The following is a 56,870-nucleotide window of genomic DNA, read 5'->3' as shown; positions in this document are numbered from 1 at the left end:
GCGCCGACCATCGACTACAAGGACGTGCGCCTTCTGCAGCGTTATGTTTCCGAGCGCGGCAAGATCGTGCCTTCGCGCATCACCGCGGTTTCCGCGAAAAAGCAGCGTGAGCTGGCCCGTGCCATCAAGCGCTCGCGGTTCCTGGGTCTGCTGCCCTACGCCGTGAAGTAACGAAGGCAGCGCAAGCAAGCGCTGCCTGGCTGGAAGCCGGGATGGGCCCGGCTTTCTAACCGTCTGCGGACGGGACAGCATTGGAGAAATAATCATGAAAGTCATTCTGCTCGAGCGTATCGGCCGTCTGGGCACGATCGGCGACGAAGTTACCGTCAAGAACGGCTTCGGCCGGAATTTCCTTCTGCCCCAGGGCAAGGCGCTTCGCGCTTCGGACGGCAACCGTGCCCGCTTCGAGGCCGAGCGTCAGGTGATCGAGGCTCGCAATGCCGAGCGTCGTTCCGAAGCCGAGAAGAACGCCGGCTCGCTCAAGGGCAAGACCATCGTCATGGTCCGTCAGGCCGGCGAAACCGGACAGCTTTACGGTTCGGTTTCGGCGCGCGATATCGCTGAGGCCCTCATCGCCGATGGCGCCAGGATCGAGCGGAACCAGGTCGACCTGGCCGCCCCGATCAAGGCCGTCGGTCTGCACGAGGTGATCGTCAGCCTGCACGCGGAAGTGAGCGTGACCATCGCGGTCAACGTCGCACGCTCCGCTGACGAAGCCGAGCGCCAGGCGTCGGGCGAAGACCTCACGGTCAAGAACTACGACGACGACCGCGAAGAGATCGTCGAGGAAGACGCATCGGAAGACGAAGAGTTCGAGGGCGAGGCCGGCGAGGCTTCGGACGCGGAAGACGATCAGGACGCCTGAGCGTTTCCCTTCACCTCAATCGAGAAGGCCGGGCCCTGTGTCCGGCCTTTTTCATTGTGGGCCCCGAAAGGTTTTCCCCGCAATTCCCATTGACGATGCACAGGGCCTGAATAACTCTGAACAGGCCGAACAGGCATTGCGATTTCGGTCGCGGCCCTTATGACATCGGCTACACCGTTCACAACAAGAAGCCTGTCATGGAAGCGCTAAGGCGGCTGGAGCCCCAGGCCAGGGATTCCGAACAGAAATACCGGCTCGCACCTCACAACATCGAAGCCGAACAGGCCCTGCTGGGCGCGATTCTGGTCAACAACGAGGCGTTCTATCGCGTCTCGGACTTTCTCGAGCCGATCCACTTCTACGAGGCCGTCCACCGCGAGATCTACGAGGTCTGCGGCAAGATCGTGCGCTCGGGCAAGACCGCCACCCCGATCACCGCAAAGACCTACCTGCCCGACGACCTCATCGAGGGCGTCACCATGGCCCAGTATCTGGCCCGCCTCGCCGCCGAAGCCACCACCGTCCTGAACGCGGCCGACTACGGCCAGGCGATCTACGATCTGGCGATTCGCCGGAACCTGATCCTGATCGGCGAGGAGGTTATCGACAGCGCCTACAATGCGGACGTGGAAACGTCGTCGTCCAAGCAGATCGAGGAGGCCGAAAAGCGCCTGTTCGACCTTGCCGAGAAGGGGCGCTACGATGGCGGGTTCCTGGGCTTTAACCAGGCGCTGATCGAAGCGATCAACATGGCCGGAGAGGCCTACAGCCGGGACGGATCGCTCTCGGGCACCGCGACAAGCCTCGTCGATCTCGACCGCCTGATGGGCGGCCTGCAGCGCTCGGACCTCATCATCCTTGCGGCGCGCCCGGCCATGGGCAAGACGTCGCTGGCCACCAATATCGCCTTTGCCGTCGCCAAGGCCTTCAAGTCAGAGCCGATGCCCGACGGGCACATGAAGACGATAAATGGCGGTGTCGTAGGCTTTTTCAGTCTCGAGATGAGCGCCGAGCAGCTCGCCACCCGTATTCTGGCCGAGCAGTCCGAAATTTCCTCCTCCGACATCCGGCGCGGCAACATTCACGAAAGCCAGTACGCCAAGCTGGTCGACACCTCCAACCTGATGGCCCAGGTGCCGCTCTATATCGACGATACGGGCGGCATCTCGATCGCCCAGCTCGCGGCCCGCGCCCGCCGGCTCAAGCGGCAGAAGGGCCTGGATCTGCTGATCGTGGATTATCTTCAGCTTCTTTCGGGATCCTCGCGCAAGTCCAGTGAGAACCGGGTGCAGGAGCTCACCGAGATCACCACATCGCTTAAGGCGCTGGCCAAGGAGCTCGAAGTGCCGATCATCGCCCTGTCGCAGCTCTCGCGTCAGGTCGAATCACGCGAGGACAAGCGTCCCCAGCTCTCGGACCTTCGCGAATCAGGCTCCATCGAACAGGACGCGGACGTGGTGCTGTTCGTTTATCGCGACGAATATTATCTGGGGAACAAGGAGCCCAAGGAGGGCACCCAGGAACATCTCGAATGGCAGGCCGAGATGGAAAAGGTCCACGGACGGGCCGAAGTGATCATCGCCAAGCAGCGTCACGGGCCCACGGGCACCGTCCAGCTTCACTTCCAGGCCAATCTCACGCGCTTCTCGAACCTTGCCCGCGAGGACTATATGCCGATCCGGGGTGAATAACCGGAAACTGGCCGCCTGCGCCTCTTGCCGCGCCCCCCGGCGGGGCAGTATGCCTCAATGGACAGGGGCAGAGAGGGCTCATGATCACCGGAACACTCCTCGGCGGAGGCATCACCGTCGACCTTGACGCCATTGCGCGGAACTGGCGGGCGCTCGACACGGTCGCGTCCTCGGCCCTGACCGCTGCCGTTCTCAAGGCCGACGCCTATGGCACGGGCGCGCGCGCAGTCGGCCGGACGCTCTACAAGGCCGGCGCGCGCTTCTTTTTCGTGGCAACGCCCGATGAAGGCGTGCACCTGCGCGCCGCGCTTCCCGCCGAGGCCCACATCTTCGTTCTCGATGGACTGCTGCCTGGAACCAGTGCGGACTATGCCGGTCACCGGCTCATGCCCGTTCTTGCTTCCCTCGAGCAGTTGGGCGAGTGGCTCGATTTCTGCATCGAGCGCAGCCAGCCATTCCCCGCTGCCTTGCATTTCGATACCGGCTTTAACCGGGTTGGCATTCGGTCCGAAGACGCCGAGCGCACGCGGGCCGAGCTCGATCGGTCGGGGTTTGAGCCCCAGATGGTAATGAGCCATTTCGCCTGCGCCGACCAGCCGACCCACGAAATGACGCGCAAGCAGCACGGCATCTTCCAGTCGGTGCTGACCCAGTTCCCAAATACGCCGGCGTCGATCGCCAATTCGGCCGCCTTGATGACCTCGCGCGATTTCCATTTCCAGATGGTGCGGCCCGGCATCGCGCTCTACGGAGGCCGCGCGGTCAATGGCCGCGCCAATCCCATGTCGCCGGTGGTGTCGATGCATGTGCCCGTGCTTCAGGTCAAACAAGCGCGGATGGGCGAGACCGTGGGGTATGGTGCGGCCTACCGGCTCCGACGGGACACCCGGCTGGCCATCATGGCCCTGGGCTATGCGGACGGCTTCATGCGCGCCCTTGGCGGAACGGTGGGCAATCCTGGCGGGCGGGTCGCGATCGAAGGCCGGATCGCACCGATCCTGGGGCGGGTGTCCATGGATATGACCGCAGTCGACATCACCGATATCGACGTTCCGGTCAAACCGGGCGACCTGCTCGAGGTTCTCGGCCAGACGGTGCGCATCGATGATGTGGCCGACGCCGCACGCACCATCGGCTACGAGATTCTCACCACGCTCAATGGCCGGTTCCCGCGTCAGTATGTGAACGTCCCCCCCGGCGTGGATATCGGCTGATCCATAAGTTCTCTTTTTGTTCTTGAATTCCCCGGCCTCGCCGCGCTACGGTCCGGCGATCGTCGCCCATCGGCACACGAGATCGGAAAGCGCGGCATGGCCAAGCTCAAACCCACTTATGTCTGCCAGTCCTGTGGCAATGTCACCCCGCGCTGGGCGGGGCGCTGCGAGGCGTGCGGCGAGTGGAATTCGATCGTTGAGGAGAACACGTCTGGCGGCATAGGGGCAGGCCCCAAGGCCGCTCGCGCATCGGGGCGTCCGATCGAGCTGGTCTCGCTTTCGGGCGACAGCGAGGACGCGATCCGAATTCCGACCCGCTCGGGCGAACTCGACCGCGTCTTGGGCGGCGGCTTCGTCGTCGGCTCCGCGATCCTCGTCGGTGGAGACCCGGGCATCGGCAAATCCACGCTTTTGCTCCAGGCCGCAGCATCGCTCGCCCAGCAGGGCAAGCGCGTTGTCTATATCTCGGGCGAGGAAGCGGTCGGCCAGGTGCGGCTCAGGGCGGCGCGGCTCGGGGTCGCCGATGCCCCGGTCGAGCTGGCCAGCGAAACCCACATCGAGACCATTCTCGCGACGCTCGAAAAGGGCAAGGCGCCCGATCTGGTCATCATCGATTCGATCCAGACCTGCTGGACCGATCGCATCGACAGCGCTCCGGGCACGGTCACACAGGTCCGCACCAGCGCCCAGGCGCTCACCCGATTCGCAAAAAAGACCGGCGCCGCCGTGGTTCTGGTCGGGCATGTGACCAAGGACGGGCAGATCGCCGGACCGCGCGTGGTCGAGCATATGGTGGATGCAGTGCTCTACTTCGAGGGCGACACGTCCCTCACCTACCGCATCCTGCGCGGCGTCAAGAACCGGTACGGGGCCACCGACGAGATCGGCGTGTTCGAGATGGCGGGCTCGGGACTGCGCGAGGTGCCCAACCCCTCGGCGCTGTTCCTTGACCAGCGCGACACGGGGGCCGCCGGTTCGGCGGTGTTCGCCGGCGTCGAGGGCACGCGCCCCGTTCTCGTCGAAATACAGGCCCTCGTGGCGCCCTCCCCGCTCGGCACGCCACGCCGGGCCGTCGTGGGTTGGGATTCGAGCCGGCTTTCGATGGTTCTGGCGGTGCTCGAAACCCGCTGCGGCGTGCGGATCGGCTCCAACGACATCTATCTCAACGTGGCCGGGGGACTCAAGGTCAGCGAGCCTGCGGCGGACCTTGCCGTGGCGGCTGCGCTGATTTCCTCGCTGACCAATTCCCCCCTGCCCGCCGATGCGGTCTATTTCGGCGAGGTGGGGCTGTCCGGCGGCATCCGGCCTGTGGTGCACGCCAATCTGCGCATCAGGGAAGCGGCGAAATTGGGCTTTGGGGCGGTCAACACCGCGCGTCTGGGGTCGGGCGACAGGGCCGAGGGCGTGGAGATTTCCGAATATGCCGCTCTGGCGGAACTGGTGGGCCGGATCGCGGCGGCCGGTTCCGACAACGCCGAGTGAGCGATGGCGCGCCTCGAGCGCGCCGCGCGGTCCTTGGCATAGACGCGGCGTGGACGCATACCCAGCCCAGTGGCGTGGCGCTCGTGGTCGAGCAGGACCATGGCTGGAAACTGGCTGCCCTCGGGCCCTCCCACACTGCCTTCCACGACGCCTGCGTGCAGGAGGTGTCGGCGGCGGACGCGGCCAGCCCCGCCCGATTGCTGGCCTCCAGCCGCGCGGCAGCAGGAAGCCCCGTCACACTGGTCGCCGCTGACATCCCGCTGGCCCTGGACCCGATCACGGGCCGCCGGGCTGCGGACAATATGGTCTCGCGGGCCTATGGCGGGAGGCGGGCCGGCACGCACAGCCCTTCAGCCCTGCGCCCGGGGACACTCAGCGACAAGATGACCGCCGATTTCGCCCGGCAAGGCTACCCGCTGCTCACCGCCCCGCCTGCCCGTCGGGGCCTGATCGAGGTCTATCCTCATCCCGCCCTGATCGAGCTGACCGGCGCGCCGCTGCGCCTGCCCTACAAGCACGCAAAGTCCGCGCGGTACTGGCCCGATCTGGCGCCCGATGCACGAAAGGCACGGCTTTTGGACGTCTGGGACGGGATCGCGGCTCATCTTGAGAGCAGGATAGGCGGCGTCGAGGCGGCGCTCGCGCTGCTGCCGCGCGGGCCAACGGGGCGCGCCTTCAAGGCGTGGGAGGACGCTCTTGATGCCATTGTCTGCGCATGGGTCGGTGTTTGCGCCCTCGAAGAGGCGGCTTTGGCATTCGGAGACGACCGGTCCGCGATCTGGATACCGGCCCCCATTGGGTGAGCCAAGAGCGCCAGTGTGGCAAAGATGCCCCGCCTGGATGTTGCAATCTGTGGGCGAAAGCGCGAAAACCGCCAGCGGCGCTTGGCTTTGGCGGCCATAGCCGCTAAACGAAACGTGTTCCGGGTTCGATGGAGACACCCCCTATGCTCACCGCGTTCGACATCGGTGTCGGTATTCTCGTTCTGATATCCGCGCTTCTGGCGACGACGCGCGGCCTGACACGCGAGGTGCTCTCTCTGATCACCTGGGCGGGCGCTGCCGCATTTGCGGTCTGGATGTATCTCAATCATCCCGAGATCGCGCGCGAATACATCACCCCCCAGATCTGGGCAGACGTCACCACGGGGGTTGTGAGCTTCATCGTCGCGCTGATCATCCTGCATTTGATCACCATGCGAATCGCGGACATGATCACCGACAGCCGCCTCGGCCCGCTCGACCGCACGCTCGGATTCGTGTTCGGCGCTCTGCGCGGCATCCTGATCGCCGTGGTGGTCGTAATTTTCGGCCAGTGGCTGTTTGGCAGCAATCTTCCAGAATGGGCAGAAGAGGCGCAGACCCGGCCAACGCTGGAATCGCTGGGCGAGAACCTCATAGCGCTGCTTCCGCAGAATCTCGAAGAACAGGTCAACGATTTCCTCCAGCGTGGCGGTCCCATCGATGACGGCGTGCCCGGGGATCCGAGCGTGAACGAAGGAACGGCTCCAGGCGCGGCTCCTGCTCCTCCACCGGCGGGAACGCCTCCGGCACCGGCACCGACACCGGCCGAGACAATCTGATTTCGCATCTCCCACATATCGGCGTGCGCTGTCCGTGGAGTTGACTTGGCAGTGTCGGGGGCGTAATCCCCGCACTGTGGCCCTGCTTTTTCGGTGCGCGGGGCCTTTGCCTGATCCGCACCCTCAATGGTGATGCCTTGGCGACGATAGACGACCGCTCCTCCTCACTCGCTCTTGAAATGGATGGCGACACGCTGCGCGAAGAGTGCGGCGTCTTCGGCATTCTCGGTCACGAGGACGCCGCGGCGCTGACCGCTCTGGGCCTGCATGCGCTCCAGCATCGCGGCCAGGAAGCAGCCGGGATCGTGACGTTCGACGGTCTGCAGTTCCATTCCGAACGCCATATGGGCCTTGTGGGCGACCGGTTCACTGATGCGGCGACGCTAGGCCGCCTGCCCGGCGCCATGGCCATGGGCCATGTGCGCTATTCGACCACCGGGGAAACCGTGCTGCGCAACGTGCAGCCGCTTTTCGCCGAGCTCGAAGTCGGCGGCATCGCTATCGCCCATAACGGGAACCTCACCAATGGGCTTTCGCTGCGCAAGCGCCTCATCTCTCAGGGCGCGATCTGCCAGTCCACTTCCGACACCGAAGTGGTGCTGCACCTGATCGCCCGCAGCCAGCGCACGGCCTCTTCGGACCGCGTCATCGATGCGCTGGGCGCCATCGAAGGCGCCTATGCCATGGTGGCCATGACGCGCACCAAGCTCATTGGCGCGCGCGACCCCAATGGCATCCGCCCGTTGGTCCTGGGCGATCTGGATGGCAAGCCGATCTTCGCCTCGGAAAGCTGCGCGCTCGACATCATCGGCGCGCGCTTCGTGCGCGACGTGGAGTGCGGCGAAGTCATCGTCGCGGAAATCCAGTCCGACGGCCGGATCACCATCGAATCCTACAAGCCGTTCAAACCGCAGCGCGAGCGCGTCTGCCTGTTCGAGTACGTCTATTTCGCCCGGCCCGATTCCGTGGTCGCGGGGCGCCCGGTCTACGCCGTTCGAAAGAAGATGGGCATGAACCTCGCCCGGGAAGCCCCCGTCGACGCCGACGTGGTCGTTCCAGTCCCCGACGGGGGCACACCCGCCGCGCTGGGCTTTGCCCAGCAGTCCGGCATCCCGTTCGAGTACGGGATCATCCGCAACCACTATGTTGGTCGGACCTTCATCGAGCCCACCCAGTCCATCCGCGCGCTCGGCGTGCGGCTCAAGCACTCGGCCAACCGGCACGAAATCGAGGGCAAGCGGGTGGTTCTCGTCGACGATTCGATCGTCCGGGGCACGACCTCGCTCAAGATCGTCCAGATGATCCGCGATGCCGGCGCCCGCGAAGTGCACATTCGCGTTGCCAGCCCGATGATCTACCACTCGGACTATTACGGGATCGACACCCCGGACCCCGACAAGCTTCTGGCCAACCAGTACAGCACGATCGAGGATATGTGCGCCTATATCGGCGCGGACTCGCTGGCGTTCCTGTCGATCGATGGACTTTACACTGCCGTGGGCGGCGAAAAGCGGGATCCCAAGGCCCCGCAGTTCACCGACCACTATTTCACCGGCGATTATCCCACGCCGCTCACAGACCTGAAGGGTCGCTCCAAAGGCGATCCAAAGCAGATTTCTATGCTCAGGGAAGCCGTATAGCATGACTGAAAACAAGGATCTGGCCAGGCGCGTCGTGCTGGTCACAGGCGCTTCGCGCGGGCTCGGATATGCCGCAGCAAAAAATGCTGCGGCCCGCGGCGCCCACATCATCGCCGTCTCGCGCACGGTCGGGGGGCTCGAGGATCTCGATGACGATATCCAGGCCCTGGGCAGCTCCACCACGCTCGTTCCCATGGACCTCACCGATGGCGATGCCGTCGACCGGCTTGGCGCGGCCATTTTCGAGCGCTGGGGCCAGCTCGACGGGTTGATCGGCAATGCGGGGCTGCTCGGCGCGCTCAGCCCTCTTCCCCATATCGAGCCCAAGGACTTCGCCAACGTCTTCGCAGTCAACGTCACCGCAAATTACCGGCTGCTGCGCTCGCTGGACATGCTCCTGCGCCAGTCCGACGCCGGACGGGCCGTGTTCATCTCCTCGGGCGCCGCACGCTCTGCCAAGCCCTATTGGGGGCTCTATGCAGCCAGCAAGGCCGCGCTCGATGCCATGGTCAAGAGCTATGCCGGCGAGATGGCCATCACCAATGTGAAGGCCAACATCTTCTATCCCGGCCAGGTCCGCACCGCGATGCGCGCCCGGGCCATGCCGGGCGAAGACCCAGCCACCCTGCCGTCCCCCGACGAAGTGGCGCCGCGCATGGTCGATCTGGTCTCGCCGAACTACGACAAGTCCGGCATGCGCGTGGATATACTCTCAGGCGAAGAGCCGCTCTGACGCCTCTGGCGCGCCCAATGACGGGCCGCGCCGGGGTGGCAGGGTTGGCACATAGTCTCAAGACAGCAGAAAGCCGGTCCGCTCTCGCGTGACCGGCTTTCTCGTCCGGTGCTGGAACTCCTGTACAGAATGAATCAGATCAGGAGCCTAAACCCTTGATTTGTCGCGATTTCAAACCGCAACATGTTTCCGGTCTCCTGAAAACGCCCTACCCGTCGTCCTTGACGTAAGGGTTCTTGCCCCCCCGGACCCACAGGCGGATCGGGGACCCCGGCAGCTCGAAATCGTCGCGTATACCGTTCACGATATAGCGTTCATAGGCCTTGGGCAGCGCGTCGGGGCGCGAGCAGAACAGGATGAAGCTCGGGGGACGGGTCTTGGCCTGGGTCATGTAGCGCAGCTTGATCCGGCGCCCGGAGACGGCCGGGGGCGGATGGTGCTCGATCATGTCCGCCAGCCATCGGTTGAGCTTGGCCGTTCGAATCTTGGCATTCCAGACCTTTTCGACGGCGTGGATAGCCTCCATCAGCTTGTCGATATTGCGCCCCTGCAACCCCGAAAGCGTGATCAGCGGCACGCCGCGCAATTGCGGCAGCATGCGCTCGCAGGTCTCGCGCAGCTCGCGGATCTTGGCGTTCTTGTCCTCGATCAGATCCCATTTGTTGACCGCGATGACCAGCGCACGGCCCTCGCGCTCGACGAGATCGGCCAGTTGCAGGTCCTGCTTTTCGAACGGGATCGTCGCGTCCAGGAGCAGCACCACGACTTCGGCGTACTGGATCGAGCGCAGGGAATCGCCGACCGAGAGCTTTTCGAGCTTTTTCTGCACGCGCGCCTTGCGGCGAATACCGGCGGTATCCACGAGGTTGATGACCCGCCCCTGCCACTCCCAGGGGACCATGATCGAATCGCGGGTGATCCCGGCCTCGGGTCCGGTCAACAGCCGCTCCTCGCCCACCATCCTGTTGATCAGCGTCGATTTGCCGGCATTGGGCCGACCAATGATCGCGACGTTGAGGTAGCGGTCCGGGTTCCAGCGCCGCACCGGTGCTTCTTCGTCACCCTCGTCTTCCTCGATCACGTCGACGTCGGTCAGGGGCTTGCGCAGCCCGCCGTCCTCGTCCGCACCGTCCCCGTCGCCCGCGGCGATCCGGTCGACGGCGTGCGTGATGACGGAATAGAGATCGGCCAGCCCCAGCCCGTGCTCGGCCGAGAGCGGAATGGCCTCGCCGAACCCAAGCGCGAAGGCTTCCATCAGCCCCGGCTCGGCAGCGCGGCCTTCCGCCTTGTTGCCCACCACATGCACATCCTTGCCCGAGCGCCGCAGAAGGCGCGCGAAGTGCTCGTCCGTCGGGGTCAGCCCCGCGCGCGCGTCGAACATGAACAGGATCACATCGGCCTCGGCGATCGCCAGCTCGGTCTGGCGGCGCATGCGGGCCTCCAGGCTCTCGTCATTGGCGTCCTCGTACCCGGCCGTGTCCAGAAGCCGGAACGTGAGATCGCCGATCCGCCCCTGGGCCTCGCGACGGTCGCGGGTGACGCCCGGGGTATCGTCGACGATCGCGATCTTGCGGCCCACAAGGCGGTTGAACAGCGTGGATTTGCCGACATTGGGCCTGCCGACGATGGCAACGGTAACGCTCATCGCGTTATCCCTTCCGGAATGGAGGGCTTATTGCTGGGATGCATCGGTCGAACCTTCGGGCTCGACCGCATCTTCGGTTCCCGCGAGCGGATCGCCGAGCTCTTCGAAAACGTCCACGCCCATCTGGGCCCCCGGCGCTTGGGCGGCATCGGGCCCGTCCGTCCCCAGAGCGGCGAGCTGCTCGAGATAGAGATAGGCGCGCATCTGGACGTCCTGACTGGCATTGGCATCGCCTGCAATAGCCTCGAACTGCGTGCGCGCAGCCTCGTAATCTTCCGCACGGTAGTGGGCGAGCCCGATGGCCTCGCGCGCCTGGTTGCGCAGCGTGCTCTCCTCGCCGGTCAGACCGCCGACCCGCATTTCCACCGCCGCCACGTCAGCATTGTCCACCGCGATATAGGCCGCCGACACCAGGGCCACTTCCCGCAGGCGCGGGTTGTCGAGGGTCGAAGCGAGCTCGTCATAGGCTGCGAGGGCCGCCTCGGCGTCGCCCTGCTCGGCCAGGAGCCCGGCGATCTGGAAACGCGCGAGCGTGCCATAGCCGTCCGGCCCTTCCGCGGCGATCTGCTGGAAAGCAACCTGGGCGCCGTCGAGGTCGCCGTCCTCGGCGAGATCGAGAGCGGCATAATAGCTCTCGGACGCCGAGTTGGCCGTCGTCGTCTGCCACCACTTCCAGCCTTCGTTCGCCGCCACCAGGAGAACGATCAGAACCGCACCACCAATGATGAACGGCGCATAGCGCCGCCAGAAGGCCTTCAGCTTTTCGCTGCGCAGTTCTTCTTCGACTTCTCGAAGGAAGGAATCGTCGCTCATAGTCCGTCAGAACCCCTGTAAATTCGGGCGGACAATAGTGGTGCGCCCACGCGATTGCAAACGAAAGCGGCCCGTTGGGGGCCACAGCGAGCCTCCGTCCGGCGCCCTCACGGCTCGGCTTTTGAAAACGGGCTCGATCCGGCAGTTCCAACTCCAGGTCCCGCCCGGGCGCTGGCGGGGTCGATCAGCCAGGCCGGTTTATTCCCACTCGATGGTGCCCGGCGGCTTTGATGTCACGTCATAGACCACGCGGTTGATGCCCTTGACCTCGTTGATGATCCGGGTCGCGGCGCGGCCGAGGAAATTCATGTCGAAGGGGTAGAAATCTGCCGTCATGCCGTCCACCGAGGTCACCGCGCGCAGAGCGCAGACGTTCTCGTATGTGCGGCCGTCGCCCATCACGCCCACGGTCTGGACCGGGAGCAGCACGGCAAAGGCCTGCCATATCGTGTCGTAAAGGCCCGCCTTGCGGATTTCGTCGAGATAAATCGCGTCTGCCTGACGCAGCACCTCGAGCTTTTCTCGCGTGACCCCGCCCGGAAGCCGGATCGCAAGGCCGGGTCCGGGGAACGGATGACGGCCCACGAAATGCTCGGGCAGGCCGAGCTCGCGGCCCAGCGTGCGCACTTCGTCCTTGAACAACTCGCGCAGAGGTTCGACCAGCGCCATGTTCATACGATCGGGCAAGCCGCCGACATTGTGGTGGCTCTTGATGGTGACCGAGGGCCCACCAGTAAAGGACACGGATTCGATCACGTCGGGGTACAGCGTGCCCTGTGCGAGGAACTTCACGCCGCCGATCTTTTCGGCCTCGGCCTCGAAGGTCTCGATGAACAGCCGGCCGATGATCTTGCGCTTGGTCTCGGGATCCTCGACCCCTTCGAGCTCGCCCACGAAGGTATCGATCGCGTCCACATGCACCAGCGGTATGTTGTACTGGTTGCGGAACATCGAGATGACCTCGTCGGCCTCGTTCTTGCGCATCAGGCCGTGGTCGACAAAAATGCAGGTGAGCTGGTCCCCGATCGCCTCGTGGATGAGCACCGCCGCCACAGAGGAATCCACGCCTCCCGAGAGGGCGCAGATCACCTTCTCGCCGCCGACCTGTTCACGGATGCGCTCGACCGCCTGCTCGCGATAGGCCGCCATGGTCCAATCCGAGTGACACCCGGCGATCTTGTGCACGAAGTTGGAGATCAGCTTGGCGCCATCGGGGGTATGCACCACCTCGGGGTGAAACTGCACCCCGAAGATGCGCCTCTCCTCATTGGCGATCACTGCGTAGGGCGCCCCCGGAGAGGTCGCGATAACGGAGAATCCTGGAGGCAGCTTGGAGACCGAGTCCCCGTGGCTCATCCATACCTGATAGGAATGATCGAGTGCCCAGACGCCCTCGAACAGCGGGCTCTCGCTTTCGACCCGGACCTCGGCGCGGCCGAATTCACGCACGTGCCCCGGCTCGACGGCCCCGCCCAGCGACACGCACAGCGCCTGCTGGCCGTAACAAATCCCCAGCACGGGAACGCCCGCATCGAACAAACGGGCGTCAGCTTGCGGCGAGCCATCCTCGATGACGCTTGCCGGGCCGCCCGAAAGGATGATCGCCTTGGGCTTGAGCGTCTCGAGCGCTTGCGGCGCCGAAATGAAGGGGTGAATTTCGCAATAGACCCCGGCTTCTCGCACCCTGCGCGCAATGAGCTGGGTAACCTGGGAGCCGAAATCGACGATCAGAACGGAATCTTGGGAGGCATCGTGCTGCATGGCAGGGCTTTAATTGGAATTTTGCCCAAGGGCAATGGCTCTGCGCGCGGGATCGTTATTTTCGCCGCTGTGCAACCGGCGAGGGCTCCCCGCGTTCTAGACGCAACAGCGGAAAAACGGATGGAAGCGGCACGCGATCGCCTCCCACCCCGTCAAAGGGCTCGAGCGATCCCATGCGCTAATCGAGCCTTTTGCAGCCACCCCGGATGTCCCTCGCGTCCGGGGTGGTTTCCATTACGCACCACAGGAGAAGGCCATGGCAGACGTCGCCCTCAAGGTTCTCGCGCTCAACGGAACGCTCAAGACGTCGGACAAGGGGCCCTCCTCCACCGATCTTATGCTGTCCCTGCTTCTCGACGAACTCAAAGGCCTGGGTGCCACGGGCGAGGTCATCCGGCTCGCCGATATCGACATCAAGCCCGGCGTCACGTCCGATGAGGGGGCTGGCGACGCCTGGCCGGCCATCCGCGCCCAGATCATGGCGTCCGACATCGTCATCCTGGGGTCCCCCGTCTGGATGGGTCAGCCTTCCAGTGTCGCCAAGCGCGCCCTCGAACGTATGGACGCCTTCATTTCCGAGACCGACGATGGCGGGCGTATGGCCAGCTATGGCAAGGTGGCGCTGGTGGCGACCGTGGGCAATGAAGACGGCGCGCACCACGTCTCGGCCGAACTCTACCAGGCACTGAACGATTGCGGCTTCACCCTCGCGCCCAACGCCGTCGCCTACTGGGTGGGAGAAGCAATGCAGGGCACGGACTTCAAGGATCTTCCCGAGACGCCGGATACGGTCCGAAAGGCCGTGACCATGGCGGCGCGCACCGCCGCCCATCTCGCCCGACTGCTCAAATCCAGCGGCTACCCCGCCATCACCTGATTTGCGGGCCGGTAAGGCCCATGAGGAGGCGCGCTCGAACGAAGCGCCTTTTCTTTCGCATTTTCTATTGCGTTTTTTTGCAATCGTTTTTATCTAAGGGTGACGATGCAATCAGACCCCAGCAAAGAGGGACGCGCAATGACCGGCAAACCGCTTGTGAAAGGCTTTTTCGATCCCAGGACCTGGTCGATCCAGTATGTGGTCGCCGACCCCAAGACGCGGCAGTGCGCGATTATCGATCCGGTGCTCGACTATGACGAGAAGTCCGGAGCGACAGCGACCATCCACGCCGACGCCATCCTCGCTTATGTCGCCGAGCAGGGATACACCGTGCAGTGGATCCTCGACACGCACCCCCATGCGGACCATTTTTCCGCGGCCCAGTACCTCAAGGACAAGACCGGAGCGCCCACCGCCATCGGCGAGAAGGTGGTCGAGGTGCAAAAGCTCTGGAAGGGTATCTACAACTGGCCGGACTTCCCAGCGGACGGCAGCCAGTGGGACAAGCTCTTTGCCCGGGGCGAGACTTTCAAACTGGGCGATATCGAGGGGCACATCCTGTTCTCTCCCGGGCACACGCTCGCATCGATCACCTATGTCATCGGTGACGCGGCGTTCGTTCACGACACACTCTTCATGCCCGACAGCGGCACGGCGCGCGCCGACTTCCCCGGCGGCAGTGCAAGCCGGCTGTGGAGTTCGATCCAGGAGATCCTCGCCTTGCCCGACGAAACCCGGGTCTTCACCGGCCACGACTATCAGCCGGGCGGACGCGAGCCGAAATGGGAGTCGACCGTCGCCGAGCAGAAGGCCACCAACACCCATATGAGCACGTGCAAGACCGAGGCCGAATTCGTGAAAATCCGCGAAGGCCGCGACAGGACGCTGCCAATGCCGAAGCTCATTCTGCACGCCCTGCAGATCAACACCAATGCCGGCCGGTTGCCCGAGCCCGAGGACAATGGCAAACGCTATCTCAGGATTCCGCTCAACGCACTCGAGGGCGCGGCATGGGACATCAGGTAGAGGCCGATACGGACGCGCCAACGGCCCTGTCGGGCGAGGCGGCCGCCATGCAAAAGAGCGTCGACCAGGCGTCGGCGCTCCTCAAGAAACTCTCGAACCCCGACCGGTTGATGGTGGTCTGCACGCTGGTCAATGGCGAGCGGTCGGTACGCGATCTCGAGGACCTGCTGGCGATCCGGCAGCCCGGCCTCTCCCAGCAGCTTTCAGAGTTGCGCAGCGCGGGGATAGTCAAGCACCGCAAGGAAGGGCGGCAGGTCTATTACAGCCTCGCCGACCCCAGGGCCAGGGCGGTGGTGGAGACCCTTTACGAAATCTTCTGCCCTTCCTGAGCCATCCCACCGCAGACGCGTTTCCGGATCAGCTGGACGCGCGGCGCTCCATGGCCCGGCACCACACGACGAGAAATGGCGCCACCACCAGCGCCACGGCGATATCATCGAGCATGATACCAGTGGCGCCCGGCACGCTCTCGGTGAGGCTCACCGGCCAGGGCTTGAGGCTGTCGATCAGCCAGAAGCCGAGCCCGACGAGCGCGATATCGCGCCAGGTGCGCGGCATCACCAGCGCCATCAGCAGAGCCGCGCCGGCGGCTTCGTCGATCACGATCAGCACGTCGTCCACCGCACTGCTGTAGCGATCGGCAACCTCCGCAGCCCAGAAGCCCAGCACACACACCAGCAGCGCTGCCGCCCCGTAAGCCAATCTCGTGCGGGGCAGAAGGGCCATGAGCACGACTGTCACCGCGCCCATCACCGGCCCCCGCGCCAGCCCGATGTGACCAATACCCAACCCGTGCGCGATCAGTTCAACCAAATCGTCCATAGGCTCTCAATCGCATAGGACGCAGACGGGCGCCACAAGGAAAAAAGCAGCCGATGCAGGTCGGCATATCGTGCGGCCACGAGCAGCAGGCCCGATCAATGCACAACAATGTTGCACTGCCCTAAAAAGCAGCAAATTTGGAACCCCATAGCCTCCCGTCCAGTGAATTTATCGTTAAGACTCAAGGGCCGCCGTGCTGGCATGTGTCTTGCATCCAACTTTGCATGCAATTGTGGAGCGCGGTATGGACACTGAACTGATCGACGGACGGGAGCTGAGCAAGGTTTACGCGACGGCCACGGGGCCGCTGATCGCGCTCGACGACGTATCCTTCACTATCGAGGAAGGCCAGTTCATCTCGCTGGTCGGCCCGAGCGGGTGCGGAAAATCCACCCTGCTTTCCATTCTCGGCGGATTGGAAGATCGATCCGAGGGTGACCTCGTCATCGCCGGCAAGCGGCTGGAGGCACCGCGCGCCGATATCGGCATGATGTTTCAGACCTCGGTCCTGTTCCCATGGCGCACGGTGCGCGAAAACGTCCTCCTTCCCGGTGTTGTCCTGAAACTGGACCGCAAGGCGCAATCGGAGCGCTGCGACGAGTTGCTGGACATGGTCGGGCTCAACGGCTTCGGGGATCGCTATCCCAAGGAGCTGTCGGGGGGCATGCGCCAGCGGGTGGCCCTGGCACGGCTGCTGGCCCACGATCCGCGTGTCCTGCTGATGGACGAGCCGTTCGGGGCGCTCGACGAATTCACCCGCGAAACGATGAACCTCGAGCTCCTCAGTATCTGGGAGAAGACCGGAAAGACCGTCATCTTCGTCACCCACAACATCGGCGAGGCCGTCTTTCTTTCCGACCGCATCTTCGTGATGACACCCCGTCCTGGTCGGCTCGAAGGCATCGTGGAGGTGGATATCCCCCGTCCACGCAAGGCCGACGTCATGCGCACGCCCCGCTATTCCGAACTTGTCTTCGACATCCGCGGGATGCTGGGCGTCGACCACTGACCGCTTGAAAGAGGACCGATCTGATGACCATGGCTCACCAGACTGCCGAGATGGCCGCCAACCAGACCCAGAAGGCGTCCGCCATCGACAGCTTCATTGCCCGGGAACGGGCGCGCGAGCGGCGCACGCACATCAACAATCGCTTGCTGGCCACCGGCTTTGGACTGTTCGTCCTCGCCGTCTGGCACATCTCGACCGAGACTGGACTTGTCCACGCCCTGATCATCCCCTCGCCGATCGATACCCTTATGGCGACCGGACGGGTGATGAGCGCGAGCTATTTCTGGCCCAATGTCTTTGTGACTCTGTCCGAGATCATGTGGGGCTTTGCCTTCGGGCTGTCGAGCGGGGTGCTTCTCGGCGTCAGCGTTGCCATGTTCGCGGTGGTGCGAGCCACAATCTACCCCTATCTCGTCGCCCTGCAGGCTCCGCCCAAGATTGTGCTCGCGCCGATCTTCATCACCTGGTTCGGGTTCGACCAACCCTCCAAGATCGCCATTTCCGCTGTGATGAGCTTCTTTCCGATGTTTCTCAACACGTTGACCGGCCTGGCTTCTGTGGATCCCAATGCGGTCAAGCTCATGCGCTCGCTGACCGCGGGGCGTTGGCAGACCTTCCGGTATCTTCTGCTGCCCAATGCACTCCCGATCATGATGGCCGGGGTGAAGCTTTGCTGGACCCTTGCCGTGCTCGGAGTGATCGTCGGGGAGTTCGTGGGCGCCTCTGCGGGCATCGGGTATCTGATCTATGCGATGAACTTCCAGCTCGATATCGCCGGGGTCTTTTCGCTCATCATTCTGCTCTCGCTGTTCACGGTGGTGGTCTACCAGCTCATCGAATGGCTCGAGTCACGGATCGTCTTCTGGCAGCAGCTCTGAGGCGAGCCCCTGCCCAACATCAAGATCCCGCCGGCCGGCCGGGCGAGCGGGACCCATGGGAACACGTCAAACCGGAGTAAATGCAACATGACTGGTGCAAACAGCATACTCGCCCGGGCCTCGGCCACGGCGCTCGCAACGAGCCTTCTGACCCTCGCAGCGGCCGCCCCCGTCCTCGCCCAGGACCTCGTAACCTTCAATGGCGTAACCGCGCAGGGTGGCCCCACGGCCCAGGTCTTTCCGATCTTCATCGCCCAGGAGATGGGCTATTACGAGGAAGAAGGCCTCGATGTCACACTGAACTATTCACGGGGCTCGTCCGACGCGGCGCGCCAGCTTGTGGCGGGCAATGTCGATTGGGGAATCTTCTCTTCGGCCGCGACCATGCAATCGGTCCAGCGGGGCTTCCCGCTCAAGGCCATCATGCAGATCTATTATCCCGACACCTTTGACATCGTCGTGCCTGCGGACAGCGACGTGCAGTCGATGGAAGACCTGAAGGGCCTGACCATCGGGCTTTCCGATCTTGCTGGCGGAGAGGTGCCTATGACGCGGGCGTCCATCGTCTCGTCGGGGCTGGTTGAAGGGGCGGACGTTTCACTCGTGGTAGCGGGTGAAGGCGACCCCACCACCGTGAGATCGTTCGAGGAAGGCCGCATCCAGGCCTATGCCGGTGCCAAGCGCGACCTGCTCCTGCTGCCCGCGCAGGATATTCCCGTGCGTTCGATCACGCCCGAGATCATCGCTTCGTTTCCTGGCGACGCGCTTGCCGTGAGGCCGGAAACCTACGAACAGGATCCCGAAATGCTCGTGGGGTTCGTGCGCGCCACGATCAAGGGCTGGCATTGGGGCATGAACAACCCAGACGAGGCGTTCGAACTCCTGCGAACCGACTACGCCGAGGCCTCGCTGGGCGACAATCCGGTTGCCGTGGAGTTCTGGGAACTGGTCCAGACCTACTATGTAGCTCCCGAAGGCGTGGAACCCCATGGGGTATTCGTGCCTGAAGCCTGGGAAACCTACATGGAGTATCTTCAGCTCGGCGAAGGGGAGCAGCAGGCTCTGGCGGGACCTGTCGAACTTGATGACATCCTGACTGACGATATCGTCATCGAGGCCTGGGACGGTCTCGAACTGCCCTGATATGACACCTTGTCCAGGGGGGCCGCGCGCAGCCCCCCTGCCCCTTCTGATCATCCTGGACGCCTATGACCCACACACATCCCAAGCTTCCCGACCAGATCGAGCTGGTCGTTGTCGGCGCACATCTAAGCGGCATGCCGCTCAACCCGGAACTGCTCGCCCACGAGGCGCGCTTCCTGCGTGCGGCCCGCACAGCCCCCGTCTACCGTCTTTATGCCCTTGCCGGCACCCAGCCCGCCAAGCCGGGCATGGTGCGGGTGTCTCCCGACCGGGGCGCCGGAATCGAGGTGGAAGTCTGGTCCATGCCGCCGGCGGGCTTCGGCCGGTTCGTGGCGGCGATTCCCTCGCCTTTGGGTGTCGGGACGATCCTGCTGGAAGACGGAACAGCCGCCAAAGGCTTTCTGGCTGAGTCGTTCGCCATTGCCGATGCGCACGATGTCACGGAGTACGGCGGCTGGCGCGCCTATCGCTCGGCGGTCTCGGCGGCCTGATCGTCGAGAGGACGCAGGGTGGGCGATACCTCACCAACCGTGCTGCGCACGACGTTCATGTGATCGATCATGGCAGCCGCTGCGCCATCGGGATCTCCGCACAGGATCGCGTCGACCACCCTGGCGTGCTCCTCCACGGACTTCATCAGTCGGTTGAACGAGCGGAACTGCGCCTTGCGGAAGGGCGAAACGCGATTGCGCACGCTGAGCGTGACCTCCGCCAGAAAACTGTTGTGGCTGATCGCATAGACCGCTTCGTGAAAGTCCAGATTGGTCTGATAGTAGACGTCGATGTCGCCTTGGCGCGCCGAATGGGCACACGCATCGTGAGCCTCACGCAAGGCCCGCTTCTCGTCATCGGTTGCCCGCTCGGCGGCAAAGCGCGCGCAAAGCGCCTCGAGCTCTGCCATGACCGCAAACATCTCGGTCAGCCGTTCGGGCGTGAAATTGGGCACCACGGCACCGCGATGGGGCCGCGCCTCAGCAAATCCGATCGCCTCCAGCTGCCTGATTGCCTCGCGCACGGGTGTACGGGACACAGCGAACTTCTCAGCCAGCGATGCCTCGTCAAGGGTCACGCCCTGCGCGATCTCGCCGCGCACGATCGCATCGGCAAGGGTGGCCCTTATCCGTTCGGTTGCCGTTTGTTTCTGCTGTCTGGCCAACGCTCACCGCCAAAGAATGCTTGCATGCAATCTTTAGGCTCCCGACGCACCCCTGTCCATCTGCGGGCGATCAGTTCAAGGCGACGAGAGAGATGTTGAGAACGGTCGCGAACCCGACCCATGCCGCAGAGGGCACGAAACACAGCGAGGCGATCCTGTCGCGCGGCCAGCTCACAACAATGAAGCCGATGATGGCCCCGAGCATCGGGATGATGATCGCGAGCGCGCCCCACAGCATCTGCGCCTGAAAGAACATGGGCGACCAGGCCCAGTTCAACAGCATCTGGCTCACCCACAGCACCATGGCCGTGCTGATCGGCGCCAACATTGCGGTGCGCCACCCCGCGATCGCGATCAGCGCATAGAGCGCGAACCAGACCGGGCCGAAAATCCAGTTGGGCGGATTGAAGGGCGGTTTGTCGAGGTTTGCGTACCAGGTCCCTGGCGCGGTCTGGGTTCCGATGGCTGCCCCTACCCCGATGACCACGAGCACGAAAGCTGCCAGTGTGATCAGGGATTTGGGCGATTTCATCTGTTCGATGGTCATGGTGCTCATGGCTCTGAAACGCTTGAGCACCCGTGCTGGTTCAGTTCCGCTCCAGCAGAGCGCAGAAAAAACCGTCAGTACCGGTTCGGGCTGGCGTCAGCGTCACGCTCATTGCGTCGGGGCTATGGGGCAGCGCGCCATCCTCGCCGAACATTGCTGCCCAGCGCTGGCGCGCCGACACCTCGTGAAAGTCAGTATGCCGGGCAAGAAAGGCGCTGACCTGATCGGCGTTTTCCTCGGGCAGGATGGAGCACGTGATGTAGACCAGCGTTCCGCCGGACCGCACGAAGCGTGCCGCATCGTCAAGAACGGCGCTCTGCTCCTCGATCCGCGACCCCAGTTGTTCTGGCGTCAGCTTCCATTTCGCATCGGGCCTGCGGCGCCAGGTGCCCGTGCCCGTGCACGGCGCGTCCACCACCACCCGGTCCATCCTGCCGACAAGATCGTCCAGCGCCCCCGCATCGGGGTTGCGGACCTGCGCATTGCGCACGCCATTGCGCTTGAGCCGTTCATGGATAGGCGCCAGCCGCGTCCGGTCCGCGTCATAGGCAAAGATCTGGCCCGAATTGGCCATTGTCGCTGCCAGCGCCAGCGTCTTGCCGCCCGCTCCTGCGCAGAGATCGAGAACCTGTTCGCCCGGCCTGGCCCCGGCCAGGAGCGACACGATCTGGCTGCCCTCGTCCTGAATCTCGAACCAGCCCTTCTGGTAGCCTTCGTCCGCCTGCACATTGGCGGTGCGCGCATCGCGCGGGCCCGAAGCCAGCCGCAGACCGTCGGGTGCAACGGCGCAGATCTCCGGCTTGAAGCGCCCGAGCGATTTGAGCACCCGTTCGCGGTCCGATTTCAGCCGGTTGACCCGCATGTCGAGCGGCGGGCGCGTGGTCATGGCTTGCCCCTCGGCGACCCAGTCGGGCCCGAACCCACGGGCGAGCGACCCGGCCAGCCATTCGGGTACATCTGCCCTCACCCAATCGGGAGCATCGGCAAAACCAGAATCCGAACAAAGCTTTGCGGTCTCTTCCTCCGATACGGATTCGGGCGCGAACCGGTCGGAGCTGAAGTCCTCGTTCAAGGCCTTCACGTCCTGATTCCAGTCGCGGGCCACGACTGACAGGACGAGTGCCCGGGGCGTATCCTCGCCCATGCGCCAGGCATGGCTCGCACGCCTGCGCAGCGCGTCATAGACCAGATTGCCGATTGCCGCGCGATCGCCGGCACCGGCAAAGCGATGGTCGAGTGCCCAGCCCTTGAGCGCCTCGGACGCCGGGCGCTTGCGCTTTTCCATGTCGGCGAGCACTTCGATGGCCGCCGCGATCCGTCCGGGCAGCCGCATCAGGCCACCGCCATCGTGATGATCCGCCCGAGCAGGACCAGCCAGAGAATGGCCAGAACCGCGAACCCGGCCACATAGGCCGCAAACCGCCGCATGACATGGTTGGACGTCACGTGGATTGCGGCGTGGACGATGCGCGTCGAAACGAACCCCCAGGCGAGGATCGCCTCGAGCCAACCGGCGCCGAGGTAGAGCGCCATCCCGAGCCCGATGGCCCAGAGCACGGGAAGCTGGAACTGATTGTTGAAGGCGTTGGACGCCTTCTGGGCATCCTCGGGCCAGCCCGAGCTATCGAGCGCGATATCCTTGATGGCGATCTTGTTTTCGGTGACCAGCGGCACCCGCCGCCGCCCCAGAACGAAAAGCAGCACAATCGTCAGCGCGCCCTGGACCCAGAGCGCGCCGAGAATGGAGAGTTCGGCTCCGCTCACCGGCTGCCCCGATAGTTCGGGCTTTCGCGGGTGATCGTCACGTCGTGGACATGGCTTTCCCCGAGCGCCGCGCCCGAAATGCGCACGAAGGTGGATTCGCGCCTGAAGGTCTCGAGATCCTTGGCGCCGGTATAGCCCATCGCCGCGCGCAGGCCACCGGCGAGCTGGTGAAGCACACCGCCGGCCGGGCCCTTGTAGGGCACCTGCCCCTCGATCCCTTCGGGCACCAGCTTCATCTGATCGCTCACGTCCTGCTGGAAGTAGCGGTCAGCCGAGCCCCGCGCCATGGCACCCACCGACCCCATGCCGCGATAGGATTTATAACTCCGGCCCTGGTAGAGATAGACCTCGCCGGGGCTTTCGTCGGTGCCAGCCAAGAGCGAGCCGACCATCGCGCAGCTCGCGCCGCCCGCAAGGGCCTTGGCAAGGTCGCCCGAGAACTTGATGCCGCCGTCGGCGATCACCGGAACGCCCTGCCGGTCGGCCTCCTCGGCGCAGGCCATGATGGCCGCGAGCTGGGGCACGCCGACGCCGGCCACGATCCGGGTCGTGCAGATCGAGCCCGGACCGATGCCGACCTTGATCGCATCCGCGCCCGCGTCGATCAGCGCCTTGGTCGCTTCGGCAGTGGCGACGTTCCCGGCCACGATCCGTGTGGAATTGGCCTGGCGCTTGATCTGCTCGACCGCCTCGGACACCCGCACCGAATGGCCATGCGCGGTATCGATGACCAGAAGATCGACGCCCGCGTCGATCAGCATCATGGAGCGCTCGAAGCCCTTGTCCCCCGTGGTCGAGGCCGCAGCCACCCGCAGGCGTCCGGTTTCGTCCTTGATCGCGGCGGGGTGAAGCTGGGCCTTCTCGATGTCCTTGACGGTGATCAGGCCGATGCAGTTGCGGTGCTCGTCCACGACCAGCAGCTTTTCGATCCGGTGCTGGTGCAGCAGCCGCTTGGCCTCATCCTGGCTCACCCCCTCGCGCACCGTGACCAGCCCTTCGGAGGTCATCAGCTCGGCGATCTTCTGGGTGGTGTTGGAGGCAAAGCGCACGTCGCGGTTGGTGAGGATGCCGACCAGCTTGCCGGTCTTGCGGCCGCCCGTGCCGCCATTGGCGACCACCGGAATGCCGGAAATCCTGTAGCGGTCCATCAGCGCATAGGCGTCTGCCAGCGTAGCATCGGGCCCGATGGTAATCGGATTGACCACCATGCCGGACTCGAAATGCTTGACCTGTTTGACCTGCTCGGCCTGCTGCTCGGGGGTGAGGTTGCGGTGGATCACGCCCATCCCGCCGGCCTGCGCCATGGCGATCGCCATCTTGGATTCGGTGACCGTGTCCATGGCTGACGACAGGATCGGCATGTTGAGCAGGATGTCCTTGGTCACCCGGGATTCGAGGTTGACCTCGGTGGGCAGGACGTCGGACCGCGCAGGTTGCAGCAGCACGTCATCGAATGTGAGCGCCGCATCGCCGGTGATCGAGGATATGATTTTCGCCAAGGCCAGACCCCTTCTGCCTTCATCGCTAACAGATGAATGTGAGTGGTAGTGCGACAGCCGGGAGACTCATCATCCGCCGTCGGGTTGGCGAGGGTCATTACCACTCGCCACCCGGTTTGGGAAGTGGGGCTACGTCGATCCCTCGCAGCGTTTGCGATCGGACGGCCTAAAGAGATGCGTCCCCAGACGCCGAAGATCGCCAGTCAGGCCTCTTCCTTGGCCTTTTCGCGCGTGATCCATCCCTCATCGCCCCATTCACGGACGTTGATCTCGATGTCGCCATCGGCGATGTCGATCAGATTATAAGCGTTGGGATGCCCGCGCAGGCGCGTCGAAGTCGTTGATGCGGCCTGCGCCACGAGGATGTGCCCGGCGGCCGACTTTCGGGGCCCCGAGGGCGCGGCCTCTCCGATCTCTCCCGCATGGGCGTGGCGCCGCACATAAGACATGTGGAAATGTCCAGAGAGCACGAGTCGCACCCCGATCCGCGCGAAGGTTTCGAGCGCAAGGTCAGCCCTTTTCACCAGCCGCTGATGGCGCATCATCGCTTCTTCGGGATGCATCAGGGGATGATGGGCCACGACGATCTTGACGTGGTCAACCGGCACGCCGGCAAACCTTTGCTCGAGCGTGTCGAGCTGATCGCGGCTGATCGAGCCGTCGGACCAGTTAAGGCTCCAATTGGCACGCCGCGATGTCCGCAGCCCGGCGAGAGCCAGGCCGTCCTTGACCACGAACGGTTCGAGGTTTTCATCGATATAGCGCTTGTAGTGTCCGTAGGGGTTGAGAAACCGCTTGATCAGGTTGCGTTCGGGCACGTCGTGGTTACCGGGAACCGCGAATACAGGGGCAGGAAGCGTATCGATGAACCGACAGGCCGCTTCGAATTCTTTTCTGCTGCCGATCTGCGTGAAATCGCCGGAGACCACGATGAGGTCTGGCTCGCGCGATGCAATCTCTGCGGCCAGACTTGCCACCACACTGTCGTCGTGATGGCCGAAATGCAGATCCGATACGTGTACAAGTCTCATCGCTCAAAGCCGGATGGCGCGGGCCGCCGCGTCGGCTTCCTCCTGGGATTGGTGTTGCACGGGCGCCAGAATGGGCAGCGCGCGGGGGCGAAGGGAAAATTGCAGCGGCGTGGGCATGCTCATCACCTCGCCATCGATCATCATCTGAAGGCGCGGCTTTTTGGACCGGATGGTCAGAGACTGCACCTGCTCGATCCGCAGGGATTCATCGTCCCGCCAGCGTCCGCTCAGCATGCGGGCGGTGAGGCGAAGCATATCCCCCAGATTGAGGTGTTTCACGATATAGACGGTGAGAAACCCCTCATCGAGGTGCGCCTTGGCAAAGAACCGGCCCAGCCCTTCGTCATAGGCATTGGACGCCACTGCGATGGACTGCACCCGCTCCACATGGCTCTGGCCGTCCTCTGCCGTGATCTCGAGCGCCAGGCGACGGGCGCGCGACGTTCGCCGCGCCGCATAGCGCAGAAAGCCGAGCACCGCGCCCAGACCACCGCCCCTGATGCGTTCCCGCCCGGCAGCGAGCTCGGGGATCATACCGGCCACAGCCTTGTGCAGGAACACATGGCCGTTGACCTCGCAGACATCGATCGCTGTCGGCTCCATTTCCCGGAGCGAGGCGACCCATTGCTCGGGGTCGAATGGGATGTGAAGGTCCTTGGCCAGCAGATTGGCCGTGCCAAGCGGCAGGATGGCCAGGGACTTTCCGGTCCCCAGCAGCGCCGCGGCGAGGGCCGTGATCGTGCCGTCACCGCCGGCTGCAACGACCGTGTCGGCGTCCGAAGCCACGGCCCGAGCCACGCGCTCGTCGAAATCGGTGTCGGGGTCCGCATCGACCGTTGCGGTGATGCCCTGAGCCTCAAACATCTCGGAGACCGTCTCACCGGTCAGGCCAAGCGCTTGCGCAGTTCCGGAATTGACGTTGAGAAGAACGTGATACTTACGCTCCATATGCGGCGCCCCTGCCCTTTGGTCCGTGCTCTAACGCGCGACGGGCACGTTTGGTTCGGCCCCTTCGCCGCCCGGGGATGCGATTGCCGGTCAATTTGCGTTTCCGAGCCATTAGGCAGATGATTGCCCAAAACACAATGACGACTCACAGTCCCCCCAGTACGGCCAGTATCGTGACTCCCATCATACCGCTTGTCCTGGCGGTCGCGCTGTTCATGGAAAACATGGACGCTACCGTGATCGCCACGTCCCTGCCCGCCATCGCCGCCGACATCGGGACGACGCCCATCGCGCTCAAGCTCGCCTTCACCGCCTATTTCGTGGCGCTGGCGATCTTCATTCCCCTGAGCGCATGGGTTGCCGACACGTTCGGCGCCAAGCGCGTGTTCATGGCCGCGATCGTCGTCTTCATCATCGGCTCGATTGCCTGCGCGGTCTCGGGTTCGCTGCTCGAATTCGTCTTCGCCCGGTTCGTCAAGGGCATGGGCGGCGCCATGATGACCCCGCTCGCCCGGTTGATCCTCTTTCGCACCACGCCGCGCACCGATCTCGTCAACGCGATGGCCTGGCTCACCATCCCCGCGCTTGTCGCGCCCACGATGGGGCCACCGGTCGGCGGTTTTCTCACGACCTTTCTCAGCTGGCACTGGATCTTCATCATCAACGTGCCCATCGGCCTTGCCGGCCTGGCGCTGATTGCCCGCTACCTGCCCGATGTGGAATCGGATGCGCCGCGCCCGATCGACGTGCCGGGCTTCTTTCTCGTCGCCGTCGCCTTCGCCGGCACGCTCTTCGGCCTGTCGCTCCTGAGCCTGCCCGTCCTGCCGCTGTGGGTCGCCATCGGCTCGACCGTTCTGGGCCTGGGCTGCGGGCTGGTCTATTGGCGGCACGCCTGGCGCGCGCCCGTGCCCCTGCTCGACCCCCGAATCTTCCGCGAACCGGCCTTTCGCGCCTCGATCCTGGGCACCTCGATGTTCCTGATCGGCGTGGGCGCCATCCCCTTCCTGCTGCCGCTGATGCTCCAGATCGGCTTCGGCATGACCCCGTTCGAATCCGGGCTCGTCACCTTCGTGGGCGCGTTCGGCGCGCTGATCACGAAGTTCTTTGCCAAATCGCTCTACTCGGCCATCGGCTTTCGCACGGCGCTGATGACCGCGGCGGTCGTCTCGGCGGTAGCCACCGGCATAAAAGGCACCTTCACGCCCGAAACCCCCATTGCCGTCATGATGGTGCTGATCTTTGTTGCGGGTCTTTTCCGGTCCGCCTATTTCACCGGCCAGCACGCCCTGGGCCTCTCCCAGATTCAGGACAGCGAGGCGGGCCAGGCCACGGCGATCTCGACCGTCGCCCGCCCCATCGCCACCGCGCTGGGCGTGGCGCTCGCGGGCGGCGTCGTGGAACTGAGCGCCCATGCCCGTGGCGGTGAGCTTGCGCTCCATGACTTCCAGATCGCGTTCTTCGTGGTTGCAGCCGTCTCCGCGCTCGCGATCATCCCCTTCGTGCGGCTGAACAGGGATGCCGGCTCGGAAGTCTCGGGTCACCTTTCGCGGGAGGAACGGGAACGGGCGCTGGAGCGGTCCCGCAGCCAGGGCCATGATGGCCGCTCCCCCCGGCTCTGATCTCAGTCCACGCGTTTGCCCTTGAACCCCCGGGCGACCAGATAGGTCTCGGCCGATCCCTGCCGGCTGGCGGGCGGCTTGGCGTGGAACGTGGTGTCGAAATTGCGCTTGAGCATGGCCAGCAGGTCATGCTCGGTGCCGCCCTGGAACACCTTGGCGACGAACGTGCCGCCCGGCGCAAGGACGTCGAGCGCGAAGTCCGCGGCCAGTTCCACGAGCGCGATGATCCGCAGGTGATCGGTCGGCTTGTGGCCCGTGGTCGGCGCGGCCATGTCCGAGAGCACCACATCGGCCTTGTGCCCGCCCAGCGCCGCGACCAGCGCCTCGGGCGCATCGTCCTCGGTGAAATCCTTTTGCAGCAGGATCACGCCGGGCAGCGGATCCATCTCCAGATAGTCGATCCCCACCACCAGCGGCGCGTCCTGGCCCGACTTCACCGCCTTGGCCGCCACCTGGCACCATCCGCCAGGCGCTGCACCGAGATCGACCACGCGCATGCCCGGCTTGAGGATCTTGTGCTTGTCGTCGATCTCGATCAGCTTGAAGGCCGAGCGCGCGCGCAGCCCCTCCGCCCGCGCCTTGGCGACGTAGGGATCGTTGAGCTGGCGTTGAAGCCATTGGGTCGAAGATATCGTGCGTTTCTTGGCGGTCTTGACCCGGATTTTCAGGTCGCGCTCGCCGCGGCGGCCGCTTCCGCGGCCGGTGGGTTTATCGGGCATCGCCGTTCCCCTTCCGGCTTCTCGCCTTGCGGGCGCGCCGCCAGACGCGATCCTCGCTCATCATTGAAATCAAAAGGCCCTCGCGCAGCCCCCGGTCGGCGACCCGGATGCGCTTGCACGGCCATTCGCGGCGGATCGCCTCGAAGATCGCGCAGCCAGGGATCACCAGATCGGCGCGCTCGCGCCCGATGCACGGATTGGCCACCCGCCGTTCATAGCTCATCGCCAGGAGCACGCGCATGGTCGCATCCACGTCGTCGCTGCTCATCCAGAGCCCGTCGACCTTGGCCCGCTCGTAGCGCTCGAGCCCCAGATAGAGCCCTGCCAGCGTCGTGACGGTGCCCGAGGTTCCCAGAAAATGCAGCGGATGGGTCCGCAGCATCTCGGTCACCTTCTCGCGTCCGCGAAACCTGCGCAATTGCTCGGCGACGAAGGCCACCATGGCCTCGAAGATCTCCGGGGTCACGTCCACCCCGCCAAACCGCTCGGCGATCGAGACCACGCCGACCGGCAGGGACTGCCATGAGCGGATCGACGCCGCCGTCTTGCCCTGATGCTTGGGCCGGCCGCCGCGGAAATCGAGCCAGGCGAGCTCGGAGGATCCGCCGCCGATGTCAAAGAGCAGCGCGCCCGGCGAATTGCCGTCGATCAGGTCCGCGCAGCCGGTCACCGCCAGTTGCGCTTCGGTCTTGCGGTCCACGACCTCGAACTGCAAGCCGACCTCGCGCTTGACGCGGTCGAGAAAGGCGGGCGAATTGGTCGCCGACCTGCAGGCCTCGGTTGCAATGATGCGCGCGCGCACGCCGTCATACTGGGAAAGCTTGCCCTGGCACAGCCGAAGGGCTTCGATCGTCCGGTCCATGGCCGCTTCCGAGAGACGCCCGGACTGGCTGAGCCCTTCGCCCAGACGCACGATGCGCGAGAACCCGTCGAGCACCCGAAAGCCGTTCTCGGTCGGCCGCGCCACGAGCAGACGGCAATTGTTGGTGCCCAGGTCGAGGGCGGCATAGACGGGCGAGCGACGCTTTCGCGCCGCGCTGCCCGGATTGGCTGGAGTCCGCCGGCCCTTGGCCTTGGTTCCGAGACGGGAATCTGGCGCCGCATCGGGCCCACCTCGCGCCCGCTCCGGCCCCGGAACTGAACGCGACATTCCCTCGTCAGACCGCGAAATGGCGGCGGACCGATCAGTGTCGGTCACTTTGTTGGTCTCCATCGGCCCGGTGGAAACCGCGCGCTGCCCCAGAATACGGGGAAATCTCCGGCGCGGTGCTGCGCCCGGGCAGCATTATGTCTGTGTCCCGGTCAGACTAGTCCAAGCGGACTGGCAACGCAATCGCACTGTTTCCCCACCCCCCGACCAACCGCGGAGCCTCCGCGCGCGTCACCACTCGCCTGGCACCAAAGGCGCAAGAGATATTCTACATGGCCCTTGAAATCACCGTTTCGAGTCGCTACACAGTGCCCACGCCACCGCGGCCGACCACCCTCCGCCGCGTGACGCTCTGCTGGGGAATAGGTTAACGGTAGACCCACGGACTCTGACTCCGTTAGTCCTGGTTCGAATCCAGGTTCCCCAGCCAAACCTATTTTGCACCGGTGGTTTCAGGATTGATCGGGCGTCGGGGCGACTGGCTCGGGTATCGTTTCTGGCCAATGCCTGTCCTCGGAATCCATATATACCTCGACGGCTTTCGTTCCCGATGCGCGATCGGACGCGCATACGCTGCCAAGCCCGCTCGCGCGCCACATCCGCACATGCGCAGCGCACGTGAGAGAGCCTCGAGAGCGATGGATCTGCAGCGGCTGCCGGTGCAGGCTTTGCGCGCTGCGTTCAGCATATAGCGACACATGGCACAAAGAACCTGCGCGTGACCGGAGTCTGCCGCCTGCCCAGCGCATATCTTGTTCTGATTGAATCAGAACAGGAGCTCTAAGTCTTTGATTTGGCGCGTTTCCGAACCGGAAAAGTGTTTCCACTTTTCCTGGAAACGCTCTAGGCCGGGTATCGCCCAGCGAAGCTCCGGCCTTCCATCACCGTCCCTGGTGCGGATCAGGCTCGAGGAAGGGGATACGCGTCGTCCCGATAGAGCGCCGTGATCTGTTCGGCCTCGAGCCGGTGGTCTTCTGTTTCGATGATCGCGCCGGCCAGAAGTTCGGGTGGCATTTCTTCCATCAGGTAACGGAGCGCTTCAGCCGTGCTGTCGAAACGATGATAGCGGACCGACCGGAAACGCTTGGAGCGGGTACCGGGATAGAGTTCGGCGCTCGCGGTGTAGTCGAATGCGGCAAGAGTGGGTTTCACGGCATCTGCTCCTGATCACGGATTGGTGGGTATCGTCGTTCTCTTCATCCGGCGCGGGAGTTTCCAGCCCGGAAACCGCCGCGCCCCGGCCAGATCCGGCCAATCGCTGCAAACAGTGCGTCGTGCTGGATATCCGAGATCGTCCGGACCGAACTCACGCACGAAACGGTCTTTGGGAACGCGCGAGGGTCGGCTTTCGGCAGAAGCGGATATATGGTGCGTTGGCAGGTCAGATACAATGCAGGGCCCCTGCCCTAAACAGGCGGCCCGATATCCGGCCTTCGCGCTTGCGAACCATCATGCTAGAAAATCCATGCGGTCCAGGGCTCGGGATCACACACTGCGCGAGATACCCCATGAGAGCCTGCACGAGGACCATCTCAATGGGCAAATTCACGCAAGACGCAGCTCTTGAGGCGCTGGGCTGGTCTCGTTTTTTCGACGATCAGGTCGCCGATGACGAGGCCGATCTGGTGCCGGTGCGCATCGCCCATATCCACCGCGCGCGCATGATTGGCCAGTCCGCCGCCGGGCCCGTAGATCTGGCGCTTTCGGCCAATGACACGGTGGGTGCCTACGCGGTCGGCGATTTCGTCCTTGCCGAGCCCCTGGGGCTGACCGTGCGCCGGCGGCTCGAGCGCGCATCGCTTCTCTCAAGGCGCATGGGCGATGGCAGCACCCAATTGTCCGGTGCCAATATCGATACGCTCCTGATCGTCACGTCCTGCAACGGCGATTTCAGCGTGCCCCGTCTCGAACGCTATCTGGCCATGGCGCATCAGGCCGACATCGCGCCGGTTCTGGTGCTGACCAAGGCCGACACGGCAGAGGACGCGGGCGCCTTCGTCGCAGAAGCGTCCGCCCTTGCGCGAGATCTGCCCGTACGCCTCGTCGATCCGCGCCTTGCCTCGGCCCGCGAGACCCTGGCGCCCTGGTTCGGGCCCGGCAAGACCGTGGCGCTCACCGGCTCTTCGGGGGTGGGCAAATCGAGCCTCGTCAACACCCTGGCGGCCGCAGACACGGGACCCGCCCAGCTTACCGGCGCCATACGGGACCATGATTCCATGGGCCGGCACACCACCACGGCGCGTTCGCTTCATCCGGTCGCGGGGGGCGGATGGGTGCTCGACTCCCCCGGCATCCGCACACTGCATCTCGGGGAAATGGCCGAAGGGCTCGACATCGTCTTTGCCGAGATCACGGACCTTGCGTCCCAATGCCGGTTCGGCAACTGCACCCATTCCCACGAGCCGCGCTGCGCCGTGCTCGCTGCGGTTGCGCGCGGCGAGATCGACCCCGACCGCTTTGCGCGCTGGCGCAAGCTCCATGACGAGAACCTTGCCGCCGAAGCGCCGCGCCCCGGCCGCCGCTAGAGCGGTTTCAGGACAAGTGGAAACGCGCTTCCGGTTCGGAAACGCGACACATCAAAGACTTGGAGCTCGCGCCGCGCTTGCCGGACGGCCTGATCGGCACTATCGCAGCTATATCGACGGTGACAACCGAACGGACAGAGCCATGACCTCCCCCATCACCTGGCAACGGATTGAAGGCCTCATCATCTTTTGCACGGGCCTCGCCCTGTCCTGGCTCTGGAACGAGGGCATGGCCTGGTGGGCCGCCTTGCTCTTCTTCTTTGCGCCCGATCTGGGGTTTCTGGGCTATCTCAAGGGCCCGAAAGTCGGCGCCTTCGTCTACAACGCAGTCCATATCTACGGGCTGGGCGCCGGGCTCCTCGCCCTTGGCCATCTGGTGTCCGCGCCCCTGCTCGTTGCGCTGGGCACGCTCTGGCTGGCCCATGCGGGGTTCGACCGCGCGCTGGGCTATGGGCTCAAGACCACCGAGGGCTTTTCCTTCACCCATCTGGGCCGCATCGGCCGGCGCAGATAAGCGGCACCCGCGCGGGCCGAATGCCCTAAGGCAGATCCGGCAGGTCCGCGATCAGCTTGTCGAGGGTTATGGGGAAATCGCGCACCCTGACCCCGCAGGCGTTGTAGACCGCGTTGGCCAAAGCCGCCCCGGCTCCCGATATCCCGAGTTCGCCGATGCCCTTGGCCAGCAGCGGGTTGGCGGCGTGATCGCGTTCCTCAAGAAACCTCACCTTGAGCTGAGGCACGTCAGCATTGACCGGCAGGTGATACTCGGCGAGATCGCGGTTCACGATCGCCCCATGGCGCGTGTCGTGGATCATCTCCTCGGTCAGCGCCCCGCCGATCCCGAAGACGATGCCCCCATAGCACTGTGAGGTCGCGGTCTTTTCATTGAGGATCCGCCCCGCAGCGAACGTCGATTCCATCCGCCGCACCCGCACCTCACCGGTATGGGCATTGACGCCAACCTCCGCAAAATGGGCCCCGAACGCGGCCTGAACGAAATTCTCGCCCGTCTCACCGGGCTCGATCGTCGCCGTGGCATCGAGCGGCCCGGTGTCGAGGTCCGCGAGGGGCACAGAGATATTGCCCATCCGCGCCATGCCGTCCGACAGAACGAGCGTATCGACGTCCCCGCCGAGCTGGCCGGCGATCGCCTCGCGCAGTTTCTCGCACGCAAGATAGACCGAGGAGCCGGCGCTGGCCGCCCCGAAACTTCCTCCCGACCCCGAGGCCGGGGGGAACGTCGTGTCGCCCAGATGAACGGCCACATCCTCGACACGCAGCCCCAGCAATTCCGCCGTGATCTGGGCAAGCACGGTATAGGTCCCGGTCCCGATATCGGTCATGTCGGTCTCGACAAGCGCCCGGCCGTCGGGCTGCAGCGAGACCCTGGCGCTCGACTTGATCAGCATGTTGCTGCGCGCCGCAGCGGCCATGCCCAGCCCGATCCACCATTCGCCGTCCAGCGTCGCGGCAGGCTGGCGGTTGCGCCGCGGCCATCCGAAGTCCCGCGCCCCGATCGTCAGGCACTCGGCCAGCGAGCGGCTGGAAAAAGGGAGATCGGAGCCCGGGTGCCGATCGGGCAGATTGCGCAGGCGCAACTCGACCGGATCGAGACCGAGCTTTTCGGCAAGCTCGTCCATCGCGCCTTCGAGCGCCAGCATGCCGACGGCCTCGCCGGGCGCGCGCATCGAGCCCGACAGCACCTGATCCATGCGCACGATCTCGTTGCCAAAGGTCCGGTTTGCACCGCCATAGAGGAATTTGGTCGCCGCGCTCACCGGCTCGGAAAAATCCTCGCCGTCGAGGTTCGCCGTCAGCGTCTCGTGCGCAACGGCGGTGAGCCGTCCGTCCGTGTCCGCCGCCAGCCGCACCCGCTGGCGCGTATTGGACCGGCGCACCGTCGTCTCGAACACCTGTTGGCGCGTCATCACCACCCGCACGGGACGGCCCAGCGCCTTTGCAGCCAGCGCCGCCGCGACGCTTTCGGCTGCAATGCCAAGCTTGGCGCCGAAGCCCCCGCCGACATAATGGGCCCTGATCCGCACCTTCTCGATATCAAGGCCAAGCGCGTCGGCCAGCTGCATGCGGTTGGTCGAAAGCATCTGGTAGGAGCCGTAGAGCACGAGGCTGTCGCCTTCCCAATGGGCGAGGCTCGCATGGGGCTCCATGGCGGCGCTGGTCTGGGACGGCGTCGTCCAGACTCCGTCGACCCGGCCATGGGCCTGGGCCAGCGCCGCATCGATATCTCCCTGGCTGCTCAGGGTGCTGTCCTTGGGCTGGGCCTTGCCTTGCTCCGCGTCGAAGTCGAACCGGCCCTCGCCCTTCTCATAGGTTACCTCCAGCGCCTGGGCCGCGTGCCTGGCTTGCTCAAAGGTCGTCGCGACCACCAGCGCGATCGGCTGGCCGAAATAGGCGATCTCGCGCACACCCTGGCACGGGGCTTCCGTCGCCATCCCTTGAGCCGAATTGCGCAGGAACAGGTCGAAATCGGTGACCACGCCGAGGACGCCAGCCATCGCTTCTACGCCGCCGGCGTCGATCCGGGCCACGCTCCCCTTGCCGATCTGCGCGCCAACGAGCACACCATGCGCCATTCCGGGGAGCTTGAACTCGGCCGCGTACCTGGCCTGTCCGGAGACCTTGAGGGGCCCCTCCACCCGGTCGATAGGCCGGGAGATGATGTTCTGGTTGGTGCTGTCGAGGAGGCTGTGCTGGACGGGCACGTCCATCTTCAGGCTGGTTTCCATCTCACTTCTCCCCCGCGCAGGCGGCGTCCAGCACGCTGGCGAGCGTGCGGCGCACCAGCGGAATCTTGAAATCATTGCTGCCATGACCTTGGGCCTCGCCCAGCACCATGTCCGCGGCGCGCTGCCAGAGCGCGGGCGAGGGCGCCTGCCCCACCAGAGCCTCTTCCACCGCCCTGTCGCGCCAAGGCTTGGGCGCCAGCCCACCGAACGCCAGCCGCGCCGTCGCGATCCTGCCGTCGACGAGTTCGACCACCGCCGCGACCGACGTCAGCGCAAAGGCAAAAGAGGCCCGGTCGCGGACTTTGCGGTAGATGTGCCGCCCGCCCGGCGGCGCGGGCAGCGTCACCGCGGTGATCAGATCGCCGTCGTTAAGCGTGGTTTCGATATGAGGCGTCTCGCCGGGCAAACGATGAAGGTCCCCGAGCGCAATGGTTCTCGTGCTGCCATCCGCAGCGAGCACCTCGACCCGCGCATCGAGTGCCAACATCGCCACCGCCATGTCAGAGGGGTGGGTGGCGATGCAGTGCGCGCTGGCGCCAAGGATCGCGTGTATCCGGTTTTCCCCCTCCAGCGCGGCGCAACCCGAGCCCGGATCGCGCTTGTTGCATGGCATTGCCGGGTTATAGAAATAATAGCACCGCGTGCGCTGGAGCAGATTGCCGCCCGTGGTCGCCTTGTTGCGAAGCTGACCCGATGCCCCGGCCAGCAGGGCCCGCGAGAGCACCGCATAGTCGCGCCGCACCCTCGGGTCTGCGGCAAGGTCGGAATTTGTAACCAGCGCGCCGATCCGAAGCCCGCCCTCGTCGGTCTGCTCGATCGTATCGAGCGGAAGCCGGGAGATGTCGATCAGCGTCTCGGGCCGTTCGACCTCGATCTTCATGAGGTCGAGAAGGTTGGTGCCCCCGGCGATGAACCGCGAAGCGGGCGCCGCCGCGCCCAGTTCCGCCGCCGCCTGGGCGCTCGGCGCCCGCTGGTAATCGAACGGCCTCATGAGCGGTCCCTCCCCACGTCTGCAATGGCATCGACGATGTTGGGATAGGCCGAGCACCGGCAGATGTTCCCGCTCATGCGCTCGGAGATTTCCGCCGCGCTCAGCTCGGGCGCACCTTCGAGGTCATCGCTGACATGGCTGGGCCAGCCCGCCTTGATCTCCGCGAGCATCGCGGTCGCCGAGCAGATCTGCCCCGGCGTGCAATAGCCGCACTGATAGCCGTCATGGGCAACGAACGCCGCCTGCAGCGGCGACAGCGCATCGGGGGTGCCCAGCCCCTCGATGGTGACGATCTCGTCGCCCTCATGCATCACCGCCAGCGTCAGGCAGGAATTGATCCGCCTGCCGTTGAGCAGCACGGTGCACGCCCCGCACTGGCCGTGATCGCAGCCCTTCTTGGAGCCGGTGAGATCGAGATGGTCGCGCAGCACGTCCAGAAGGCTGGTGCGCGGGTCGACGTCGAGCGCATGGTCGGCGCCGTTGATGGCAAGGGTCATCTGCATGAAGGCCTCGGAGGGACAGTGAGGGTGTCCTTCCCTCAATGGCCCGGCACGGCATGGCGTTCCCTGCGGTGTGTCGATCCCCGGGGGCGCCTGTCTCTTCCCCCGGGGCTCGCAGCATCAGATATCGAAATTGGACGGCAGCACGATCATGTCGCGGATAGTGACATTCCGCGGCCGGGTCAGCATGTAGATCAGCGCGTCGGCGACCTCTGTGGGCTCCATCAGCGCGCCCTTGTCCTTCATGGCCTGCAGCCGCTCGGGCTCCCAGTCCGAAAGCAGAGCCGACACCACCGGCCCGGGCGACACCTGCCCCACGCGCACTCCGTGGCCCATCAACTGGCGCCGCATGGTCTGCACGAAGCTGGTGATCGCCCATTTGGACGCCGAATAGACCGGCTCGACGTGAATGGCCGCATGTCCGGCGATCGAGCAGGTCACGATGATATCGCCCGCCCCGCGCGCGATCATGTGCGGCGCCACCGCGTGCACGTTCTTTATCACCGCATTGACGTTGAGGTTGAGCATCCGGTCGATGGCGGCGGGATTGGTCTGGGTGAGATCGCCCCCGATATAGCTGCCCGCATTGCACAGCATGATGTCGATCTGCCCCGCCTTCTCGAGAATCTCGGGCACCATCGCGTCGCAGCTTTGCTGATCGAGCAGATCGGTGCGCTGGACGATGACCTTCTCGCCCAGCTCACCCGAAAGCGCCGCCAGCGCATCGGCGTCCCGGTCCACCATCACCACGGTGGCACCCGCCTCGAGCAGCGCCCGCGTGGCGCTCAACCCGATCCCCGAGGCCGCCCCGGTGACCGCCGCGATTTTCCCTTCAAGCGTTGCCGCCATGTCTATGCTCCATTGATGGTGTCGAGGCCCGGTTCAGACGGCGAGGAAGCCGCCGTCGACGGGCAGGACCGATCCCGTGATCATTGCCGCGTCGTCAGATAGCAGCAGGCTTAAGGCGCGCGCCACGTCCTCGGCCTCGGCGAACCGCCCCACGGGGTGCCGGGCCATCATGGGCGCGCTTTTCTCTTCGTCGCTCCAGGCGGCGGCGGCCAGTTCGGTGAGCGTGATCGTGGGCGCGAGTGCCACGACGCGGATGCCGTGCGGCCCCAGTTCGCGCGCCATCACCCGGGTCGCCGCCTCCAGCCCCGCCTTGGACGCCGCGTAGCACAGATGGTCGGGGAAACCCCTGTGGCCAGCGATCGAGGTGATGTTGACCACCACGCCCCCGCCGCCCGCCGCGATACGCGCGCGCGCGAACTGCTGGGTGCAGACCAGCGCGGCGCGCAGATTGATGTCCATGACCGTGTCGTAGCCCGCATCGGTCATCTCCAGCACGCCTTCGAGCACATTGGTGCCCGCGCAGTTGATGAGGAAATCTGCCGGCCCTGCCTCGGCCATTGCGGCACGCGCGCCCGCGGACGAGGCGATATCGGCCACGATCGCCCGCCCGCCGATCGCCCCGGTGAGGCTGTCGAGATCGGCCTTCGTGCGCGCGATCGCCACCACGTCCGCCCCGCGTGCGGCCAGCAGTTCGGCGCATGCCCGCCCGATGCCCTTGCCGGCCCCGGTGATGATTGCGGTCTTGCCTTGAAAATCCATCGAAACGCTCGCCGATTGCGCGACCCGCCCCGGGGTCACAGGAAAATGACTTGGCGCCCCGGGGCGCCGGATCGATCAGCTCGAAGCTCGGAGCCCGCCCGCGGCACGCACCTCGCGCGCCACCGCCTGCAGCTTGAGAAAGGCCGCATAGCGCGCGTCATGGGTCGCCCCGATCGCCCCGCCTGCCGGCTCATAGGTCTTGGCGAAGGTCGACAGCGCCGGCATGGCGGTCCGGATGTCGGGGAAGGCGCCCGAGGCCACTGCCCCGAGAATGGCCGAGCCCAGCAGCACAGGTTCCGCGTTGGCGGTCGAATGGACCGGCAGGCCCGTGGTGTCGGCAAGGATCTGGCGGATGAGCGGATGCTGGCCCGCGCCCCCGCTGATCGCGATCGCCTCGACACCCTCGCCGTGCTGGCCCTGGGTTTCGATGATCTGGCGCAGCCCGTAGCCCAGCCCGCAGATGCCGGCCACGTATAGCGCCACGAGGCTGTCGAGGTCGCGCGCCATGCCCTGCCCCACCACCACGGCGCGGGCGTCTGGATCGGCAAAAGGCGCGCGATTACCCAGGAACTCGGGCACCACATGCAGGCCCTCGGCCAGCGCCACCGCCCCGGACGGGTCCGACGCGAGCGCCCCTGCCCTGTCGGCCAGCCATACGGGCAACGCCACGTCCTCCTTGCGCGCCGCAGCCTCGGCCTCGCCGTGCGCCGGGTGAAGGGTCACAAGATGGTCGATGGCCGCCCCGGCTGCGGATTGACCGCCTTCGTTGAGCCAGGCACCCGGGATCATCGCGGAATAATATGGGCCCCAGACGCCGGGCACGAACACCGGCGTCTCGGTCGTCTTCATGGTGCACGACGAGGTGCCAAAGACATAGCCCAGCGTCTTTATCGGATCGCCGGCCCCGCCCCGTGCGCCCACGGTGCCGATCCCGCCCGCATGGGCGTCGATCAGCCCGGCGCCCACCGCAGTGCCCGGGTTCAGCCCCAGCTCGGCCGCAGCCGCCTCGGTCAGCCCCTGCCCGAGCGGCGTACCGGGTTCCACGATCTCCTGCCCGATCCGCCGGAAATCCTCGTCCGCCAGATCGCCCAGCCCGATGGCCCGAAAATAATCCGGATCCCACCGCTTTTCATGGGCGAGATAGGTCCATTTGCAGGTCACGGTGCACGAAGATCGCGCGAGGCTGCCGGTCGCCTTCCAGCCGAGAAAATCGGAAAGGTCGAAAAAGGCATCGGCTGCGCCATAGATCGCGGGCCTGTTCTCCTTGAGCCAGACGAGCTTGGGCGTCTGCATTTCCGGCGATATCCGCCCGCCCACATAGTCGAGGACCGCATGGCCCATGGCGTTGATCCGCGCGGCCTGTTCGGTTGCGCGATGATCCATCCACACGATGATGTCCCGCTCGGGATGATCGGCATCGCCAACCGGCAGCGACGCGCCGTCCGGGCCCAGCACCACCAGCGAACAGGTGGCATCGAACCCCAGCCCGACGATGTCGGATGCATTCACGCCCGACCGCGTCATCGCCTCCCGGGTGGCGGCGCACACCGCCTCCCAGACCTGCGCGCTCGACTGCTCGACCATGGAGCCGGGACCGCGATGAAGCGCGATGTCGCGCTTGGCCGTCGCCAGCAGCGTGCCGGCGTTGTCGAACACGCCCGCCCGCGCCGAGCCGGTCCCCACGTCGATCCCGACGAAGTGGCGGGCCTGCGGTGCGCTCGAGGATGGGTTTGCCATGGTCACGCTCGCCCCCTCGCTCAGCGCCATTCCCGGCCGATATAGATGGCCAGCAGAATGATGAGGCCCTTGATGACGTCCTGAAGATAGGGGTTGATGCCCATCAGGTTGAGGCCGTTGTTGATGATGCCGAGCAGCACCGCGCCGATCAGGGTTCCCAGGATCAGCCCTCGGCCCCCCGAGATCGCCGCGCCGCCCAGCACCACCATGGCAATCGCATCGAGCTCGAAGGCGACGCCTGCGCCCGGCTGGCCGCTCATCAGCCGCCCGGTCAGCACGATCGCCGCCATGGCCGAGGTGAACCCCGAGATCATGAACACGAGGAGCTTGACGCGCTTGACGTTGACGCCCGAAAGCTGCGCTGCAGTCTCGTTGCCGCCGATGGCATAGACATGCCGGCCAAAGGACGTGCGCTGCAGGATCACCCAGGCCAGCGCATAGAGGATGACCATGATGATCACCGGCACCGGAATGCCGCTGATCCGGCCGGTGCCGAACCAGGAAATCCAGCCCGGCAGGCCGCTGATGGGATACCCGCCCGAATAAACGAGGCCCAGTCCACGCGCGACCAGCATGGTCGCCAGCGTCACGATGATCGCCGGCATCCGGCCCCAGGCGACGAGGAACCCGTTGAACAGCCCGAACAGGACGCCCACGCCAATGATGCCGAGCAGTCCCACGGCTCCGGGCAGGCCCATATTGACCATCAGCCCCGCGCCGATCGTGCCGCACAGGGCCATGACCGCGCCGACCGAAAGATCGATGCCCCCGGTCAGGATGACAAAGGTCATGCCGATCGCCAGGATGCCGATGATCGACTGCTGGCGCAGGATGTTGAGAATGTTGTCGACGGTAAAGAAGTTCTGGCTGGCGAACGCCATGGCGATCGACACCAGCGCAAGTCCGACCAGAGGCAGGATCAGCGGAGAATGACGGATGCGCGAGGCGATGGCGGTGCCGAGGGAAGCCACCGGGCTCGCCGTGGATTCATGCGACATATTTGAGCTCTCCTGTGGTGGCATTCGTCATGACGGTTTCAGCGCTGATCTCGGCGCCATCAAGGGTGGCCACGATAGCGCCGCTGCGGAAGACGCAGACGCGATCTGCCATCCCCACGATCTCGGGCAGTTCCGATGAGATCATGATGATGGAGAACCCGTCTTCGGTCAGCTTGCGCATGAGGTGATAGATTTCGGCTTTGGCGCCCACATCGATTCCACGCGTGGGCTCGTCGAAGATCAGAATCGGAGTGTTGTGGTTCAGCCAGCGCGCGATCACAACCTTCTGCTGGTTGCCGCCGGACAGCGTATCGCAGGCCGCATGGGGCCCGGGCGCCTTGACCCGCACGTCGTCCATGACCTTCTGGGTGTGTTTCGTCTCGGCGCGCAGATCGAGGAACAGTCCGAGCGTGCGATATTTCGCGTAATTGTTCAGTGAAACGTTTTGTGCAATCGAGAACGGCGTGATCAGCCCCTGCTCCTTGCGGCTTTCCGGCAGGAGGCCAATTCCCCGGGCCAGCGCTTCGGTCGGATTGGACGGCGTTTTGGGGTTGCCGTTGATCTCGACATCGACGGTGGCGGCCGGATAGGCCCCCATGATCGAGAGGGCGGTTTCCGTTCGACCCGAGCCCACAAGACCCGCAAAGCCGAGGATTTCGCCCTTGCGCAGCGTAAAGCTGCTCACCGGGCCGGCCTTGCGCAAACGGATTTCCTTGGCACGGACGACGACCTCAGGCATGCCGGAGCGCTCGGGCTTGGTCGGAAAATTCTGCTCGATCCGGCGCCCGACCATCATTTCGACCAGCCGGTCGGTATCGATTTGCGCGGTCTCGCTCGTGCCCACATATTCCCCGTCGCGCAGCACGGTGATGCGGTCGCATATCTCGAATATCTCTTCGAGATGGTGCGAAATGAAAACGAGGGCCACGCCCCGGGCGCGCAGATCTCTCATGACCTTGAACAGGTGCTCGACCTCGCCCGGCGTCAGGGTGGCTGTCGGCTCGTCGAGCACGAGAATTCTGGCGTCGAGGGTCAGCGCCTTTGCGATTTCGACGAATTGCTGGGAAGCGACGCTGAGCTTGGCGATCGGCTGATCGAGCGGAACGTCCACGCCGAGCCGGCCGAGCACCTCACTTGCCTTGGCGCGCATCCCGGCCCGATCGAGAAGGCCGAAGCGGTTCCGCATTTCCCGCCCGAGGAATATATTCTCTATGGCGTTGAGATAGGGGATGAGACTGAATTCCTGGAAGACGATCCCGATCCCCGCCTCGATCGCCTGATTGTAATTGGCAAAATTGCGCGGCGTGCCATCGATGCTGATGGTCCCTTCGTCGGCGCTGATGATCCCGCTCAGGATCTTCATCATCGTCGATTTGCCAGCGCCGTTCTCGCCCAGAAGCGCGTGCACTTCACCGGCACGCACATCCAGATCGACGCCGTGGAGCACCTTTATGGGCCCGAAAGCCTTCCTGATCCCCTTCATTTCCAGCATCGATCACTCCCGGATTGATCCTGTGCCCGGGGATGGCCCGGGCACAGGTTCTGGTTCACATTACCACGCAAAGTCGGCGGCGTTCTCGCTGTCGACCACGCGGACGTCGATCGGGACCTCCGCAGGCACCACGCGTGCGCCCCAGTACTGGGCAAGGGCCATGCCGAGGCCAACGCGAACCTGGTCGCGCGGGAACTGGGCCGTGGTCTCGATGAAGGCCGTACCGTCGGCGATAGCCTGAATTGCTTCGGGTGCACCGTCGACCGAGGTCAGCTTGATGTCGCGGCCCGAGCCCTGGATCGCGGCGAGAGCGCCCATGGCGCCCCCGTCATTGACCGAGAAGATACCGGCGAGATCGGGGTGAGCCTGGATCATGTTCTCGACCACGCCGAGCGCCACCGAGCGGTCCTGACGGCCGTTCTGGGTGTCAACAAGCGTGATGCCCTCGTATTCTTCCAGCGCTGCGGTGCAGCCCTCGACGCGCTCGAGGATCGGCACGACCGGGATGCCGTCGAGAATGGCGACTTCACCCTCCCCGCCCAGCTCTTCGGCAAGATACTGGCACGACAGGTAGCCCGCATCGCGGTTCTTGGAGCCAACGAAGGTGTCGACCGGGCCGTTGGCGTTGGCGTCGACGGCGACCACGATCACGTCGCGTTCCTTGGCCATGTGCACGGCAGACTCGATACCGGCGGAATCGGTGGGGTTGAGCAGGAGGATGTCGATATCCTGCTGGAGCATGTCCTCGACGTCCGAAATCTGCTTGGCGACGTCATGGCCCGCATCGGTCACGATCACTTCGGCGCCGATCTGGTCGGCCGCTTCCATCAGCGCTTCACGCATGGACACGAAATAGGGGTTGTTCATCTCCTGGAAAGTCATCCCGATCTTGAGGGGATTGTCCTGGGCCGAGACGCTGGCAGCCGATGCGGCGAGCGCGATGGCGGCGGTGGATACGGAAATAAGCAAGGTCTTCATAAGGTCCTCCCGTTGATGAAGCTGGGTAAAGCTCTCCCGGTCCGCAGACGGGATGCCTGCGGCTGATCGAGCAAATCTGGGGTTCGTCAGGGTGTCAGGCCGGCATGCGCACGGCCTCGTTCTCCGCGAACTTGGCGCGGAATTCGGATGGCGACATTCCCTTCAATCTCAGGAAATGCCGGTTGAAATTGGAGAGGTTGGAAAATCCCACCTCGAAACACAAATCCGCGACCTTGGCATCGGGATCGGTCAGCAGCATCTTGCAGGCCAGGTCGATCCGGAGCTGGTTCCTGAACCGCACCAGCGTCGAGCCTGTATGGCGCTTGAACGAGCGGGAAAAGGCGCTTGGGCTCTGGCCCGTGAACCGGGCGAACTCGGCCTCGCTGATCGGCGCGGTCAGGTTCTCGCGCAGATAGGCGATGGCCCGGTTCATGTCCGATTCCTCGGCCTTTTCCATGTCGAGCAACAGGCTCATGCTCGCGAGGGTCTGGGTGTTGGGCGCGTTGACCAGAATGTCGAGGATCTCAAAGAACAGCCCCAGCCGAAGCACGCCGCGCGCCTCGGTTAGCCGCTCCATCAGGGGGCGGACCTTGGCGCCGGTCCTGTAGTCGAACAGGATGCCCCGGCGGCTGCGCTCAAGCAGGGCGCGCGCCGCGTCCATCTCGGGGAACGCCTGCAGCGCGTCCTCGATGAAGCTCTCGGGAAACTGGATGACCTCGGTGCGCCGGGGCGCGGTCTCGTCCGATCCCAGATCGCTGATCCAGTTCTGGGGCAGGTTCGGACCGGTCAGGATCAACTGCCCGGGGCTGAATTCGCCCACGTGATCGCCCACATAAAAGCGCCCGGACGTAGCGACGACGAGATGGATTTCGTATTCGGGGTGATAGTGCCAGCGGACCGTGCGGAACGGATAGCCGTGGCGCCAGGCTGCAAACGACTCGCCTTTGCGGATGTGAACCAACTCGAGATCGAGCTGCATCGCGTCCTCCCTGGACTTGTCCCGGTCGGCCCGACCCCCTCGAACCGCCTTGTCTTCATTAACCGAAGTGTAACACCCCCACTGCGCCCGGGGCCACATGATGCCGGACAAAAAGCTGGTACTTTTTTGACCCTCACATCCGAATTTCGACTCCGCCCGGCATGCTTCGGGCCATACCATAAAGGGATTTCGGGCCGGAGACGGGCCCAAAACCGCAGCGATACTGACATATCTTCCGATAGTTTACGGGCTCCCCGACAAAGGGGCCCGGTTTCGCTTTGGCCCGAAGTCGGGGCTTCCGGGCCAAAGAGCTAATACTTTTCCATCAGTTCCGCTCGCCGCTCAGCCTTCCATGTCGATCTGGATCTTCACGTCGGTTTCCCGAGCTTCCACGGCCCGGTCGAACGCGGCTATGGACTGGCTGAACGGCAGGGTGGCCGAGATCAGCGGCTTGAGGTCCACCTTGCCCGACGCCATCAGCGAGATCGCCCGGTCATAGACATTGGCATAGCGGAAAACCGTCTCGATCCGGATTTCCTTGGCCTGAAACGCCACCACGTCCACCGGCACGGGATCGACGGGCATGCCGACCAGCACTGCGGCGCCACCGGGCCGCACCAGCGCGGGCAGCCCCAGGATCGCGGGCGCGGCACCCGAACACTCGAAGACCACGTCCGCGCCCCAGCCGTCGGTCGCCTCCATGATCGCGTCCGCCGCTGAGGTCTCCCTTATATTGATGGTCTCGACGCCCTCGTAGCGCCCCACGATATCGAGCTTGGGCTGGGCCATATCGGTCACATAGACCTTCGCGCAGCCGCCTGCGAGCGCGGCCAGGGCTGTCATCATCCCGATCGGCCCGGCGCCGGTCACCACGCCGATATCGCCCGGCCGGATCCCGGCGCGCATGGCGGCCTGCATGCCCACGGCGAAGGGCTCGACCATCGCCCCTTCGGCAAAGGACACAGAGTCGGGCAGCTTGTAGGTGAACGCCGCCGGATGGACCACGCGCGGGGTCAGGCAGCCATGGACCGGCGGAGTCGCCCAGAACCGCACCGCGGGGTCGAGATTGTAGATGCCCAGCCGCGAGGCGCGCGATGTCGGGTCGGGAATGCCCGGCTCCATGCACACCCGGTCCCCGACCGAAAGGCCCGCCACGTCTGAACCCACCGCGACCACGACGCCCGATGCCTCATGGCCGAGAATCATCGGCTCGCGGACCACGAAGGGCCCGATCTTGCCATGGGTGTAATAGTGCACGTCGGACCCGCAGACCCCGACCGTGCGCACCTCGATCACCACATCGGCCGGCCCCGGCTCCGTCTCGATCGCAATCTCCCGCAGGGCGAGCTTGCCCTTTTCTTCAAGTACCAGCGCCTTGGCCATGGCCCGAACCTCACAATCAGATTGATACCGCGCCCCGCACGGGAGCACGCCTCACCCTAAGCGCGCGCGAATGGAAATGGGAAGGCATCTCGGCCCGCCGGCAAAATTCGTATGCCTTGGGGCGCCGAACCGTACAGGTCACCGGGGACGCGCGGAGCAAGCGCTATTTGTGATGCTCGCGCAGATAGTTGACGAGGTTCTTTCCCGCCGCGTCGACATGCCGGCGCGTCAGCTCGGCCGCCAGCTTGGGCTTGCGGCTCTTGCAGGCGTCGAGGATCGCCTGATGTTCGGTCGTTGCATTGCGCAGCCCCTGGGTCAAAAACAGCACCAGCCGCACATAGCGCTCCACCAGATCGTTGGTCTTGTCGATCACCGAGAGGAAATAGGGCCGGTCGCAATCGCGATAGAGCGCGTTGTGGAATTCGCGGTTGAGATCGCCCCAGCGCACCGGATCGGTCTCGGCGGCAAAGGCATCGCAATGGCGCTGGGCGCGCTCGAGGGACGCTTCGGTCATGAGCGGCACGGCGGCCTCGATAACCGCTGGCTCGACCAGCGCGCGAAACTCGAAGATCTCGATGATCTGCTCGGGCGACAGCGAGGCGACCACCACGCCCTTGTAGCGCTCGGACACCACCAGCCCCTGGGCCTCGAGCCGCTGCATGGCCTCGCGCACGGGGATGCGGGAGACGTTGAACATCTGGGCGATGGAATCCTGGCGCAGCGGCTCGCCCTCGGCGATCTCGCCGCGGATGATGGCATCGCGCAGCGCGTCGTAGATGACGTCCGACGATGACGCCTGTCGCCCCAGATCAAGCGTCTTGAGTTTCAAGCCTTTGGGCAACTGCCACAACTCCCGGTCCGCCGCATCGCTCAGCCGCCTTTCAGCCGCAGGGAAGCGAAGGTGCATACTGCGGCGCCGATTTCAATCGGCGTCCTGCATTCGAGCACTTAGTATATTGTAGATTGGATACGATTATGCAAACGTAATGTTAAGTCGGCCTGTTGGGGGCCGGTGAGGGAAGCATAATTCCAGCCAACAAAGAGAGGGACAACCATGAAATTTCCTGCACTGATCGCGGCGGGTTCGGTCGCCATGAGCCTTGTGGCCACGACGCCCGTCTTCGCCGACAAGCTCGACGACATCATCTCCTCCGGCGTGCTGCGCTGCGCGGTCACGCTCGATTTCCCCCCCATGGGCTCGCGCGACGACAACAACGAGCCGGTCGGCTTTGACGTCGACACCTGCAACGACCTCGCCGCCGCGCTGGGCGTGGATGCCGAGATCGTGGAAACCCCCTTCCCCGATCGTATCCCGGCTCTGGTCTCGGGCCGCGCCGATGTCGGCGTCGCCTCGACCTCCGACACCCTCGAGCGCGCCAAGACCATTGGCTTTTCGATCCCCTATTTCGCGTTCAACAACGTGGTCCTCACCCGTGAGGACACCGGCATCGAGAGCTATGAAGACCTTGCGGGCATGAACCTGGGTTCGGTCGCGGGCGTCTTTGAAGCCATCGCGCTCGAAGAGGACTTCAACGAGTGGGATGCCGGCGGCTCGTTCCGCACCTTCCAGAGCCAGGCCGACGTGTTCCTCGCCCTCAACCAGGGCCAGATCGACGCCACCGTCGTCACCGGCACGGTCGCCGCGGCAACCGTCAATGAAGGCAATTTCGACGGCTTCGTGATCGCGGACGAAGCGCCCTATCTCGTCGACTATGTGGGCCTGATCACGCTGCGTGAGGAATACGGCCTGATCAACTACCTCAACCTCTTCGTCAACCAGCAGATCCGCACCGGGCGCTATGACGAACTGTTCGAGAAGTGGGTCGGTGGCGGCGCCGAAGCTCCGGACCTGAGCGTCCCGGGCGTCTACTACTAAGAGCCTGTTCAGCGGGGAGCCCTCACAAGGGGCTCCCCGTCTTCGTTCTTCTGGAGCGCACGCGAGGGTCCGGCAAAGCCCTGGGGGTGGCGCGCAATCAGGGAAGACGCATGTTCGACATCAACTATACCTTCCACTGGAATCAGGCCTTCCGCGCCCTGCCCGACATGCTTGCGGGCGCCTGGATCACGCTCCAGATCGCCGTGCTCTCCATGGTCATCGGCATAATCGTCGGAGTCGTCCTGGCGCTGGCCAAACAGTCGCGCTTCGTTGCTGCGCGCGGGTTCGCCACAACCTGGATCGAGATCGCCCGCAACACGCCGGCGCTCTTTCAGGTCTATATGATCTACTTCGGCATTCCCGCGGTGCTCCAGCTCGTTGCGAGCTGGTTTGACATCGATTTCCGCGCCATGGGGATCAACATCTTCTATCTGGATTCCTACTGGGCGGTGCTGGTCGGGATCGCGTTCAACAACGCGGGCTATCTGGCCGAGACTTTCCGGGGCGGGCTGCGGGCCGTGCCCGACACCCAGACGCGCGCCGCGCGATCGCTGGGCTTCGGGCCCTTCGATGCCTTCCGCCTCATCGTCCTGCCGCAGATGTTCCGCGCCGTGTTCCACCCCATGACCAACCAGATGGTCTGGGCGATCCTGATGACCTCTGTCGGCATCTTCGTGGGGCTCAACATCGACCTCACCGGCGTAACCCAGGAGCTCAACGCGCGCACGTTCCGCACCTTCGAGTTCTTCGCGCTCGCCGCGGCCATCTACTACGTCATCGCCAAGATCGTCACCAGCGGGGCCCGGCTCATCGCCTGGCGCCTGTTCAGGTATTGAGGGAGGAATAGACCATGTTCGGAACCTCCATCACCTGGGGCGACATATCTTTCATGCTCAGCGGCGCGGGGCTCACCCTTGCGATCACCTTCTGGGCTATGCTCGGCGGTACGCTGGCCGGGCTCGTCTTTGGCGTCATCAGGGCCCAGTCGCCCTGGTACGTGAACTATCCGCTGGGCACCGTGCTCGACGTCCTGCGCTCGGTGCCACTGCTCATCCAGTTCATCCTGTTCAACTCGTTCCAGTCGATCATCGGGCTCAACATGAACCCGTTCGTGGTCGGCTGCGCGGTTCTTGCGGCCTACACCGCCGCCTTTTGTACCGAAATCGTGCGCGGGGGCATTCTCTCGGTCCCCACGACCACCCGCAGGGCCGCGCGCTCCCTGGGCCTTACCTACTGGCAGGATCTGCGCGAGATCGTCCTGCCGCTCGGCACACGCGTGATGCTCCCTTCATGGATCGGCCTGACCCTCGGCGTCATGAAGGACACCGCGCTGGTCTACGCCATCGGGGTCATCGAGCTCCTGCGCTCGTCCCAGATCATCATCACCCGCAAGCCTCACGAGGCGCTGGTGATCCTTGCGATCGCGGGGCTCATGTATTTCATCGTGAGCTTCCCCGTCTCCCGCCTTGGCGCTCACCTCGAAAGGAAATGGCGAGAAAATGATTGAGATCGAGAACGTCAAGAAATCCTTCGGTCAGCTCGAAGTCCTCAAGGGCGTCTCCATGACGGTCGACAGGGGCGAGGTCGTCTCGGTCATCGGCGGCTCGGGGTCGGGCAAGTCCACCATGCTCATGTGCATCAACGGGCTCGAGCCGATCGACGAGGGCCGCATCCTCGTGGACGGCACCGAAGTGCACGCCAAGGACACCGATCTCAACAAGCTGCGGCGCAATATCGGGATCGTCTTCCAGCAGTGGAACGCCTTCCCCCATCTCACCGTCCTCGAGAACACTACCCTTGCCCTGCGTAAGGTGCTGGGCAAGTCCAAGAAGGACGCCGACGAGATCGCCATCAAGCAGCTCGAGCATGTGGGGCTGGGCGACAAGCTCAAGATGTATCCCTCCAAGCTCTCGGGTGGCCAGCAGCAGCGCATGGCCATCGCCCGGGCGCTGGCCATGGAGCCCAAATACATGCTGTTCGACGAGGTGACCTCGGCCCTCGATCCCCAGCTCGTGGGCGAAGTGCTCGACACGATGCGGCTTCTGGCAAACGAGGGCATGACCATGATCGTGGTCACGCATGAAATGGCCTTCGCACGGGAAGTGTCCAACCGCGTCGCCTTCTTCAAGGACGGGCTCATCCACGAGATCGGGACACCCGCCCAACTCTTTGAATCCCCCGAAAGGCCCGAGACCGCCGATTTCCTCAAATCGGTTCTCTGACCCCCCTCCGGAGTGGCGTCGGGAAGCTGACCCAACGGATCGAAACCCGGAAAGCCCGCATACGTGCCGCGGGCTTTCCGTCATGCAACAGGCACGCGTCGGAGCATCGAGAAATTGGCGCGCAGGGACTATGACACAGTGATCGTGGGGGCTGGCGTCATCGGCCTGTCGATCGCCTACCGGCTCGCCGCCTCGGGCGTTTCGGTTCTGATCCTCGACCGAAAGGGCATGGCCGAAGAGGCCAGCCGGGGCAATGCGGGGGCCTATGCCTTCGCCGATATCGAGCCCCTCGCCTCCCCGGGCGTCATGTTCAAGGCGCCGGGCTGGCTGTTCGATCCGCTCGGCCCGCTCTCGATTCCCCTGGGCTACGCGCCGCGCATAGCGCCATGGCTCATGCGGTTCTTCCGCGCGAGCTGGCCCGACCGGCTTGAGGCCAGCACCCGGGCCCAGGCCGCGCTGATGGACCTGGCGCGCGCCCGGACCGAACCCATGCTTAAGGAAGCCGGGCTCGCGCACCATCTGCGCAAGGACGGGGCCATCTACCTCTATTCCAGCGAGGCCTCCTGGCGCGCATCGCTGCCCATGTGGAGCAAGCGCGAGGCGCACGCCATCCCCTTCGAGCACGTCTCGGGCGCCCGGCTCGCCGAGCTCCAGCCCGGGCTCGGACCCCGTTACACCCACGGCACCTTCCTGCCCCAGTGGATGACGGTCTCGGACCCCTATCAGCTCACTCTGGGGATCGGCAAGGCAGCGCTCGCGCGCGGCGCCACCTTTCGCCAGGCCGAGGTCGCGCGACTGGACTTTGCCGAGGACGGCGCCCGCGTCGTGCTCGCCGACGGCAGCACCATCGGGGCCGGTCACGTGGTCGTGGCTGCGGGCGCATGGTCCCACAAATTGGCCGCCACAATTGGCCAATCCATCCCCCTCGAGACCGAACGGGGGTACAATACCACTTTCCCGCCCCGGGCCTTCGATCTGCGGCGCCAACTTGTCCTCCCCGAGGACGGTTACGTCATCAGCCCGCTCGATACGGGGATAAGGGTCGGCGGGGCGGTCGAGCTCGGCGGGCTTGATCGAAAGCCCGATTTCCGGCGCTCAGAGGCGCTCGTCAGGAAGGCGAGTTGCGTGCTGCCGGGGCTCGAGACAGCGGACGGCGTCCAGTGGATGGGCTTTCGCCCCTCGATGCCGGACTCCCTGCCCGTGATCGGGCCATCCGCGAAAACCCCCAGGGTTCTTTACGCATTCGGCCACGGCCACCTGGGTCTCACCCAGTCTGCTGCAACAGCCCATATCATCGCCGATCTTGTGCGATCAAACGTCTCTTGCACTGATATCAAGCCCTATTCATCTGCGCGTTTTTAAGGCTCGGACCATGGCCAGACATACATTCTTCTGCATTGACGGACACACCTGCGGCAACCCCGTACGCCTTGTCGCCGGCGGCGGCCCGCGCCTCGAAGGCGCCACCATGATGGACAAACGCGCCCATTTCCTTGCGGAATTCGACTGGATTCGCCACGGGCTGATGTTCGAGCCGCGCGGCCACGACATGATGTCGGGCTCCATTCTTTATCCCCCCACCCGCGAGGACTGCGATATTGCGGTCCTGTTTATCGAGACCTCGGGCTGCCTGCCCATGTGCGGGCACGGCACCATCGGCACAGTGACCTCGATGATCGAGCACGGGCTGGTGACGCCCAGAACACCCGGCGTGGTGCGGCTCGATACTCCCGCCGGTCTTGTCGTCGCCGAGTACCGGCAGGATGGCCAGTACGTCGAGGACGTCCGGCTCACCAACGTCCCGGCCTTCCTCCATTCCGAGGGCCTCACGGCCAGCATCGACGGGCTCGGAGAGGTCACGGTCGACGTGGCCTATGGCGGCAATTTCTACGCGATCGTCGATCCCCAGGATGCGATCGGGGACATGGCCGAGGTCTCGGCCGCCCAGCTCCTCGCCTGGAGCCCCGAGCTTCGCCGGGCACTCAACGAGAAATATACCTTCACCCACCCCGAAAACCCGGGCATTTCCGGGCTCAGCCACATCCTGTGGACCGGGGCGCCCACCCAGCCCGGCGCCACCGCGCGCAACGCGGTGTTCTACGGCGACAAGGCCATCGACCGCTCCCCGTGCGGCACCGGCACCTCAGCCCGCATGGCCCAGTGGCACGCAAAGGGCAAGCTCGCGACGGGCGATGATTTCGTCCACGAATCGATCATCGGCTCGCTGTTCAAGGGCCGGGTGGAAGAGGAAACCACCGTCGGCGGCAAGCCCGCCATCATCCCCTCGGTCGCCGGCTGGGCCCGAGTGACGGGGCTCAACACCATCTTCATCGACGACCGCGACCCCTTCGCTCACGGGTTCACCGTCAAATGAGCACCGAACCACAGGTCAGCGTCATCGTTGAGGGCGACGCCAGCGGCCCGGTCATCGCCACCAACGAAGCCCTGAGCTTCTGGGGTGGGGTCGATCCCGCCACGGGCCGGATCATTGACGTCCACCACCCCCTGCATGGAACGTCTATCAGCGGCGCGGTGCTCGTCATGCCCGCCAGCCGGGGCTCTTGCACCGGTTCGGGGGTCCTGCTCGACCTCGCGCTCGAAGGCCGCGCGCCGGCGGCCCTGATCTTCCGCGATCCCGAGGACGTGCTGACTCTGGGCGCGCTGGTGGCCGGCATGTTCGGCAAATCGATCCCGGTGCTGCGCGCCGATCCAGAGGTGTTCACGGCCCTCGGCACCGCCCGAACCGCCTCGATCGAGGGCGGGATGCTGGCCATAGACGACGCCCGCTACACCATCGCCCCACCCCGGGTCAGCACGCTGGTGCTGTCGGACCAGGACAAGGCCATGGCCGAGGGCCGGGATGGCGATGCGGTGGCCCAGGCCATGCGCATCATCTGCGCCATGGCGGCCCAGCAAGGTGCCGAAAAGCTCATCGACGTCTCCCAGGCCCATATCGACGGCTGCATATACGCGAGCCCGGCGAACCTCACCTTCGCCCGCACGATGGCCGACATGGGCGCCCGTGTCCGCATCCCCACGACCATGAACGCCATCTCCGTGGATCGCGCAAACTGGGAGCGCCAGGGCGTCGCCGCTGATTTCGGCAACCCCGCAGCCGCTCTGGCGGACGCCTATGTGGAGATGGGCTGCAAGCCCAGCTTCACCTGCGCGCCCTATCTGCTCGAGACCGCTCCTGCCGCAGGCGAGGCCGTGGGCTGGTCGGAATCCAACGCGGTGATCTTCGCCAACAGCGTGTTGGGCGCGCGCACGGCCAAGCATCCCGACTTTCTCGATCTCTGCATCGCCCTCACCGGCCGCGCACCGCTCTCCGGGCCCTATCTCGACGCCCATCGCAAGGCCCGCGTGGTGATCGATGTAGACCTCCCCGCGCAGCCCGGAGGCGCATTCTGGCCCTTGCTCGGCTATGTCGCCGGCCATCTGGCGCCCGACCGCATCCCCCTGCTCAGCGGCGTTGCCTCCGCCAATCCTTCCCGGGACGACCTCAAGGCCCTCTGCGCCGCGTTCGGCACCATGTCGGCTGCCCCGATGCTCCATATCGAGGGGGTTACCCCCGAGGCTGGAATTGCCGCCGAGAGCGCTGCGCCCCACCGCCATGTGGACCGCGCGATGCTCCGCAAATTCTGGTCGCGGCTCAATGACGGGCCCGAAAAGATCGATCTGGTGGCCATCGGCAGCCCCCACGCCTCGCTTTCGGAATGCCACGCACTGGCCGCGGCGCTCGATGGCCGGCCGGTCCATGCGGAGGTCGACCTTCTGGTCACGGTGGGCCCGGCAACGCTGGCGCAGGCCCGGATCGACGGCACGCTTGCAGCCCTGGAGGCGTGCGGCGTTCGCGTGGTCTCCGATCTCTGCTGGTGCTCGATCACCGAGCCTGTCTTCCCGCCCAAAGCGCGGGTCGTGCTGACCGATTCGGGCAAGTACGCCCATTACGGGCCCGGCCTGAGTGGCCGCACCGTGAGGCTCGGCAGCCTGAACGATTGCGTCGACGCGGCGCTGTCCGGGCTCGCCGCCCAACGCTTCCCCAATTGGCTTGAGGACTGATTCATGCGCTCATCGAAGGTAATTCACGTCGTCGGTTGCCATGCCGAGGGGGAAGTCGGTGATGTGATCGTAGGCGGCGTCGCGCCACCTCCGGGCGAGACCATCTGGGAGCAGGCCCGCTGGATCGGCAAGGACGACCGCCTGCGCAATTTCGTCCTTAACGAGCCGCGCGGCGGGGTTTTCCGCCATGTAAACCTTCTGGTGCCCCCCAAGAATCCCAAGGCGGTTATGGGCTGGATCATCATGGAGCCCATGCACACCCCACCCATGTCGGGCTCAAATTCCATTTGCGTATCCACGGTGCTCCTCGACAGTGGCATTATAGAAATGGAAGAGCCCGAGACCCGCTTCACCCTCGAGGCGCCCGGCGGGCTGGTCGAGGTGGTCGCGACCTGCAGGAACGGAAAGGCGGTTTCGATCCGGGTCACCAATCACCCGAGCTTCGCCGCGCGGCTGGACGCTCCGCTCGAAGTCGAGGGTCTGGGCACGGTCTCGGTGGATACGGCCTATGGGGGCGACAGCTTTGTCCTGGTCGATGCCCAGACGCTGGGCTTCAGCCTCTCTGCCGACGAGGCGCGCGAGCTTTCGGAGACCGGAATGAAGATCACACGGGCTGCCAATGAGCAACTCGGCTTTTCCCATCCCACCAATCCGGACTGGTCCCACATCTCATTCTGCCAGTTCACCGCACCGGTCGAGACCATCGATGGCGTCCGGACGGGCAGGAACACCGTGGCGATAGAGCCGGGCAAGCTCGATCGCTCGCCCACGGGCACCGGCTGCTCGGCCCGCATGGCGGTGCTGCACGCGCGCGGACACCTCGCGGTTGGCGAGCCCTTCGCCGGCATCTCGATCATCGGCAGCCGGTTCGACTGCCGCATCGAGGCGACGGCTGACCTCGCGGGCACCCCCGCCATCATCCCCTCGATTTCAGGGCGCGGCTGGATCACCGAGACAAAGCAACTCATGCTCGATCCCGACGATCCTTGGCCCCAAGGCTATCGCGTGGGCGACACGTGGCCGGGGAGCGGTCGCACCGCGGAGCCGCACCCATGAGCGCGACACTCTCGTTTTCCGAGCTCCGGGATCTGCTCGAGGCGATCTTTCTGCGCCACGGCACGAGCCCGGACGTGGCGGCGATCCTTGCCGAGAACTGTGCGCTGTGCGAGCGCGATGGCGCAACGAGCCATGGCGTCTTCCGCATGCAGGGCTATGTGGACTCGCTCAAGAGCGGCTGGGTCGACGGCAAGGCCGACCCCCTCCTTGAGGATGTGGCACCGGGCTTTTTGCGCGTCGATGCCAATAACGGGTTCGCCCAGCCGGCACTGGAAGCGGCCCGCGCCACGCTGCTCGAGAAGGTGCGGACCAACGGAATTGCCCTTCTCGCGATCCGCAATTCTCATCATCTGTCCGCGCTCTGGCCGGATCTCGAACCTTTTGCCCGCCAGGGGCTCGTGGCGCTCAGCGCGGTCAACAGCTTCGCCTGCACCGTGCCCCATGGCGGCAAGGTCCGGGTGTTCGGAACCAATCCCCTCGCCTTTGCCGCCCCGCGCGAGGGCGCGGATCCGATCATCTTCGACATGGCGACTTCGTTCATGGCCAATGGAGAAATCCAGATCGCGGCGCAAAAAGGTGAGGCCTTGCCCGCAGGCGCTGGCGTGGACGCCTCCGGCGCGCCCACGACCGACCCGCGCGCCGTGCTCGATGGCGGCGCACTGCTGCCGTTCGGCGGGCACAAGGGCTCGTCCATCTCCATGATGGTCGAGCTGCTCGGCGCCGCGCTCACCGGCGGACATTTCTCGTTCGAGTTCGACTGGTCGGGCCACAAGGGCGCCGCTACGCCCCATACGGGCCAGTTGCTGGTCCTGATCGACCCGTCCCACGGCGGCGGCCTCCCCTTCGGCCTGCGCGCCAACGATCTGGTGGCCAGAATGCGCGCCTCGGGCGTGGACCGCATGCCCGGTGAACGCCGGATGGCCAACCGGGCCAGGGCCGAGCGGGAGGGTATCCCGCTCTCCGACGACGTGCTGGGCCGCCTCTACGCCTACGCGGGACGATCCGAAGACACCTGAGAGGACATCAACCCGGCGGTTTCCGGTTGAGATCGGTGGCGCCCGGGCTGCGATTGAATATTGTATCCAATATCCTTTGATGCCATGATTGGCGCATGAAGAGGGCGACGGACGGCGCCATAACACGCCGATCATCTGGAGAGCCAGCGCCACAGGCCATGACCGGAGACTGAACGATGGACACCAAGATTTTCGACGGCTGCATTCCGGCGCTGATGACGCCCTGCACGGCAGACCGCCAGCCCGATTTCGACGCGCTCGTGCGCAAGGCGCAGCAATTGATCGCTGACGGCATGTCCGCCGTGGTCTATTGCGGATCGATGGGTGACTGGCCGCTCCTGACCGACGCGCAGCGCCAGACGGGCGTGGCGCGCCTCGTCGAGGCCGGCATTCCGGTCATCGTCGGTACGGGGGCCGTCAACAGCAAGAGCGCCGTCAGCCACGCCGCACACGCGGCAAAGGTCGGCGCCGCGGGCCTGATGGTCATCCCGCGGGTACTCTCGCGCGGCCCCTCCCAGGATGCCCAGCGCGCGCATTTCTCGGCCATTCTCGAGGCCGCCCGCGATCTGCCGGCCGTGATCTACAACAGTCCCTATTACGGGTTCGCCACGCGCGCCGACCTCTTTTTCGACCTGCGCGCCCACTACCCGAACCTCATCGGCTTCAAGGAATTCGGTGGCGCCGATGACCTGCGCTATGCGGCCGAGAACATCACGAGCGCCGATCCTTCGGTGACGCTGATGGTGGGCGTGGATACCCAGGTCGTGCACGGCTTCGTCAATTGCGGAGCCCGGGGCGCGATCACAGGGATCGGCAACGTGCTGCCCCGCGAAGTGCTCCACCTCATGGACCTTTCCAAGAAGGCCGCGACCGGCGATGCCCATGCCCGGGTCAAGGCCCGCGAGCTCGACGAGGCGCTGGGGGTCCTCTCGTCCTTCGATGAAGGCCCGGATCTGGTGCTCTATTTCAAGCACATGATGACCCTGCGCGGGGATGCGGAGTACACGCACCATTTCGTTGAGACCGACCGTCTCTCTGACAACCAGCGCGCCTATGCCGAAACTCAGCTCAAGCTGTTCGACGCCT

The 56,870-nt window shown here is 64.9% G+C and carries 55 protein-coding genes and 1 tRNA gene (2 of these 56 cut by a window edge); 30 read left to right on the top strand and 26 right to left on the bottom strand.

Going from position 1 to position 56,870, the window contains the following annotated elements; translation table 11 throughout:
- From rpsR to EO136_RS18225, 9 genes are all read left to right on the top strand, one after another.
- A protein-coding gene (gene rpsR, locus EO136_RS18265) for a 30S ribosomal protein S18 (RefSeq protein ID WP_127145819.1) crosses the window boundary here: on the top strand, positions 1-171 show its 3' portion. Its footprint begins 84 nt before the window's first position; only the last 171 of its 255 coding nucleotides appear in the window; the start codon falls outside the window, past its left edge; its stop codon occupies positions 169-171.
- Between the two features lie 94 nt (positions 172-265).
- Entirely contained in the window at positions 266-865 is a 600-nt protein-coding gene (gene rplI, locus EO136_RS18260) for a 50S ribosomal protein L9 (protein WP_127145818.1), read from the top strand.
- Positions 866-1,062: 197 nt separating this feature from the next.
- Positions 1,063-2,556 carry a replicative DNA helicase gene (locus EO136_RS18255; protein ID WP_127145817.1) on the top strand — a complete coding sequence of 498 codons (1,494 nt, stop codon included), beginning with the start codon at positions 1,063-1,065 and terminating at the stop codon, positions 2,554-2,556.
- Positions 2,557-2,636: 80 nt separating this feature from the next.
- The gene (alr, locus tag EO136_RS18250) at positions 2,637-3,770 is read left to right on the top strand and encodes an alanine racemase (RefSeq protein ID WP_127145816.1); all 1,134 of its coding nucleotides are present in this window, start codon (positions 2,637-2,639) and stop codon (positions 3,768-3,770) included.
- 96 nt (positions 3,771-3,866) lie between these two features.
- On the top strand, positions 3,867-5,252 hold the full coding sequence (radA, locus tag EO136_RS18245) for a DNA repair protein RadA (protein ID WP_127145815.1): 1,386 nt from the start codon (positions 3,867-3,869) through the stop codon (positions 5,250-5,252).
- Positions 5,249-6,055: a DUF429 domain-containing protein gene (locus EO136_RS18240; RefSeq protein ID WP_127145814.1), complete on the top strand. Its 807-nt coding sequence runs from the start codon at positions 5,249-5,251 to the stop codon at positions 6,053-6,055. The genes radA and EO136_RS18240 overlap by 4 nt, the downstream gene beginning before the upstream one ends.
- A 143-nt stretch (positions 6,056-6,198) precedes the next feature.
- A complete protein-coding gene (locus tag EO136_RS18235) occupies positions 6,199-6,834 on the top strand; it encodes a CvpA family protein (RefSeq protein ID WP_164730685.1) in 636 nt (211 codons plus the stop codon).
- 179 nt (positions 6,835-7,013) lie between these two features.
- Complete coding sequence (purF, locus tag EO136_RS18230; RefSeq protein WP_127145875.1) at positions 7,014-8,474, top strand: amidophosphoribosyltransferase; 1,461 nt, start codon at positions 7,014-7,016, stop codon at positions 8,472-8,474.
- 1 nt (position 8,475) lies between these two features.
- The gene (locus EO136_RS18225; protein WP_127145812.1) at positions 8,476-9,207 is read left to right on the top strand and encodes an SDR family NAD(P)-dependent oxidoreductase; all 732 of its coding nucleotides are present in this window, start codon (positions 8,476-8,478) and stop codon (positions 9,205-9,207) included.
- Positions 9,208-9,415: 208 nt separating this feature from the next.
- Here the strand turns inward: EO136_RS18225 and der are convergent, their stop codons facing one another.
- From der to guaA, 3 genes are all read right to left on the bottom strand, one after another.
- Positions 9,416-10,852, bottom strand: coding sequence for a ribosome biogenesis GTPase Der (gene der, locus EO136_RS18220; protein WP_127145811.1), 1,437 nt, complete (start codon positions 10,850-10,852; stop codon positions 9,416-9,418).
- 27 nt (positions 10,853-10,879) lie between these two features.
- Positions 10,880-11,665: a tetratricopeptide repeat protein gene (locus EO136_RS18215; protein ID WP_127145810.1), complete on the bottom strand. Its 786-nt coding sequence runs from the start codon at positions 11,663-11,665 to the stop codon at positions 10,880-10,882.
- A 198-nt stretch (positions 11,666-11,863) separates the two neighbouring features.
- Complete coding sequence (gene guaA / locus EO136_RS18210) at positions 11,864-13,426, bottom strand: glutamine-hydrolyzing GMP synthase (protein WP_127145809.1); 1,563 nt, start codon at positions 13,424-13,426, stop codon at positions 11,864-11,866.
- Positions 13,427-13,682: 256 nt separating this feature from the next.
- Here guaA and EO136_RS18205 point away from each other — a divergent pair, with 256 nt between their 5' ends.
- From EO136_RS18205 to EO136_RS18195, 3 genes are all read left to right on the top strand, one after another.
- Positions 13,683-14,303 carry a flavodoxin family protein gene (locus tag EO136_RS18205; RefSeq protein WP_127145808.1) on the top strand — a complete coding sequence of 207 codons (621 nt, stop codon included), beginning with the start codon at positions 13,683-13,685 and terminating at the stop codon, positions 14,301-14,303.
- A gap of 138 nt (positions 14,304-14,441) precedes the next feature.
- On the top strand, positions 14,442-15,329 hold the full coding sequence (locus EO136_RS18200; RefSeq protein ID WP_127145807.1) for an MBL fold metallo-hydrolase: 888 nt from the start codon (positions 14,442-14,444) through the stop codon (positions 15,327-15,329).
- Positions 15,330-15,376: 47 nt separating this feature from the next.
- Positions 15,377-15,658 carry an ArsR/SmtB family transcription factor gene (locus EO136_RS18195; protein WP_127145874.1) on the top strand — a complete coding sequence of 94 codons (282 nt, stop codon included), beginning with the start codon at positions 15,377-15,379 and terminating at the stop codon, positions 15,656-15,658.
- A gap of 28 nt (positions 15,659-15,686) precedes the next feature.
- On the opposite strand, the gene EO136_RS18190 is transcribed toward EO136_RS18195, so the two are convergent.
- Positions 15,687-16,151 carry a phosphatidylglycerophosphatase A gene (locus tag EO136_RS18190; RefSeq protein WP_127145806.1) on the bottom strand — a complete coding sequence of 155 codons (465 nt, stop codon included), beginning with the start codon at positions 16,149-16,151 and terminating at the stop codon, positions 15,687-15,689.
- A 244-nt stretch (positions 16,152-16,395) separates the two neighbouring features.
- Here EO136_RS18190 and EO136_RS18185 point away from each other — a divergent pair, with 244 nt between their 5' ends.
- From EO136_RS18185 to EO136_RS18170, 4 genes are all read left to right on the top strand, one after another.
- The gene (locus tag EO136_RS18185) at positions 16,396-17,160 is read left to right on the top strand and encodes an ABC transporter ATP-binding protein (protein WP_127145805.1); all 765 of its coding nucleotides are present in this window, start codon (positions 16,396-16,398) and stop codon (positions 17,158-17,160) included.
- Between the two features lie 23 nt (positions 17,161-17,183).
- Positions 17,184-18,038, top strand: a complete 855-nt coding sequence (locus EO136_RS18180) for an ABC transporter permease (protein ID WP_127145804.1) — start codon at positions 17,184-17,186, stop codon at positions 18,036-18,038.
- 87 nt (positions 18,039-18,125) lie between these two features.
- Complete coding sequence (locus tag EO136_RS18175; protein WP_127145803.1) at positions 18,126-19,181, top strand: ABC transporter substrate-binding protein; 1,056 nt, start codon at positions 18,126-18,128, stop codon at positions 19,179-19,181.
- Positions 19,182-19,246: 65 nt separating this feature from the next.
- Complete coding sequence (locus tag EO136_RS18170) at positions 19,247-19,672, top strand: allophanate hydrolase-related protein (protein ID WP_127145802.1); 426 nt, start codon at positions 19,247-19,249, stop codon at positions 19,670-19,672.
- On the opposite strand, the gene EO136_RS18165 is transcribed toward EO136_RS18170, so the two are convergent.
- The 7 genes from EO136_RS18165 to EO136_RS18135 all read right to left on the bottom strand — a co-directional run bounded on the left by EO136_RS18165 (position 19,645) and on the right by EO136_RS18135 (position 26,126).
- On the bottom strand, positions 19,645-20,337 hold the full coding sequence (locus tag EO136_RS18165) for a GntR family transcriptional regulator (RefSeq protein ID WP_127145801.1): 693 nt from the start codon (positions 20,335-20,337) through the stop codon (positions 19,645-19,647). The two genes, EO136_RS18170 and EO136_RS18165, sit on opposite strands and share 28 nt — an antisense overlap.
- 70 nt (positions 20,338-20,407) lie before the next feature.
- Entirely contained in the window at positions 20,408-20,884 is a 477-nt protein-coding gene (locus EO136_RS18160) for a TspO/MBR family protein (protein WP_246018443.1), read from the bottom strand.
- 40 nt (positions 20,885-20,924) lie between these two features.
- Complete coding sequence (locus tag EO136_RS18155) at positions 20,925-22,217, bottom strand: RsmB/NOP family class I SAM-dependent RNA methyltransferase (protein WP_127145800.1); 1,293 nt, start codon at positions 22,215-22,217, stop codon at positions 20,925-20,927.
- On the bottom strand, positions 22,217-22,648 hold the full coding sequence (locus EO136_RS18150) for an MAPEG family protein (RefSeq protein ID WP_164730684.1): 432 nt from the start codon (positions 22,646-22,648) through the stop codon (positions 22,217-22,219). Before EO136_RS18150 ends, EO136_RS18155 begins: the two co-directional genes overlap by 1 nt.
- A complete protein-coding gene (gene guaB, locus EO136_RS18145) occupies positions 22,645-24,147 on the bottom strand; it encodes an IMP dehydrogenase (RefSeq protein ID WP_127145798.1) in 1,503 nt (500 codons plus the stop codon). Before guaB ends, EO136_RS18150 begins: the two co-directional genes overlap by 4 nt.
- Before the next feature lie 203 nt (positions 24,148-24,350).
- Positions 24,351-25,178, bottom strand: coding sequence for a metallophosphoesterase family protein (locus tag EO136_RS18140; RefSeq protein WP_127145797.1), 828 nt, complete (start codon positions 25,176-25,178; stop codon positions 24,351-24,353).
- A gap of 3 nt (positions 25,179-25,181) precedes the next feature.
- Positions 25,182-26,126, bottom strand: coding sequence for a diacylglycerol/lipid kinase family protein (locus tag EO136_RS18135; RefSeq protein WP_127145796.1), 945 nt, complete (start codon positions 26,124-26,126; stop codon positions 25,182-25,184).
- 173 nt (positions 26,127-26,299) lie between these two features.
- On the opposite strand from EO136_RS18135, the gene EO136_RS18130 reads away from it, so the two are divergent.
- The gene (locus tag EO136_RS18130; RefSeq protein WP_127145795.1) at positions 26,300-27,745 is read left to right on the top strand and encodes an MFS transporter; all 1,446 of its coding nucleotides are present in this window, start codon (positions 26,300-26,302) and stop codon (positions 27,743-27,745) included.
- Positions 27,746-27,747: 2 nt separating this feature from the next.
- On the opposite strand, the gene EO136_RS18125 is transcribed toward EO136_RS18130, so the two are convergent.
- Both EO136_RS18125 and EO136_RS18120 read right to left on the bottom strand, forming a co-directional pair.
- Complete coding sequence (locus tag EO136_RS18125) at positions 27,748-28,464, bottom strand: RlmE family RNA methyltransferase (RefSeq protein ID WP_127145794.1); 717 nt, start codon at positions 28,462-28,464, stop codon at positions 27,748-27,750.
- Positions 28,454-29,662, bottom strand: coding sequence for a Ppx/GppA phosphatase family protein (locus tag EO136_RS18120; protein WP_246018441.1), 1,209 nt, complete (start codon positions 29,660-29,662; stop codon positions 28,454-28,456). The genes EO136_RS18125 and EO136_RS18120 overlap by 11 nt, the downstream gene beginning before the upstream one ends.
- Positions 29,663-29,970: 308 nt before the next feature.
- On the opposite strand from EO136_RS18120, the gene EO136_RS18115 reads away from it, so the two are divergent.
- Positions 29,971-30,044 (top strand) — tRNA-Gln (locus EO136_RS18115).
- Between the two features lie 470 nt (positions 30,045-30,514).
- Here the strand turns inward: EO136_RS18115 and EO136_RS18110 are convergent.
- Positions 30,515-30,766 (bottom strand): hypothetical protein, encoded by a 252-nt coding sequence (locus EO136_RS18110; RefSeq protein WP_127145793.1) that lies wholly within the window; start codon positions 30,764-30,766, stop codon positions 30,515-30,517.
- A gap of 383 nt (positions 30,767-31,149) precedes the next feature.
- On the opposite strand from EO136_RS18110, the gene rsgA reads away from it, so the two are divergent.
- Together rsgA and EO136_RS18100 are read left to right on the top strand one after the other, a co-directional pair.
- Positions 31,150-32,139, top strand: a complete 990-nt coding sequence (gene rsgA / locus EO136_RS18105) for a ribosome small subunit-dependent GTPase A (protein WP_127145792.1) — start codon at positions 31,150-31,152, stop codon at positions 32,137-32,139.
- A 142-nt stretch (positions 32,140-32,281) separates the two neighbouring features.
- Complete coding sequence (locus EO136_RS18100; RefSeq protein ID WP_127145791.1) at positions 32,282-32,653, top strand: DUF4260 domain-containing protein; 372 nt, start codon at positions 32,282-32,284, stop codon at positions 32,651-32,653.
- A 25-nt stretch (positions 32,654-32,678) separates the two neighbouring features.
- Here EO136_RS18100 and EO136_RS18095 read toward each other — a convergent pair whose 3' ends face one another.
- From EO136_RS18095 to EO136_RS18040, 12 genes are all read right to left on the bottom strand, one after another.
- Positions 32,679-34,886, bottom strand: a complete 2,208-nt coding sequence (locus tag EO136_RS18095) for a xanthine dehydrogenase family protein molybdopterin-binding subunit (RefSeq protein ID WP_127145790.1) — start codon at positions 34,884-34,886, stop codon at positions 32,679-32,681.
- Position 34,887: 1 nt separating this feature from the next.
- Entirely contained in the window at positions 34,888-35,877 is a 990-nt protein-coding gene (locus tag EO136_RS18090; protein WP_127145789.1) for an FAD binding domain-containing protein, read from the bottom strand.
- Positions 35,874-36,380 carry a 2Fe-2S iron-sulfur cluster-binding protein gene (locus EO136_RS18085; protein ID WP_127145788.1) on the bottom strand — a complete coding sequence of 169 codons (507 nt, stop codon included), beginning with the start codon at positions 36,378-36,380 and terminating at the stop codon, positions 35,874-35,876. Before EO136_RS18085 ends, EO136_RS18090 begins: the two co-directional genes overlap by 4 nt.
- Before the next feature lie 117 nt (positions 36,381-36,497).
- Positions 36,498-37,226 carry an SDR family oxidoreductase gene (locus EO136_RS18080; RefSeq protein WP_127145787.1) on the bottom strand — a complete coding sequence of 243 codons (729 nt, stop codon included), beginning with the start codon at positions 37,224-37,226 and terminating at the stop codon, positions 36,498-36,500.
- Positions 37,227-37,259: 33 nt separating this feature from the next.
- Positions 37,260-37,985 carry an SDR family oxidoreductase gene (locus tag EO136_RS18075; RefSeq protein ID WP_127145786.1) on the bottom strand — a complete coding sequence of 242 codons (726 nt, stop codon included), beginning with the start codon at positions 37,983-37,985 and terminating at the stop codon, positions 37,260-37,262.
- A 75-nt stretch (positions 37,986-38,060) separates the two neighbouring features.
- The gene (locus EO136_RS18070; RefSeq protein ID WP_127145871.1) at positions 38,061-39,722 is read right to left on the bottom strand and encodes an FGGY-family carbohydrate kinase; all 1,662 of its coding nucleotides are present in this window, start codon (positions 39,720-39,722) and stop codon (positions 38,061-38,063) included.
- Positions 39,723-39,742: 20 nt separating this feature from the next.
- Positions 39,743-40,720: an ABC transporter permease gene (locus EO136_RS18065; RefSeq protein ID WP_127145785.1), complete on the bottom strand. Its 978-nt coding sequence runs from the start codon at positions 40,718-40,720 to the stop codon at positions 39,743-39,745.
- Positions 40,710-42,212, bottom strand: coding sequence for a sugar ABC transporter ATP-binding protein (locus EO136_RS18060; RefSeq protein WP_127145784.1), 1,503 nt, complete (start codon positions 42,210-42,212; stop codon positions 40,710-40,712). The genes EO136_RS18065 and EO136_RS18060 overlap by 11 nt, the downstream gene beginning before the upstream one ends.
- Before the next feature lie 60 nt (positions 42,213-42,272).
- On the bottom strand, positions 42,273-43,190 hold the full coding sequence (locus tag EO136_RS18055) for an ABC transporter substrate-binding protein (RefSeq protein ID WP_127145783.1): 918 nt from the start codon (positions 43,188-43,190) through the stop codon (positions 42,273-42,275).
- 94 nt (positions 43,191-43,284) lie between these two features.
- Complete coding sequence (locus EO136_RS18050) at positions 43,285-44,169, bottom strand: AraC family transcriptional regulator (protein WP_127145782.1); 885 nt, start codon at positions 44,167-44,169, stop codon at positions 43,285-43,287.
- Positions 44,170-44,511: 342 nt separating this feature from the next.
- Positions 44,512-45,552, bottom strand: coding sequence for an NAD(P)-dependent alcohol dehydrogenase (locus tag EO136_RS18045; protein WP_127145781.1), 1,041 nt, complete (start codon positions 45,550-45,552; stop codon positions 44,512-44,514).
- A 163-nt stretch (positions 45,553-45,715) separates the two neighbouring features.
- Positions 45,716-46,393 (bottom strand): GntR family transcriptional regulator, encoded by a 678-nt coding sequence (locus tag EO136_RS18040; RefSeq protein ID WP_246018440.1) that lies wholly within the window; start codon positions 46,391-46,393, stop codon positions 45,716-45,718.
- 213 nt (positions 46,394-46,606) lie between these two features.
- Between EO136_RS18040 and EO136_RS18035 the strand changes: the two genes are divergently transcribed.
- The 10 genes from EO136_RS18035 to EO136_RS17990 form a co-directional block, all read left to right on the top strand.
- Complete coding sequence (locus EO136_RS18035) at positions 46,607-47,428, top strand: ABC transporter substrate-binding protein (RefSeq protein ID WP_127145779.1); 822 nt, start codon at positions 46,607-46,609, stop codon at positions 47,426-47,428.
- Between the two features lie 110 nt (positions 47,429-47,538).
- Complete coding sequence (locus EO136_RS18030) at positions 47,539-48,264, top strand: amino acid ABC transporter permease (RefSeq protein ID WP_127145778.1); 726 nt, start codon at positions 47,539-47,541, stop codon at positions 48,262-48,264.
- A 14-nt stretch (positions 48,265-48,278) separates the two neighbouring features.
- Positions 48,279-48,935, top strand: a complete 657-nt coding sequence (locus tag EO136_RS18025) for an amino acid ABC transporter permease (protein ID WP_127145777.1) — start codon at positions 48,279-48,281, stop codon at positions 48,933-48,935.
- Entirely contained in the window at positions 48,928-49,650 is a 723-nt protein-coding gene (locus tag EO136_RS18020) for an amino acid ABC transporter ATP-binding protein (protein ID WP_127145776.1), read from the top strand. The genes EO136_RS18025 and EO136_RS18020 overlap by 8 nt, the downstream gene beginning before the upstream one ends.
- Before the next feature lie 114 nt (positions 49,651-49,764).
- A complete protein-coding gene (locus tag EO136_RS18015) occupies positions 49,765-51,012 on the top strand; it encodes an NAD(P)/FAD-dependent oxidoreductase (RefSeq protein WP_127145775.1) in 1,248 nt (415 codons plus the stop codon).
- 10 nt (positions 51,013-51,022) lie between these two features.
- Positions 51,023-52,024, top strand: coding sequence for a 4-hydroxyproline epimerase (locus tag EO136_RS18010; protein WP_127145774.1), 1,002 nt, complete (start codon positions 51,023-51,025; stop codon positions 52,022-52,024).
- On the top strand, positions 52,021-53,712 hold the full coding sequence (gene lhpI, locus EO136_RS18005) for a cis-3-hydroxy-L-proline dehydratase (RefSeq protein ID WP_127145773.1): 1,692 nt from the start codon (positions 52,021-52,023) through the stop codon (positions 53,710-53,712). Before EO136_RS18010 ends, lhpI begins: the two co-directional genes overlap by 4 nt.
- Before the next feature lie 3 nt (positions 53,713-53,715).
- Entirely contained in the window at positions 53,716-54,768 is a 1,053-nt protein-coding gene (locus EO136_RS18000) for a trans-3-hydroxy-L-proline dehydratase (protein ID WP_127145772.1), read from the top strand.
- Positions 54,765-55,784 carry an Ldh family oxidoreductase gene (locus tag EO136_RS17995; protein ID WP_127145771.1) on the top strand — a complete coding sequence of 340 codons (1,020 nt, stop codon included), beginning with the start codon at positions 54,765-54,767 and terminating at the stop codon, positions 55,782-55,784. Before EO136_RS18000 ends, EO136_RS17995 begins: the two co-directional genes overlap by 4 nt.
- A gap of 176 nt (positions 55,785-55,960) precedes the next feature.
- On the top strand, positions 55,961-56,870 hold the 5' portion of the coding sequence (locus EO136_RS17990; RefSeq protein WP_127145770.1) for a dihydrodipicolinate synthase family protein. It continues 29 nt past the right edge of the window; only the first 910 of its 939 coding nucleotides appear in the window; its start codon is at positions 55,961-55,963; its stop codon lies beyond the right edge, outside the window.

The sequence above is a fragment of the Pelagibacterium montanilacus genome (genome assembly GCF_003992665.1).
Lineage (GTDB): Bacteria > Pseudomonadota > Alphaproteobacteria > Rhizobiales > Devosiaceae > Pelagibacterium > Pelagibacterium montanilacus.
The sequence above is the reverse complement of the archived record's forward strand: the minus strand, read 5'-3'. Positions and strand labels throughout refer to the sequence as shown.

Excerpts from the sequence above, each read along its gene's own strand:
- EO136_RS18125 (WP_127145794.1), bottom strand. The coding sequence starts at position 28,464 with ATGCCCGATAAACCCACCGGCCGCGGAAGCGGCCGCCGCGGCGAGCGC.
- EO136_RS18065 (WP_127145785.1), bottom strand. The coding sequence starts at position 40,720 with ATGTCGCATGAATCCACGGCGAGCCCGGTGGCTTCCCTCGGCACCGCC.
- EO136_RS18235 (WP_164730685.1), top strand. The coding sequence starts at position 6,199 with ATGCTCACCGCGTTCGACATCGGTGTCGGTATTCTCGTTCTGATATCC.
- EO136_RS18045 (WP_127145781.1), bottom strand. The coding sequence starts at position 45,552 with ATGGCCAAGGCGCTGGTACTTGAAGAAAAGGGCAAGCTCGCCCTGCGG.
- EO136_RS18050 (WP_127145782.1), bottom strand. The coding sequence starts at position 44,169 with ATGCAGCTCGATCTCGAGTTGGTTCACATCCGCAAAGGCGAGTCGTTT.
- alr (WP_127145816.1), top strand. The coding sequence starts at position 2,637 with ATGATCACCGGAACACTCCTCGGCGGAGGCATCACCGTCGACCTTGAC.
- EO136_RS18180 (WP_127145804.1), top strand. The coding sequence starts at position 17,184 with ATGACCATGGCTCACCAGACTGCCGAGATGGCCGCCAACCAGACCCAG.
- EO136_RS18085 (WP_127145788.1), bottom strand. The coding sequence starts at position 36,380 with ATGCAGATGACCCTTGCCATCAACGGCGCCGACCATGCGCTCGACGTC.
- EO136_RS18060 (WP_127145784.1), bottom strand. The coding sequence starts at position 42,212 with ATGCTGGAAATGAAGGGGATCAGGAAGGCTTTCGGGCCCATAAAGGTG.
- EO136_RS17995 (WP_127145771.1), top strand. The coding sequence starts at position 54,765 with ATGAGCGCGACACTCTCGTTTTCCGAGCTCCGGGATCTGCTCGAGGCG.
- EO136_RS18155 (WP_127145800.1), bottom strand. The coding sequence starts at position 22,217 with ATGCGGCTGCCCGGACGGATCGCGGCGGCCATCGAAGTGCTCGCCGAC.
- radA (WP_127145815.1), top strand. The coding sequence starts at position 3,867 with ATGGCCAAGCTCAAACCCACTTATGTCTGCCAGTCCTGTGGCAATGTC.
- EO136_RS18020 (WP_127145776.1), top strand. The coding sequence starts at position 48,928 with ATGATTGAGATCGAGAACGTCAAGAAATCCTTCGGTCAGCTCGAAGTC.
- EO136_RS18070 (WP_127145871.1), bottom strand. The coding sequence starts at position 39,722 with ATGGCAAACCCATCCTCGAGCGCACCGCAGGCCCGCCACTTCGTCGGG.
- EO136_RS18225 (WP_127145812.1), top strand. The coding sequence starts at position 8,476 with ATGACTGAAAACAAGGATCTGGCCAGGCGCGTCGTGCTGGTCACAGGC.
- EO136_RS18000 (WP_127145772.1), top strand. The coding sequence starts at position 53,716 with ATGCGCTCATCGAAGGTAATTCACGTCGTCGGTTGCCATGCCGAGGGG.
- EO136_RS18215 (WP_127145810.1), bottom strand. The coding sequence starts at position 11,665 with ATGAGCGACGATTCCTTCCTTCGAGAAGTCGAAGAAGAACTGCGCAGC.
- EO136_RS18140 (WP_127145797.1), bottom strand. The coding sequence starts at position 25,178 with ATGAGACTTGTACACGTATCGGATCTGCATTTCGGCCATCACGACGAC.
- EO136_RS18200 (WP_127145807.1), top strand. The coding sequence starts at position 14,442 with ATGACCGGCAAACCGCTTGTGAAAGGCTTTTTCGATCCCAGGACCTGG.
- EO136_RS18025 (WP_127145777.1), top strand. The coding sequence starts at position 48,279 with ATGTTCGGAACCTCCATCACCTGGGGCGACATATCTTTCATGCTCAGC.
- EO136_RS18135 (WP_127145796.1), bottom strand. The coding sequence starts at position 26,126 with ATGGAGCGTAAGTATCACGTTCTTCTCAACGTCAATTCCGGAACTGCG.
- EO136_RS18100 (WP_127145791.1), top strand. The coding sequence starts at position 32,282 with ATGACCTCCCCCATCACCTGGCAACGGATTGAAGGCCTCATCATCTTT.
- EO136_RS18055 (WP_127145783.1), bottom strand. The coding sequence starts at position 43,190 with ATGAAGACCTTGCTTATTTCCGTATCCACCGCCGCCATCGCGCTCGCC.
- EO136_RS18175 (WP_127145803.1), top strand. The coding sequence starts at position 18,126 with ATGACTGGTGCAAACAGCATACTCGCCCGGGCCTCGGCCACGGCGCTC.
- EO136_RS18190 (WP_127145806.1), bottom strand. The coding sequence starts at position 16,151 with ATGGACGATTTGGTTGAACTGATCGCGCACGGGTTGGGTATTGGTCAC.
- EO136_RS18195 (WP_127145874.1), top strand. The coding sequence starts at position 15,377 with ATGCAAAAGAGCGTCGACCAGGCGTCGGCGCTCCTCAAGAAACTCTCG.
- purF (WP_127145875.1), top strand. The coding sequence starts at position 7,014 with ATGGATGGCGACACGCTGCGCGAAGAGTGCGGCGTCTTCGGCATTCTC.
- guaA (WP_127145809.1), bottom strand. The coding sequence starts at position 13,426 with ATGCAGCACGATGCCTCCCAAGATTCCGTTCTGATCGTCGATTTCGGC.
- EO136_RS18160 (WP_246018443.1), bottom strand. The coding sequence starts at position 20,884 with ATGACCATCGAACAGATGAAATCGCCCAAATCCCTGATCACACTGGCA.
- EO136_RS18075 (WP_127145786.1), bottom strand. The coding sequence starts at position 37,985 with ATGGATTTTCAAGGCAAGACCGCAATCATCACCGGGGCCGGCAAGGGC.
- EO136_RS18255 (WP_127145817.1), top strand. The coding sequence starts at position 1,063 with ATGGAAGCGCTAAGGCGGCTGGAGCCCCAGGCCAGGGATTCCGAACAG.
- der (WP_127145811.1), bottom strand. The coding sequence starts at position 10,852 with ATGAGCGTTACCGTTGCCATCGTCGGCAGGCCCAATGTCGGCAAATCC.
- EO136_RS18010 (WP_127145774.1), top strand. The coding sequence starts at position 51,023 with ATGGCCAGACATACATTCTTCTGCATTGACGGACACACCTGCGGCAAC.
- EO136_RS18090 (WP_127145789.1), bottom strand. The coding sequence starts at position 35,877 with ATGAGGCCGTTCGATTACCAGCGGGCGCCGAGCGCCCAGGCGGCGGCG.
- EO136_RS18170 (WP_127145802.1), top strand. The coding sequence starts at position 19,247 with ATGACCCACACACATCCCAAGCTTCCCGACCAGATCGAGCTGGTCGTT.
- EO136_RS18035 (WP_127145779.1), top strand. The coding sequence starts at position 46,607 with ATGAAATTTCCTGCACTGATCGCGGCGGGTTCGGTCGCCATGAGCCTT.
- EO136_RS18095 (WP_127145790.1), bottom strand. The coding sequence starts at position 34,886 with ATGGAAACCAGCCTGAAGATGGACGTGCCCGTCCAGCACAGCCTCCTC.
- EO136_RS18080 (WP_127145787.1), bottom strand. The coding sequence starts at position 37,226 with ATGGCGGCAACGCTTGAAGGGAAAATCGCGGCGGTCACCGGGGCGGCC.
- EO136_RS18030 (WP_127145778.1), top strand. The coding sequence starts at position 47,539 with ATGTTCGACATCAACTATACCTTCCACTGGAATCAGGCCTTCCGCGCC.
- EO136_RS18205 (WP_127145808.1), top strand. The coding sequence starts at position 13,683 with ATGGCAGACGTCGCCCTCAAGGTTCTCGCGCTCAACGGAACGCTCAAG.
- rsgA (WP_127145792.1), top strand. The coding sequence starts at position 31,150 with ATGGGCAAATTCACGCAAGACGCAGCTCTTGAGGCGCTGGGCTGGTCT.
- lhpI (WP_127145773.1), top strand. The coding sequence starts at position 52,021 with ATGAGCACCGAACCACAGGTCAGCGTCATCGTTGAGGGCGACGCCAGC.
- rplI (WP_127145818.1), top strand. The coding sequence starts at position 266 with ATGAAAGTCATTCTGCTCGAGCGTATCGGCCGTCTGGGCACGATCGGC.
- EO136_RS18185 (WP_127145805.1), top strand. The coding sequence starts at position 16,396 with ATGGACACTGAACTGATCGACGGACGGGAGCTGAGCAAGGTTTACGCG.